A 57671-nucleotide genomic window follows, 5' to 3' on the forward strand; every position below is an offset into this window, starting at 1 on the left:
CCAGCCGGTGAGCGCGTCATACATGGTCAGGCCGGTGAAGCGGTTGCCTTCAAAACCCTGATCGGGCTGGCCGAGCGTGCGCGGAATATCGCCAGCCGTCATGCCGATACGCAGCACGGTTTCCGCGCTGGCCGCGTGCGGCCACGCGGCCGCAGTCGTCAAGGCCAGCGCCGCGATCAGTGCTGCGCGGGTGGTCGTCTTGATAAGCATTACTTCAGTCCTTTTCCGGCTTTCGATGACTAATTTTGATGCAAACGTATGCAATGGCTATGCCAATGGGGACGCTTATTCCGCGAATTGCCCCTGCGACGACAAGTCCTTGTGATCGCGCGTACGCATAGGCGCCGCGCTGCCTATTCTGGCATCAAGATTGCAGGTTTGGCCTCGAATTCTCCCTTGAGTTTTGCCTTTGACTTTTCCTTGGAGCTTTGGGCCATGCGTATCCGTCTATCGACCTGTCTCGCCGTGCTTGCGCTGGCGTCGTTCGCAATCCCGGCGCGCGCCGAAACGGTGGTGCGCTACGGCATCTCCATGGCGGATATTCCGCTGACGACCGGCCAGCCCGATCGCGGCGCCGGCGCCTATCAGTTCACAGCGTACACGATCTACGATCCGCTGGTCGCGTGGGAGATGGACGTCGCTGACCGTCCGGGAAAGCTGGTGCCCGGGCTCGCCACCGAATGGAAGGTCGATGACAACGACAAGACAAAGTGGCGCTTCAGCTTGCGCAAGGGTGTGAAGTTTCACGACGGCAGCGAGTTCAACGCCGATGCGGTGATCTGGAATCTCGACAAGGTCCTGAACGACAAGGCGCCGCAATTCGACAAGCGCCAGAGCGCGCAGGTGAAGACCCGCCTGCCCTCGGTCGCGAGCTACGCCAAGATCGACGATTCCACCGTGGAGATCACCACCAAGACGGTGGACTCGTTCTTTCCCTATCAAATGCTGTGGTTCCTGGTGTCGAGCCCGGCGCAATATGAAAAGCTCGGCAAGGATTGGGACAAGTTTGCGAGCCAGCCCTCCGGCACCGGCCCGTTCAAGCTGACCAAGCTGGTGCCGCGCGAGCTCGCCGAGCTCACCAAGAACCCGGACTACTGGAACAAGAAGCGCATTCCCAAGGTCGACAAGCTCGTGCTGGTGCCGATGCCGGAAGCGCTGACGCGCACCAACGCGCTGCTCGCGGGTCAGGTCGATCTGATCGAGACGCCGGCGCCGGACGCCGTGCCGCAGCTGAAAGCGGCCGGCATGAAGATCGTCGACAACGTCACGCCGCATGTCTGGAATTATCATCTCAGCGTGCTGCCGGGCTCGCCCTGGACCGACATCCGCCTGCGCAAGGCGCTGAACCTCGCGATCGATCGCGAAGGCGTGGTCGGCCTGATGAACGGACTCGCCAAGCCCGCCAAGGGCCAGGTCGACCCGTCGAGCCCGTGGTTCGGCAAGCCGACGTTCGAGCTGAAATACGATCTCGCGGCGGCGAAGAAGCTGGTCGAAGAGGCCGGCTACTCCAAGGAAAAACCGCTGAAGACCACCTTCATCATCGCGCAGGGCGGCACCGGCCAGATGCTGTCGCTGCCGATGAATGAATTCCTGCAACAGAGCTTCAAGGAGATCGGCATCGACATCGACTTCAAGGTGGTCGAGCTCGAGACGCTCTATACGCATTGGCGCAAGGGCGCGGCCGACGAGATCAACGCCGGCATCACCGCCAACAACATCGCCTATGTCACCTCCGATCCGCTCTACGCCATCGTCCGCTTCTTCGCCTCCGACCAGATGGCGCCGGTCGGCGTCAACTGGGGCGGCTACAAGAACCCGAAGGTCGACGCGCTGATCACCGAAGCCAAGCAGACTTTTGATACCGCCAAGCAGGACGAGCTGATCGCGCAGGCGCACGCTTTGATCGTCGACGACGCTGCGCTGGTCTGGGTGGTCCACGACACCAACCCGCACGCGCTGTCGCCCAAGATCAAGCAGTTCGTGCAGGCGCAGCACTGGTTCCAGGATCTGACGACGATCGGGGTGGAGTGAGGCAGCAAGCACAGCTGCCGTAGGGTGGGTTAGCCGAAGGCGTAACCCACCACTGTCCGTCACTGCGGAAACCAAAATTGGTGGGTTACGCCGAGCAGAAGCGCTTTGCGCATCTGCAGGGCTAACCCACCCTACAAACCACACACGCCCCCTACTTCGTCAGCAGCGCAAACGCCCCGGTCCAGCCCTCCGGCGGTGGATCGAGCTGGAAATCCTTGATGCGCGCTTCGTAAAGCTTGAACAGCTTTTCCAGCGTGTCGGCGTCCTCGCTCTTGCGGCCGCGTTCGATCGCGTCCAGTGCGCCCTGCCAGTCGCGGCTGCGGTAGCAAGACAGCATCTCGATGGTGATGTTGCGCAGGCGCTGGAAGGCGGCCGAATGCATCACGTCCTCGCGGCCGGCGATCGCATAGATCACCTCGGGCTCGCTCTTGCCCTTGACCATGATGAAGTCGAGCTCGAGGATCGCGAACTTGTCCTTGGCGGCAAGCGCCGTTCGCGAACCGACGATGATCGGAAAACCGTATTCCTTGGTCTGGCCTTCCAGGCGCGAGGCAAGGTTCACGCTGTCGCCGAGCACCGAATAGTTCTTCTTCAGGTCGGAGCCCATGTTGCCGACCACGCCGATGCCGGTGTTGAGACCGATGCCGACATTGAGCGGGATGTAGACATGGCCGCCGTCGGCCGCCTCCTGCTCGCGCGCCTTGTTGACCACGTCGATCTTCTCCAGCATCTGGATCGCGGCCTCGCAGGCGTTGACCTCGTGCTCGGCATCGTCGAGCGGCGCGTTCCAGAACGCCATGATGGCGTCGCCCATGTACTTGTCGACGTAGCCCTTCTCTTCGATGATCACGTCGGTGAGCGGCGTCAGGAAGCGGTTCATCAGCGCGATCAGCCCTTGCGGATCGTGCTTGTAACTCTCCGAGATCGTGGTGAAGCCGCGCACGTCGGAGAACATGATCGTCATCTCGCGTTCCTCGCCGCCGAGCACGACCTTCTCCGGCGACTGCGCCATCTGCTCGACCAGAACCGGCGACATGTATTGCGCGAAGATGCCGCGGATCTCCTTGCGCTGCCGCTGCTCGCGCACGAAGCTCGCGAAGATGAAGGTCAGGTAGATCGCGGTGGTCGACAGCAGCGGATAGGTGAAGTCGATCAGGTAGCGGTACTGCGCGTAAAAGAACCAGGACGTGCCAACCAGCACGGCGGCAAACATCGCACCCGCGAGCACCAGGCGCACCGGTCCGAGATTCGGCGTGAAGATGATGACGAGAAGGCCGATGATGAGGGCGGCGAGCAATTCGACGCCGAGCGCGTAGTTCGGCTGCGAGATCACCGCGCCGCTCAGCACGCTTTCGAGCACCTGAGCGTGGATCTCGACGCCCGGCATGGCCCGGGACACCGGCGTGGTCTTGATGTCGTTGAGCCCGACCGCGGAGGTGCCGATCAGCACCAGCTTGCCGGCGATCTTGCTCGCCGGCACGGTGTTGTCGAGCACGTCGGCGGCCGAGACGTAGATCGAGGGATCATGTGGGGCGTAGTGCACCCAGAGCTGACCGTTCTTGTCGGTCGGAATCTCGACGCCCTTGAGCCGGATCGCCCGCACGCCGGTCTTGTCGGTCCTGACCAGCAACGTCGGCGTGCCGGTGATGACGCGCAGGATCTCGAGGCTGAGCGAGGGCATGATATTGTCTTGCGCTCGCATGATCATCGGCACCCGCCGGATCAGGCCGTCGCGCTCGGTCCGGATCGTGAACAGGCCGCGGCCGGCGGCGACCTTCTCGATCACCGGCACGTTGCGCAAGAGGCCGGGGAATTCGAACAGGAACTTCTCGGCGTTCTCTTCGCCGACCGTCGCGACGCCGGTGAAGGGAAGCGTCTTGTCGAGCTCGGAGCCGACCTCCGGCTGTCCCGTCTCGCCCAGCACGACGCGCGAGCGCCTGATGGCGTCACTGAGGATCTGGTCGTTGCTCGGCAGCTCGCGCAGCCTGGTGCGGGTGGCATCGTCGAGATAGCGCATCTGGCCGGCGACCAGATCCGGATTGAGCCTGTCGGCCTCGGAGAACACGACGTCGAAGCCGATCGCGACCGCGCCGTTGCCGGTGAGGTTGATGATCATGTCCGCGATCCGCGTCCGCGGCCACGGCCATTGGCCAAACCTGGCAAGGCTCTTGTCGTCGATGTCGATGATGGTGACCGGCCGGACCCCCTTCTTGTCGCGCGGGTCGATCAGCTGGAACATGTCGAAGGTGCGCAGCCGCAGCTCCTGGACCGGCGGCGGATCCCAGACGCGCAGGCCGGCAAACCCGATCAGCAGCACGAGGCAGACCATCCGCGCAAAGCCGAATTTTCGCGCGAACCAACGCCGGAGGATCTTGAGGCGCTTCATTGTGGTCGGACTTCCTGCCCTGGATCACGATTGCCGGGCCCGATCTTGGATCGAAGCCCGGGAAATGACCATGCCCTTGGCGGCAACAGGCGCAGCTTTTTTGGCGCGGCAGGCCCTTAGAGAATCCCGCCGCCCGAATGGTTCGTGATGATGAAGTCGTTGGCGTGCAGATTGCCGGCGACGACGTTCTTCAGCAGGATCGTCTCGTGGTCGTCCAGCGTGACCAGCGTGTCGGCGTTCTGCTGGGCGATGGTGAGGTCGCTGAACGCATTGATGTTGCCGAACTGGCGCACGTCGATCTTGTCGAGGGTGGTGTCGAAGCCGAGCACCGTGTGCTGAATATTATCCGGGGAGGACGTTTGCGAGAACACGAACTGATCCTGCCCGCCATTGCCGTTCAGCGTGTCGCTCGAATGCGTGCCGAACAGCACATCCTTGCCGCCGGTGCCGACCAGCGAGACCGGTCCCGAGCCGCCCTCGCTGAAGATGAAGTTCACGGTGTCGCTGGCGCCGAAGCTGTCGTTGACCTTGAACGTAACCATATCCGTCGCCGGCTTGTCTTCTCCCGGATCGTAGGTGATTCCGCTCGCCAGGAAGGTATTGATGTCGCTTAGATTGCCGGCCCCCGTTTCGGGAGAAACGCTTGATCCCTCAAACTGAGTCGAGGCGCTGAGCGCAAATGCTTCCGATGGCGCCGCGGGATCCTCGTCGGTGATTGCCAAACCAAGCACGGACGTCGTGCCGTCCGGATTTTCCGACACAGTGAAATGCGTCGTATCGATTTCGGGACCGGCGACCGGATCGATCGTGACGGCATGAGTCTGGGGCAAGGTCGTCGCGGAGGTATGGCTGCTGTCGACGACGCTCGTTGCAGTCACCGTGAGGTTAAAGCTGCCGACATAGCCGACCGGCGTGGTAAGCGCGAGGTTGCCGCCGAGATCGGTCGCCTCGATGTGCCAGGTGTTGTTGCTGGCGTCGTAGGCTCCGTAATTGAATTCCGAACCGGCAGGCGCACCCGCAATCGTGACGTAGGTGTCGTCGGGGTGCGCGCCGGTCGGGATGGTTACCGTGATCGGAACGTTGATCGCGGTGTGCTCAGGACCTTCCGATTTGGCAATATTGGACAACTCGCCGGAACTAAGCCCCAGGAAGCCCTCGATCGAAGCCTGGTACGTAGGGTACGAGCTCAGAAACGCTTCAAAATTCCCGTCGGTCGGGACAATTTGCGAGTCGTTGACATCGCTGTGCGCGGTCGAGACGATGGCAACCTGACCGGTGGTGCTGGTGTCGCCGAAGCCGTCCTCGAAGCTCTGCACGACCTCGCCGTTCACGCGGATATTGTCGACAGCCAGGAAGGACGTAACCGCATAGTCCTTCTCGTTCATCACACCCGTGCCGAAGGAGTACGTGCCGTCGGTCTGAACCGTGTAGGTAAACGTGTGCCAGCCGGTCGAGCCATAGCTTCCAGTCGCCTCGATGTCCGATAACAGGAACGCGGCGCCATTCACGCTGGCGAAGGCAAAGTCGTTGAACGGCAGATAGTCATCAGTGGTGAAATTCCAATCGAGACTGACGATGTCACCGGCATGCAGCGACAGCGGGGTCACAAGCGCCGCGCCATCCGTGGGATAGATGCTCGTGTTCGGTCCAAGCGACAGGACCGGAGCGACGGCAGTTTCGACCTCTGTGGGAGCCGTCACTTCCGTGCCGATCGAGGCGGCCTGGTCGGACACCGGCGTCGTGCCGCCATGGCCTGCGCCGGAGATGTCGATCGAGACCGCGGAAGAGGTGCTGACCGCACCGGTATAGGTGTTGTCGAGCCCGTGGACGTCGAGCGTGCCGGGCGTGCCGCTGAAACCTTCATTCGGGACAAAACGGATCAGCGTGTCGGTGCTCAGCACCAGCGCACTGCTGTCGCTGACGCCGGAAATATCGACCCACTGATCGGTGCCCGCGATTTCGTATTGCCAGCTGCCCTGATCCGCTGTGGCGTGGTCGGCGCTGACCGCGATGGCCTTGAAGCTCGCGCCGGCGTCGACATCGTGGAACTTGCCCGCGAAGAGATCGCTGACGGCCGTTCCGGCTGGATCGGTGTCATCGCCACTGACGGAGGTCAGCGTCGCGCCGTCGAGCGTCGGGGCATCATTGGCGCCGTTGACGTTCACCGTCAGCGTCGCGGTGCCGCTGACGCCGTGCACGTCCGTGGTCTGGACTGTGAACGTGTCGACATAGGAGCCGGTCGACAGCGCGTTGATCGCCGTGGCGTCGGGCACGTAGTCGTAGCTGCCGTCGGAGTTGACCGTCAGCGCGCCGTAATGGCCCGCGACCGTCGTCGTCGCATGATGGTCCGCATCGAGCACGGTGTAGGTCAGCGACGCCGTCTCGCCGGTGTCGGCATCGGTTCCGGCCAGCTTGCCGGTGAGATCGGCGAAGCTGTCGGTGACGCCCGTGTCCGTGAGCGTGCCGATGCTGAGATCGGCGAGGGTCGGCGCATCGTTGGCACCGGTGACGTTCACCGTGAATGTCGCCGTGCCGGTGGCGCCGTGCGCGTCCGTGGTCTGCACCGTGAACGTGTCGACATGAGGCCCCGCCGACAGCGCGTTGATCGCGGTTGCGTCGGGCACGTAGTCGTAGCTGCCGTCGGAATTGACCGTCAGCGCGCCGTAGTGGCCCGCGACCGTCGTCGCCGTATGGCTGTCGGCGTCGAGCACGGCATAGGTCAGCGTTGCTGTCTCGCCGGTGTCGGCATCGGTCCCGACCAGCTGGCCAGTGATATCCGAGAAGGTATCGGCCGCAGCCGTATCCACCAGCGGCCCCGTGGTCACCGCGGCCACGGTCGGCGCGTCGTTCGTGCCGGTGATCGTCACGGTGACCTGGGCCGTGTCGCAACCGCCGTTGTGATCCTTCAGCTCGATGGTGGACATCACCGTCACGGTCTGGTCTTTGCCGAGGAAGTCGAGCGAGCTGTCGGCGACCGAATAGGTCCAGCCGATCGTGCCGTCGTTCTTGTTGCCGGCCTGCTGGAGCGTCAGCGCGTGTTCGAGCGCGGAGATCTCGTCCGGCGTCAGCGTCAGAGCCGTGGTGTGGTCGGCGGCGAGCCCGGTCACATCCTGGTGGGTGATCTTCGCCGTCGGCCGCTCGGTCAGATCGATGTCGGTGAAATGGATCGTGCCGGTGCCGCCCGACGCCGGGTCGTACGTCGTGGTGGCGCCGGTGGTGTCAGCAAGTTCGGCGAAGGTCACGCTCGGCGACGCCTCGGCGGCGGTAAAGGCCGGCGCGTCGTCACTGGCGTTGAGCGTGATCAGCGTGCCGCCATGGCCGTCGGTGCTGCCGGCGAAATGCGCGTTGCTGTAGTCCGCGCCGGTGAGCTTCACCATGATGCTGTGGCCGTAGGCATCGCTGACGACCAGATCGCCGGTTTCGGAATCGTAGGTCGCCGAGGTGCCGCCATCGAACTTGATGGTCGACAGATCCAGCTTGTCGGTCGCCGCGAAGCCCGCAACCGACCCGCCGAAGCTCGACGTGTCGATCCGGAGCTCGGCGCCGTCGCCGCCGAAGGTGATGGTCTGCGACACCGTGGCATTGACGTCGAGCGTCGCATTGGCGTCGATCGTCACCGAGCCGGAGCCGGACAGCGAGCCGAACACCGACAGCGTGCCGGTGTTGACCTCGATGCTCCCGGTGTTGGTGATGGTGCCCGAGATCGACGCCGTGCCCCAGCTGTCGATCTCGTTGGAATTGCTGATGTTGAGCCCAGTCCCGGAAATCGAGGCGCCGTTGAGCAGATCGATCACGCCATCGTTGACGATGGAGGACAGATTGCCGAACACGCTGGTGCCGGAGACCGTCCAGGTGCCGTCCGCCTCATTGTTGAACGTGGCGGTGGCGACCGAGATGTTGCCGTTGATGTCGCCGGTGTTGTTGATGGTGACATGGCCGCCGCTCTCGGCGATGGCATAGGTCGTCGAGCCGACGGTGCCGGCATCATTGGGCCCGATCGTGCCGGAATTGTCGATCGTCGCCGCGCCGGTCGTGTTCTCCTGGACGAAGATCGCATAATGGCCGCTGGCGCCGACGACCGAGCCGGTGTTGGTGATATGCGTCGAGCCGGTCGCACTTGCATCGTTCTGGGTGACGACGATACCAGCCGTTCCCGTGGCGGTGAGGTCGCCGTCATTAAGGATGGTGACGTTGCCCGCGCCGGTCGCCACCACGCCCAGGGCAACCGAACCTGTGGCCGATCCTTCATTGGTGACGCTGACGTCGCCGCCGCCATGGTCGAAGGCGCCGATCGCGGTGCCGGCGGCGGTGATCGACGACGTGTCGCCGGTCGAGACGGTGACCTTGCCGATACCCCAGGTGAACGCCTCGATGCCGTAGCCCGCAGCCGCGGTGATCGTCGCATCGCTCGTGACGGTGACGTCGCCGTAGACCTTGCTGGAGAACTTGCCGTCCTCGCCCGGGTTGTAGCCGGCAACGATGCCGCCCGGCGTCGCGCCGCTCAGGTTCGAAGTCGAACCTGAATGGATGGTGCCGTGGGCGGTGACCTGGATCGTGCTGTGCACGCCGCTCGCGATGGAGGTCGCCTCGTTGACTGCGAGGATACCCGAACTGCCGGAAGTGATGGTGTCGTGATCCGATAGCGAGACGCTGATATTGCCCTGGTCGAGGCTGTAGGCGTCGATGCCGTAGCCTGCCGTACCCGTCACCGACGCGTTGTCGCCGAGCCAGACACTGACATTTCCGGTGCCGCCGCTCAGCGCCAGGGCTCGGACACCCATCTGGGCACCGACTACGGTGGTGCCGGCGCCATCGTTCACCGTGACGTCACCGTTGCCGTAGTTGTAGGCATCGATGCCGTGGCCGCCCGCGGCGGTGATATTGGCGTGATTGTTGACGATGACGGTGCCGTTGACGTCTGTATTGGCGCTGGTCCCGCTGGTGGCGCCGGCATACCCGGCCTGAATGCCCGCCGGCGCGTTGCCGCTCTGGTTCAGGTTACTGCCGGAATTGATCGTCCCGTGCGCGTCGACCGTGATGGTGCTGTCGTTCGACGCATCGAGCGAGATCGCACGATTGACCGCGATGATGCCCGAGCTGCCCGACGTGACGACGCTGCCGGCCTCGGTGCTGACGGTCTCGTTGCCGGCGCCATAGCTGCGGGCGCGGATGCCGTAGATCGAGCTTCCCGTGATCGCGCCGCCGGCATCGATGGTGACATTGCCGTCGCCCTGGGTGGTCGCATCGATACCGTAGGCACCGCCGACGGCGCCGCCGAGCTGGGTGATCGAGATATTGCCGGCATTGGCGGCATTCAGATTCTCGACGAGGATGCCTTCCGAGTTCGCGCCGGTGCCGGTCGCCTTGCCGGTGAGGTCGTCAATCGTGATATCGCCCGCGCCGGTCGCGCTGTCGCGCAGCGTGATGCCGTTGCCGGCCAGGCCCGTGATGTCCTTTGTCGCGGTCAACGAGATGTTGCCGGTGCCGTTCTGGGTGACGACGACGCCGTTCGCTGCGCCCTTCAGCGCGCCGGTGGGCGTCAGGACGATGTTTGCGGATTTGGCGGACGTGCCCCCGGTCGCCGTGAAGTCGAGCGCGTCGTTGCTCGACGTCGTGATGTCGGCCGCGCCTGTCACCGTGAAGGTGCCGCCGGTCGACGACTGGCCGGTGATGGTACCGGTAAAGCTCTGGCCGGCCACCTTGTCGAGCTGAAGCGTGTCTGTGCCGCCGGCAAAGGTCACGGTCTGCGCCGTCGCGCCCGCGAGCTCGAGCGTCGCGCTGTCGTCGATCACCAGCGAGCCTGCGCCAGTGAGGCCGCCGGACAGGTTCAGCGTGCCGCCCTGTACCTCGATGGTGCCGGTGTTGGTGACGGCAGCCGAAACGCTGTTCGCCCCCGACACGCCATAAAGATGGCCGGAATTGCTCAGCTGGCCACCGTTGATCGCGGAAACATTGGACAGATAGAGCTTTGACGTGCCGTCGACCGTCACCGTGCCGCCGCCATTGGTCACGGTGACATTAGACAGCTTCAGGATGCCGCCATTTATCGCCTTGAGATCGGCGGAATTGGTTACGAGCTCGCCGGAGATGTCGAGCTCACCGCCATTGGCCTGGATCAAATGGCTGTTGGTGATGGTGTGGGGCACGGCGGGATCGATCGTCAGCGTGCCGCCGGTGACGGTGATCGTGCCGGTGTTGGTGATGTCGGCGTCGGTGATGGCGCTCGTGCCGGTGGATTCCAGCGTGCCGGCGATGGTCATCGTGCCGCCGTCGACGGTCGCACCGGAAAGATCGAGCGTCGAGCCGGACTCGATGGAGACCGCGCCGCCGGTGTTGGTCACCGTCATCGAGATCAGCTTCAGCGTGCCGTCGTTGATGGCGGCCAGCGTGCCGGTGTTGGTGACAGCCTCGCCGTTGATGTCGAGCTCGCCGGTGTTGGCCTGAATGGTGCCGCCGTCGTTCGTGATCGCAGCCGCAGGCGTCGTCGCCACCAGCGCCAGCACCCCGCCGATCGCCTCGATCAGATAGCTGTTCGAGATGTTGGCGTTGGTGATCGTGGCGGAGCCGGAGGAATCGAGCGTACCGGCGACGGTCAGCGTGCCGCCGGTCAGGCTCGCACCGGCCAGCGTCAGCTTCTTGCTGGCGTCGACCTTGACGGTGCCGTCATTGGTGATCGCCGTGCCCGACACTGTCGCGTCGTTCAGCTTGAGCGTGACGTCGCTCTCGACCGTCACGGCGCCCTTGTTCAGCGTCGCATTGCCGTCGATCGTGCTGTCGGCGGTGACGTCGATCGTGCCGCCGGAGGCGCCGCTATAATTGTTGATGGTGCCGCCGGTGATCTCGGTGCCGGACAGCTTCAGCGTCTGACCGTCGTCGACCGTCACCGTGCCGTTGTTGGTCACGACGTCGTTGAGCAGCGTCGCTGCGCCGGCGATCTCCAGCGTGCCGCTGTTGGTGACCGGGCCGCCCTTGATCGTGGCGCCGTCCTTGAGCTTGACGGTGTTGTCGAGCTCGATGCTGGCATTGTCCGTGATCGTCGAGCCCGACACCGTGACGCCGTCCAGCGTCAGCTGGGCGTCGGCGGTCACCGCCGTGACGCTGAGCGTGGCACCGCTATCGATCTTGCTGGCGCCAGTGACGTCGATTGAGCCGCCACCCTTGACGGCGCCGCCGCTGATCGTAGCGTCGTTTAGGGTCAACGCGGCGTTGGCATCGACGACGAGATTGCCGCTCGAATTGTCGACCGTCGAACCCTGGTCGATGGCGAGCGCGCCATTGGCGAGCACCTCGATGGTACCGGCATTCTTGACCGTCTCATCGTCCAGCGCGTTGCCGGTGCCACTGACCTTGAAGGCCGCATTGTTCTTGAGAGCACCGTTGCTCAGCACGGCGTTGCCGGTCAGGTCGATCTCGCCGTTGTCGGTCACCGTGCCGACACCGGTGATGGAGGCGCCGTTGACCGTCAGCTTGCCGGTCGCATCGACCGTGACATTGCCGGTATTGGTGACGACCGAACCCTGGTCGATCGTCAGTGCGCCATTGGCCAGCACCTCGATCGTACCGGTCGAGGCATTAGTCACTGTCTCATTGTCCAGCGCGTTGCCGGTGCCACTGACCTTGAAAGTGGCGTTGTTCTTCAGGGCGCCGTTGCTCAGCACCGCGTTGCCGGTCAGGTCGATCTCGCCATTGTCCGTGACCGTGCCGACGCCGCTAATGGACGCGCCGTTGACCGTCAGCTTGCCGGTCGCGTCGACCGTGACATTGCCGGTATTGGTGACAACCGAGCCCTGGTCGATCGTCAGCGCGCCATTGGCCAGCACCTCGATCGTGCCGGTGCTCGCGTTCGCGACGGTCTCATTGTCCAGCGCGTTGCCGGTGCCACTGACCTTGAAGGCCGCATTGTTCTTCAGGGCGCCGTTGCTCAGCACGGCATTGCCGGTCAGATCGATCTCGCCGTTGTCGGTCACCGTGCCGACACCGGTGATGGACGCGCCGTTGACCGTCAGCTTGCCGGTCGCGTCGACCGTGACATTGCCGGTATTGGTGACAACCGAGCCCTGGTCGATCGTCAGCGCGCCATTGGCCAGCACCTCGATCGTGCCGGTGCTCGCGTTCGCGACGGTCTCATTGTCCAGCGCGTTGCCGGTGCCACTGACCTTGAAGGCCGCATTGTTCTTCAGGGCGCCGTTGCTCAGCACGGCATTGCCGGTCAGATCGATCTCGCCGTTATCGGTCACCGTGCCGACGCCGCTGATGCTGGCGCCATTGACCGTCAGCTTGCCGGTGGCATCGACCGTGACGTTGCCAGTGTTGGTGACGACCGAACCCTGGTCGATCGTCAATGCACCGTTCGCCAGCACCTCGATGGTGCCGGTGCTCGCATTCGTGACTGTCTCGTTGTCCAGCGCGTTGCCGGTGCCGCTGGCCTTGAAGGCCGCGTTGTTCTTGAGAGCACCGCCGCTGAGCAGGGCGTTGCCGGTCAGGTCGATCTCGCCATTGTCCGTGACCGTGCCGACACCGGTGATGGACGCGCCGTTGACGGTCAGCTTGCCGGTCGCGTCGACCGTGACGTTGCCAGTGTTGGTGACGACCGAGCCCTGATCGATGGTCAGCGCGCCGTTGGCCAGCACCTCGATCGTACCGGTCGAGGCGTTGGTGATCGTCTCATTGTCCAGCGCGTTACCGGTGCCACTGACCTTGAAGGCCGCATTGTTCTTGAGAGCACCGTTGCTCAGCACGGCGCTGCCGGTCAGGTCGATCTCGCCGTTGTCGGTCACCGTGCCGACACCGGTGATGGACGCGCCGTTGACCGTCAGCTTGCCGGTCGCATCGACCGTGACATTGCCGGTATTGGTGACGACCGAACCCTGGTCGATCGTCAGGGCGCCGTTGGCCAGCACCTCGATGGTGCCGGTCGAGCTGTTCGTGATCGTCTCATTGTCCAGCGCGTTGCCGGTGCCGCTGACCTTGAAAGCCGCATTGTTCTTGAGAGCACCGCCGCTGAGCACGGCGCTGCCGGTCAGGTCGATCTCGCCGTTGTCGGTCACCGTGCCGACACCGGTGATGGACGCGCCGTTGACCGTCAGCTTGCCGGTCGCATCGACCGTGACATTGCCGGTATTGGTGACGACCGAACCCTGGTCGATCGTCAGCGCGCCATTGGCCAGCACCTCGATCGTGCCGGTGCTCGCATTCGTGATCGTCTCATTGTCCAGCGCGTTGCCGGTGCCACTGACCTTGAAGGCCGCATTGTTCTTGAGAGCACCGTTGCTCAGCACGGCGTTGCCGGTCAGGTCGATCTCGCCGTTGTCGGTCACCGTGCCGACACCGGTGATGGACGCGCCGTTGACCGTCAGCTTGCCGGTCGCATCGACCGTGACATTGCCGGTATTGGTGACGACCGAACCCTGGTCGATCGTCAGGGCGCCGTTGGCCAGCACCTCGATGGTGCCGGTCGAGCTGTTCGTGATCGTCTCATTGTCCAGCGCGTTGCCGGTGCCGCTGACCTTGAAAGCCGCATTGTTCTTGAGAGCACCGCCGCTGAGCACGGCGCTGCCGGTCAGGTCGATCTCGCCGTTGTCGGTCACCGTGCCGACACCGGTGATGGACGCGCCGTTGACCGTCAGCTTGCCGGTCGCATCGACCGTGACATTGCCGGTATTGGTGACGACCGAACCCTGGTCGATCGTCAGCGCGCCATTGGCCAGCACCTCGATCGTGCCGGTCGAGCTATTGGTGATCGTCTCATTGTCCAGCGCGTTGCCAGTGCCACTGACCTTGAAGGCCGCGTTGTTCTTCAGGGTACCGCCGCTCAGCACGGCGTTGCCGGTCAGGTCGATCTCGCCGTTGTCGGTCACCGTGCCGACACCGGTAATGGACGCGTCATTGACCGTCAGCTTGCCGGTCGCATCGACCGTGACATTGCCGGTATTGGTGACAACCGACCCCTGGTCGATCGTCAGTGCGCCATTGGCCAGCACCTCGATCGTGCCGGTGCTCGCATTCGTGATCGTCTCGTTGTCCAGCGCATTGCCGGTGCCGCTGACCTTGAAGGTGGCGTTGTTCTTCAGGGTACCGCCGCTCAGCACGGCGTTGCCGGTCAGGTCGATCTCGCCGTTGTCGGTCACCGTGCCGACACCGGTGATGGACGCGCCGTTGACCGTCAGCTTGCCGGTCGCATCGACCGTGACATTGCCGGTATTGGTGACGACCGAACCCTGGTCGATCGTCAGCGCGCCATTGGCCAGCACCTCGATCGTGCCGGTGCTCGCATTCGTGATCGTCTCATTGTCCAGCGCGTTGCCGGTGCCACTGACCTTGAAGGCCGCATTGTTCTTGAGAGCACCGTTGCTCAGCACGGCGTTGCCGGTCAGGTCGATCTCGCCGTTGTCGGTCACCGTGCCGACACCGGTGATGGACGCGCCGTTGACCGTCAGCTTGCCGGTCGCATCGACCGTGACATTGCCGGTATTGGTGACGACCGAACCCTGGTCGATCGTCAGCGCGCCATTGGCCAGCACCTCGATCGTGCCGGTGCTCGCATTCGTGATCGTCTCATTGTCCAGCGCGTTGCCGGTGCCACTGACCTTGAAGGCCGCATTGTTCTTGAGAGCACCGTTGCTCAGCACGGCGTTGCCGGTCAGGTCGATCTCGCCGTTGTCGGTCACCGTGCCGACACCGGTGATGGACGCGCCGTTGACCGTCAGCTTGCCGGTGGCGTCGACCGTGATGTTGCCCGCGTTGGTGACCGCGGAGCCCTGATCGATGGTCAGCGCGTCATTCGCCGAGACCTCGATCGTGCCAGTGGACATATTGGCGACGATTTCGTTGGCCAACTCCGACACGCCCTTGACGTTGACCGCGCCCGAATTGTTCAGCGTGCCATTCTCGATCAGGCTGGTGCCGTCGAGCTCGAGCGTACCTAGGATCGTCACCGTGCCGCCGTCGACGGTCGCGGTGTCGACGATCAGCGTCGTGCCGGCGTCGGCCTTCAGCGTGCCGCCGGCATTGTGGATCTCGGCCAGCGTCTTGAGCGTGCCGCCGGAGAGCTCGATCGTGCCGGAATTGGTGATCGTGGTGCCGCTGGCGAAATCGCCGCCGCCTGCGAGCGTCAGATACCCGGCGTTGGTGAGCACCGAGGTATCCAGGATCTCCGCCTTGCCGCCGACCGACATGGTGCCGGTCGCGGTGTTGTTGAAGATCGAGTCCGCGCCCATGCTGAGCGTACCCGCGATCGTCAACGAGCTCTTGTTGTCGACTTCCGGCGGCGGGCCGCCGAAATCGTTCATCGTGATGGAGTTGGCATAGGCCGCGGCGTCGATCGTCACCGGATAGGACGGCGTCAGGCCGTGCAGCTGATCGGTGATGACGATGACGTCGTCAGTGAGGGTCGGGACCGTCCCGGTTTCCCAGTTCGCCGCGTCCTTCCAGAAGCCGCCAGGGGGAGCGCCGTCCGTGCTCGTCGCGATCCACACCACGGCAGGCGCGTCGGTACCCGTGATGGTGACGGTGATGGTCTGCTGCGAGATCGCATTGTGCTCGTCCGCGACCGTCACGGTGTAGACCAGCGTCAGCACCTCGCCCTTCGGAATGAAGTCGGCGAGGTAGACGGGCAGATCGGCCAGCGACCAGTTGATGGTGCCGGTGCCAGTGCCGGTGCTGTCAGAGCCGGTCGCGATCGCAACCGACATCGCTTTTGCAAACGCTGCGAGCGGGCCCGGCGGCACGCTCCCGTCCGGCAGGGTGGCGCTGGTCAAGGCCACCGACACCGAGTGCGTGTCGGTGAGATCGACATCCTTGAAGGTCAGCGTGCCCGAGGTCGGGACGTCGGTGGAGAGCGGGCCGCCCGGGACGCTGGTGCCGCCGGAGAAAGTAATGTTCGGCACGCTGGTGGTGATAACCGGCTTGTCGTTGGTGCCGGTCACCGTGATGGTGATCGTGACAGGAACCGCTTCAGGGTCGAGCGCGAAATTGTTGTTGACGAGGACCGTGTATGTCAGCGTCAGCGTTTCGCCGTCCGCGAGGAAGTCGAAGGCGTGGTCGGGGACCGTGTAGGTCAGGACCGCCGAACCGTTGTTGTTGTTGCCACTGGCGGCGGCGACACCGATCTGGACCTGCGTCGCCGCGATGTCCTGCTTCTGGAGCGCGCTGAGCGAGCCGGTGACGTCGTGATGGCTGGCGTCCGTGTAGACGTAGTTCGGTGCGTTAGCGAGGTCGACCGACACCGTCGGCGAATCGCCCAGGTTCTGGTCGACGAAGGTGATCCGGAAGGAGAACGTGTCGGGACCCACGGTCTCGCCGGTCACGTAATCGAGGTCGGCGGTCGTGTCCGAATGCTCGGTCAGCGTGAACGCCTGCTTTACATTGCCGCTGAGATCGAGGCTCTGCGCCAGCGGCGGGCCGGGAACGCGGGTGCTGGTCGACGGATTGTGGCTGGGATCCTGCGATGTCGGCTGACTGGTGTTGGTGTAGGTCGCAGTCGCGGTGGTACCGTTGTCCGTCTTGATCACGACAATGTTGCCGTTCTGCGTGATCGAGTCGGTGAAGTTGGTGGTCAGCTTGGTGTTGGTGCCGTTGTCGGTGAATTTCAGCGTGAACACGTCGGTGATCAGCTTCTGCACGTCCGGCGACAGCAGCGCATTGCTGATCGAGACGTTGCCGCCGCTGATCTGGATCATCTGGCCGGCCTGGTTGACCGTCGCGATCGGCAGCAGCGTCGTCTTGTCGAACAGGATGTAGGAGCCGGTGGTGCCGTTCGGCTCGACCAGCACCTGGAAGCTCGCCTGCGGCTGCGGATCGCCGCCGCCGCTAGGTACGACGAAATTGATCTGGGTCAGCACCGCGGTGCCGCGGATGCCCATGGTGGCGACCGGCGTGTCGATCTTCATGTCGCCGTGCTTGGCGGTTTCACCTGCGACGAAGGTGATGGTGCCCGCGACCAGGCTGAGCAGCGAGGAATTGTTCGACCCGTTGGGGTCGTAGACCATCTCGTTCAGCACCATCCGCGCGTTGGAGGACAGGCCGAACACGGTGCCGTCGATGAAGGTGACGCCGAGCGTTGAGTCCGAGCCGGTGGAAACCACGTCGCCCTTCTCGACGTTGTCACCGTTGTTCAGGATGATCGAGACGCCGTTGCGGACCGCGGTCGCGCTGCCGACGAGCTTGGTGACGTGGCCGATGACTGCGGCTGCGGCGGCACCGGGCCCCGCCTGCGCGTATTCAACGTGCCCCGCGAGCGCGTTGACGATGTCGCCGGTGAGATGGGCACCATCGGGCGAGGAAATCGCCGCGCGCTTGTCGCCCCTAAAATAATCGTGAACGACGAACTCATGCCCGTCATGGGACAGCACGAGGTCGCTGCCGGCGCGCTTGAAGTCGCCGTTGAAGATCAGGTTGGGATCGGGAACGACGACCGCGCCCTCAGGCACGTGACCGTGCGCTTTTGCAATGAAGGGCTTGGCGGCGGCCGAATCGATGTGGCCGTCGGCGGACAGGTGAGAACCCTGGCCATCCAAGAAGCTCGCGGCGTCAAATTTGCCAGCGTAGTTCAACCGGGCACCGTATATAGGGTTAATATTTAAATAAGTATCGGCCGCCTAAGCTTGCATAGCATTACCAAGTCCTTAGCGAAACCATCTATTGCTTGTGTGATTTGGCGTGACCGGGCTGCGGGTGCCCCTGCCCACTCGTGTATTCGGCGAGAAAAAGAAATATTCGGTTGAATACATTCAAGTCAAACCTGGCCTGTTTGCGGGCACTTTACGTCGTTTTAAGTATTCGCGATAAAAACTCTACCATCGAATACTCGTGTCATCTTTCTTTCGTAGTGCCCCGCAACATACTGCGGCAAATACGGAGCTAAATCTGTGATCCAACTAACAGAACCCATAAAATAGCGGACCGTTAGCCATAAGACGTAGAATCGTCGTCTCCACAACTTCTGCCTGCAATTGGATCCATTTCGCGGCAGCTGAGGACCTCCGGGCCCAGATTTCTAAAATTTTACGCAGCTTGGACAGGCTGAATTGAGCCTGTCCCCCGGTTTTGGGACCCCTGCCGGGCGCGTTAAGCAGAACAAAACGGCCCATCTCGCACTATCTCCGCGAAAGCAACAAAGCCCGGCACGCATAGGTCGAGGGGGACCTCGCGAAGCCGGAAAGGGATGTCAGATGGAGACGGCTGCTCACAAGCGCGCCTGGCGCGCCATTCTTTTTCTGTGCGGACTGATCCTGCTCGGATCGGCCGCCGATCTTCGTGCCGGCACGCTGCTGTCGCCGGGGCCGGGCGTGCTCGTGCGCAAATCCGCCGAGCCGTTCGGCGTGTTCGCCTTCGCGATTTCCACCGGCAGCCTGCACCAGAAATGGTTCGCGCTGAAGGAGAAGCTCGACGACGACATGGTGCAGCTCGCGCTGTGCGATGGCGATCGCGACAATTGCGCCTCGCCCGCAGCCCTCAAGCTGCTCGCCATCGTCGACCAGGCCCGCAGCCGCGACGGCCGCGCGCGGCTCGGCGAGACCAACCGCGCCATCAACCTTTCCATCCGCGCCGTGGATGACGGTGCCGACGACGTCTGGAGCTCGCCGCTTGCGACCTTCCAGCGCGGCGCCGGCGACTGCGAGGACTATGCCATCGCCAAGCTCGCCGCGCTGCGTCTGGCCGGAATTGCTCCTGCGGATCTCCGCATCGTCGTGGTGCGCGACACTCCATCCGGCGAGGAGCATGCGGTCGCCGCCGCACGGCTCGACGGCCATTGGCTGATGCTCGACAACCGCCGCATGGCGATGGTCGAGGACGATAACGCCCGCACCTACCAGCCGCTGTTCGTGCTGTACCAGTCCGCGGTGCTGAAATATGTCGGCGAGCCCGTGCAGCTGGTCGCCGCCACCGCCGAGGCGCGGTGATTTCTCGTAGCCTCGCCTAATCGGTCGCACCACAAGACCATTCCGTCGCGCGTTCCGGAGCGCTAGCATGGTTCCAACCTTGCTAGGGGACTTCCGGAATGCGGTTCATCGTGCTGTCCGTGCTTGCGCTGCTGGCCTGGCCCGTGGCACCGAGCTCCGCCCAATCCGGCACCGCCGACCGCTCCCTCGCCGACAAGCTGCCGTTGTTCGCCAAGAACAATTGCCAGCAGAATCGCGACCCCGCCAATCAGCTGTTCTGCGGTGACGCCGAGCTTTCTGCTGCCGCCGGGAAGCTGAGCGCGGCCACCGAGGCGCGGCTCGCCCGCCTGCCCGATCGTCTGCCCGCGATCGAGGAGAACGCGATCTGGGTCCGGCAGCGCAGCCTCGGCTGCGGCATCATCGGCCAGACCGCGGTCGGTTACGACGACGTCGACCGAATCAAGGCCTGCCTCCTGAAGGTGACCGAGGAGCGCGCCGCGATCCTGCGCGATCCCGATTTCGACTGTCTCGCCGCCAACACCGCGGCCGGCGCGATGATCTGCGCCGACCCGTCGCTGGCGCTGGCCGAGACCGAGCTCAACGGCGAGGTGCTCGGCCTGATCAAGAAGCTGGACGAGACTGCGGCGCGCTTTGCCTTCGCCGAATACGGCCGCTGGACGCGCGAGCGCGACCGCAAATGCAATCTGGTTGGCAAGGAGAACGTGCCGCTCGCCGAGCTGTCGCCCGCGGAGGATTGTCTCGCCGACTATCTGAAGCGCAAGAGCGACGAGATCAGCGCTGCCAAGGGCGATCCGAAGAAGGTGTTCGGCCGCCAGATCGCCGCGAAAGCGCCCGACACCGACGCCGTCGACTTCTGCGCCGCGCGGATTCATGCGGCCAATTCCTGCGGCAATTTCGTTCGCATCAACCGCGTCTACGCGCTCGACAGCCAGGCGGGCGAGCAGGAGGCGCAGGTCACCGGCGAGATCGAGATGGTGGTGCTGGCACCCTTCACCGCCTGCAGCAAGGTCGCAACCACCTGCACCGGCACCTGCTGGGACCCCAGGACGGGCCGCGCGCAGCCGGGAGCGGGCAACAAAGAGCGCGGGGGAGAAACTTTCAACGTCACGCGTCGCCTGCGGATCCAGCGGACATTCGCCTTCGTGAAGGCCGCCGACGGCTGGCGCTGCCGGGAGGACGAACTCGCGCCGGTGAACTCGGGGACTGCCGGCGGGGGGTCGTAGGGCAGTCTCTTGTCCCTCTCCCCGCGCTTCGCGGGGAGAGGCGAAGAAAAATCAAAACATCAGATTGTCCTTCACCAAGACCCAGCGGCCACCCTTGACCTGCTGCACCTGGGTGATGGTGTTGGCGAGGTGGTCGGTCTTGGAGAACCTGGTCGGCGGCGAGTTGAAGATGTCGAGGAATTTGTCGCCCGACTCCAGTGAATCCAGCATCTTCTGTCCGGTCAGATCCTTGCCGGCCTTGTCCGCATAGAAGGCGAACGTCATCACCGCGTTGTAGCCGATGATGGCTTGCGTGTTGGCGTCGGTGCCGAACATCTTCTTGTAGTTGATCAGCCAGTCGTGGACCTTGCCCTTGGCGGTGTCCTCATAGGGGATCTCGAAGCCACTGGCCGCGTAGAGCCCTTCGACCGCGTCCTTGCCGAGCGTCGGCACCTCCAGCACGTTGGTCGGCGTGGCGCCGAGGAAGGTGACGTCCCAGCCGAGCTTCCTGGCCTCCGTCATCGCGCCGATGGTCTCGCGGATCACGGTGCCGAGCACGACGAGATCGCAACCATCGGACTTCATCTTGGCGACCTGGGCGCTGAAATCGGAGGCGCCGCGCTTGTAGCTCGTGATCGAAGCGGGCTGCACCTTCATGGCGGTGAGCTGCTGATTGAAGCCATCGAGCACGTTTTTTCCGTACTCGTCATCCTGATGCATGATGCAGGGCTTCTGGAAATTCTTCCACCCCATCATGTATTTCAGCGCGGCGCGCGTGCTCTCGACATAGGGCAGGAGGTTGTTGAACTTCAACCGCTCCTGCGGCTTGGCCGGATCGAACTTGAAGGTGAATTCGGCGGCCGTCAGCGGAAACAGCTGGAGCACGCCGGCATCGAACAGCGTATCCTGCGCGGCCAGCACCGTCGGCGAGCCCATCGGGCCGATCATCGCAAAAATCTTGTCGCGCTCGACCATCTTCTGCGTGGCGAGCACCGCCTTCTTCGGATCGTAGCCGTTGTCCTCCAGAATCATCTTGATCTTGCGGCCCTGGACGCCGCCGGCGGCGTTGATCTCCTCGACCGCCATCTTCATGCCGTTGGAAACCGGCACGCCCCAGACCTTGATCGGGCCGGACAGATCCTGATGGGTGCCGATGACGATCTCGTTCGCCGAGACGCCGTCATTGGTGACCTTGGTTTGCGCCGCGGCCGGCAGACAGGTGAGCGCCACCGCGCCCATCGCAAGGCCGAACGCACTGAACAATTTCGACATTGACGTCTCCTCTCGATAAGGCCCGTGTTGCACGAAGAACGGGGGCCGCCGCTCCTTCGCTTTCTCAAATTTGCTCGCTCTCTTTTCTACGCATGCCCCTTGTCGGAAAACCGGTTCCCGCTTTTCCGGGGGCATGCGCGTCACGCCACCGCGCGCGCGAGATACATCGCGTCGATCTCGGCGGCATAGCGCTTGTTCACGAAATTGCGCTTCAGCTTCATGGTCGGCGTCAGCTCCTCGTCCTCCGGGGTGAGCTGGCGCTCGATCAGGTAGAATTTCTTGATGGTCTCGACGCGGGCGAAATTGCCGTTGACCTGCTCGATCTCGCGCCAGATCAATTCCTGGATCTCCCTCGCCCGGCACAGGCTGGCGTAATTGGTGAAGGGGATGTCGTGGTCCTGGGCGAACTTCTCGACATTCTCCTGGTCGATCATTACGAGGCAGGTGAGATACGGCCGCTTGTCGCCGATCACCACGGCATCCGAGATATAGGGCGAGAATTTGAGCTGGTTCTCGATCTCAGACGGCGTGATGTTCTTGCCGCCGGAGGTGATGATGATGTCCTTCATCCGGTCGGTGATGCGGACGAAACCTTCGTTGTCGATGGTGCCGACGTCGCCGGTGCGCAGCCAGCCGCGCGGATCGATGGTGTCGGCGGTCTTCTCGGGCTGGTTGAGATAGCCCATGAACAGGAAGTCGCCCTTGATCAGGATCTCGCCGTCGGGCGAGAGCGCGACCTCGCCCCAGGACACCGCCTTGCCGACCGAACCGAGCTTGATGCAATCCGACGGCATCAAGGTCGCGACGCCGCAATTCTCGGTCTGGCCGTAGACCTCGCGGATGTCGATGCCGAGCGCGAGATACCAGCGGATCAGGTCGGGCGCGATCGGGGCCGCGCCGGTAAAGGCGATGCGGCAGCGGTCGAGCCCGATCATGCGGCGGATGTTGCGGAACACCAGCCGGTAGGCGATGTGGTTGGCGAGGCGGAGCGACAGCGGCGCGGCCTCGCCCGCGATCCGACGATCCGTCATGCGATAGCCGATCCCGATGGCGCGGCGATAGACCCATTGCTGGAACGGCGTCGCGTCCTTCAGCGCGATGGTGACGGCGGAATAGAATTTTTCCCAGATGCGCGGCACCGCGAGGAAGACGGTCGGCTGCACCTCCCGCAGATTGTCCGGGACGGTCTCCGGGCTTTCGGCAAAGCTCATCACCGAGCCGAGCGCGACCGAGATGTAGTAACCGCCGATCCGCTCGGCGACGTGGCAGAGCGGCAGGAAGATCAGCCGCTCCTCGTCGTCATAGGCCGGGATGAAGTCGTTGGCGTGCCGCATCTGGTGCGTGACGCTGCGGTTGGCATGCATGGCGCCCTTGGGCGGGCCGGTGGTGCCGGAGGTGTAGACGAGCACCGCGAGATCGGCGGCGTTGCGGCTGTCGATCATCTCAAGCCACAGCGTCTCGCGACCGACCATGTGGTTGCGGCCGAGCGCGCGGAATTCGGCGAGCGACATCACCATGTCATCGGAAAAGCCGCTCAAACCCTCCATGTCGAACACGATGATCTTGTGCAGGCTGGGACAGCGCGCGCGGCAGGCGAGCAGCTTGTCGAGCTGCTCCTCGTCCTCGGCGAAGACGATCTTCGTCCGGGAGTCGTTGACGAGATATTCGACCTGGGGCATCGCATCGGTCGGATAGATGCCGGAGGAGACGCCGCCGGCGCACAATATGCCCATGTCGGCATAGACCCATTCCGGCACGGCGTTGGCCATGATCGAGGCGACGTCACCGGGCATGAAGCCGGTCGCACGAAGCGCGTAGGCGATCTCCTTCGAAATCGCCAGCCACTCGCGCCAGCTGGTCGGCTGCCAGATGCCGAACTTCTTCTCGCGGATCGCAGGCCTGTCGCCGCGCGTCTCTCCCGCGCGCACAAAGCTCTTCGCGATCGTATCAGCGACGGTCAGCACCGCCGGTCGGGCCATGCGCGTTTCCTCCTTGTCGCCTTCCCCTCCGTTGCCTGCCTTGCCGGCGGTCTATGTCTCGCGGATCAGTCTTCCCATTTAACGCCAAACCTTGCTCTAACGCCAAGTTTTCTTCTTTTTCCAGCGCCGCTCACCCCGGGCGCCGGCTTCCTTGGCGCCAAGGTAGAATTCCTGGATGTCCTGGGAATGCATCAAGCGGTCGCAGGTGTCGTTCATGACCACGCGGCCGATCTCGAGCACATAGCCGTAATGCGCCGTCTCCAGCGCCACCCTGGCATTCTGCTCGACCAGCAGGATCGACATGCCCTGCTCCTCGTTGACGCGGCGGATGATCGTAAAAATCTCCTTCACCAGGATCGGCGACAGTCCGAGCGAGGGCTCGTCGAGCAAGAGCAGCGTCGGACGGTTCATCAGCGCGCGCCCGATCGCGAGCATCTGCTGTTCGCCGCCGGAGAGCTGGCCGGCCGGCTGGTTGAGACGCTCCTTCAGCCGCGGGAAATAGCCGTAGACGCGCTCCAGATCCTCCGCGACGCCGTCGCGGTCCCTGCGGGGGTAGGCCCCCATCATCAAATTCTCGCGCACCGAGAGGAACGGAAACACCTCGCGCCCTTCCGGCACGTGGCTCAGGCCCAGCCGCACGATCTTGTCCGCCTCCATGCGCTGGATCGGCTTGCCCATGAACTCGATCGAGCCCTTCTGCGGATCGAGGATGCCGGAGATGGTTTTCAGCACCGTGGTCTTGCCGGCGCCGTTGGCGCCCAACAACGTGACGATGCGGCCGCGCGGCACCTCCAGCGAGATGCCGCGGATCGCCATGATCGGCCCGTAATAGCTCTCGATGTTCGAGAGCCTCAAGATGATGTCCGGCGCCACGGTCGCATCCATGCGTCAGGCTCCGAGATACGCGGCGACGACGTCGGGATGCTGCTGCACTTCGGCGGGCGAGCCCATCGCCAGCACACGGCCGTAGTTCAACGCGATGACGCGATCGGACACACGATTCACCAGCGACATGTCGTGCTCGACCATCAGCACAGTGATGCCGAGTTCGCTCTTCATGTCGCGGATCCAGAACGACATGTCGTCGGTCTCCTCGACATTCAGCCCCGACGATGGCTCGTCGAGCAGGATCAGTTTTGGCTCCGAGCACAGCGCACGTGCGAGCTCGATCACCTTGCGCACGCCGTAAGGAAGGCCCGAGATCTGCTTGTCGCGGTACGGCTCGAGATCGAGGAACTCGATCACCTGCTCGACACGGCGGCGATGCACCTTTTCGTTGGCGCGCACACTCGGCAGGAACAGCAATTCCTGCCAGAGCTGCGTGGTCGAATGGCGGTGGCGGCCGACCAGGAGGTTAGCCAGCACCGTCGCATTCTCGAACAGCTCGATGTTCTGGAAGGTACGGGCGATGCCGAGCCTTGCGATGTCGTAGGGCGGCTGTTCCGTGATGTCCTGGTCCTCGAAGAAGATGCGGCCCGAGGTCGGCCGGTAGATGCGCGAGATCAGGTTGAAGATCGAGCTTTTGCCGGCGCCGTTGGGCCCGATGATCGAGAGGATTTCGCCCCGCTCGACCGCGAACGACACCGCATCGACGGCCTTGAGCCCGCCGAAATGCAACGACAGGTTCTCGGCGCGAAAATAGCTCATCGGTTCCGCTCCGATTTCACGTAGATCTTCTGCCGCTTGAAGGTCGAGCGCTTGTAGAGCGGGAACAGCTGGAAGAAGAGCTTGATCTTGAGCCAGCGGCCGTAGAGCCCGAGCGGCTCGAACAGCACGAACAGCACGATGATGACGCCGTAGATCGCGCCCTTCAGCCCGTTCAGCGAGGCGAAGGCCGCGACCTTGGACTGGACGTTTCCCGCTGTGGCCGTGCTCGCTCCGAATGTCGCGGCGATGCCGGCGATGATGCCGGGCATGTCGTCCTTCAGGTAGGTCAGGAACGGATCGATCATCACGATGAAGATCGCGCCCAGCACCGCGCCGTGCAGCGAGAAGGTGCCGCCGATCAGGATCACGATGATGAACTCGATCGAGAGCTGGAGCGTGAACATCTCCGGCGAGATGAAGGAAAGCTTGTGGGCGAACAGCACGCCGGCAAAGCCGGTGATCGCCGCCGAGATGGCAAAGGACTTCACCTTGTAGAGCGCGACGTTGATGCCCATGCTGCGCGCCGCCGTCTCGGAATCGCGAATTGCGACGAAGGCACGACCCGTCGGCGAGCGCAGCAGATTGAGCGAGCCGACGATGGTCAGCACCAGCACAGCGAGGCACAGGAAATAGAACGTCGGGCTGTCGCGCGGCACCGCGACGCCGAGCAGCGACAGCGCCTTGACCCGCATCCCCTCATTGCCGTTGGTGACGCTCTCCCAGCGCGCCAGGATTTCCTCGACGACGAAGGCAAAGGAGATGGTGGCGATGACGAGATAGATGCCCTGGAGCCGCAGCGCGGGAAAGCCGACCAGCGCGCCGATGCAACCCGTCAGAAGGCCTGCGGCGAGGAAATAGACCGGGAAAGGTACGTTATATTTTTGCAGGTACGCGGCCGTGTAGGCGCCGATGGCGAGAAACGCCGCGTGGCCGAGCGAGGCCTGTCCCGTGAAGCCTGTCAGGATCAACAGCGCGACGCCGACGGTGGCGTAGATGCAGACAAAGACCAGCTGGCTCATCAGATAGCTGGAGAGCACGTAAGGCGCGATCAGCAATACTGCGAGCAGGAGGCCGTAGGAGACGATGTAGCCCGAATGCGGAAACAGCCTGATATCGTCCTCATAGTCGGTCTTGAACAAGAAGCGCATAGCGTTCAGACCTTCTTGCGGACGTGATGGCCGAACAGGCCTTCGGGCTTCAGCAGCAGCACGGCAAGCAGCACGAGATAGGGCGCGACGTCCTTCCAGCCCTCGGGCAGATAGAAGCCGGCCATGCTCTCGATGATTCCGATCAGCACACCGCCGACGACCGCGCCGGGGATCGAGCCGAAGCCGCCGAGCACGGCCGCCGGAAACGCCTTCAGCCCGAGCACCAGACCGACATTGGAGTGGATGAAGGTGATCGGCGCCAGCAGCACGCCGGCGCAGGTCGCGACCGCTGCACTGATCGCCCAGACGATCGACACCACGCGCTTCACCGGAATGCCCATGTAGTAGGCCGCGAGCATGTTCTCGGAACTGGCCCGCATCGCGGTGCCGAGCGCGGTCTTGTTGAAGAACAGCCAGAGCAGCGCGCAGAGGATGACGGTGGCGGCGATCACCGAGAGCTTGTCATGAGCGAGCACCAGCGAGCCGATGCGCAGCACGCCCTGGCTGAACGGCGTCTCGATCTTGAAATCGTCGGTGCCCCAGATCATGCCGGCGATCGAGCGCAGGAAATAGCCGAGCCCGATGGTCGCCATGATGATGGAGAATTGCGGATAGCCGAGGATCGGCCGCACCACGATGCGTTCCGCCAGCATGCCGAACAGCGCCATGGCGGCCACCGCACCGGCAAAGCCGATCCAGTAGTTCAGGCCCATCATGCCGATGAAGGTGAAGGCGAAGAAGCCGCCCAGCATCATCAGATCGCCCTGGGCGAAATTGACGACCTCGGTGGCCTTGTAGACGAGCACGAAGCCGAGCGCGATCAGGCCGTAGACGCAGCCGAGCGCAACACCGCTGACCAGCTGCTGAACGAAATCCAGCATCGCCGCGCTTCCTCCGGATGCAACCAGGGTTCTTCTCGACCGCCTTGCCGCATCTTGTGTCCAGCCGCTACGCAGTCGTTTCGCCGCGTGAGCCGCATATGTCCCACCGCATTGAGCCCAAAGCGATGAGCCGTGTCAACAAAGGTGGATGCACAGCCCGAACGGGAGATTTCGCCGGCTGGTCGTCATCGCGCGGAAACAGTTTCGATCCATGCTTGCCCCCGATGCCGCGCCCCGGATTGCGACCGACATTGGCACGGCCGGCCTGCGGTTCTCGACTTCCGCAGGTGGCGGCGCGATGATACAACTGCCACAACAAGTCTGCGAAAGACGGAGGATGCGATGGCTCGGAGCGGAAACGAGGTTGCGCGAGACATCAACGTCGGGCCGATCGAATTGATCTCGACTGGAGCAGCCCTGGGCGCCGAATTGCGCGGCGTCGATCTCAGAAATCTCGATGCGTCGCAGTTCTCGGCGATCGAACGCGCCTGGCATGACCATCAGGTCATTCTGGTGCGTGACCAAACCCTCGACGACCAGGACCTGATCGCGTTCAGCCGCCGCTTCGGCGAGCTCGATTGGGCGCCGATCCAGGAGACCGGCAGGCGCTTCGTCGAGGGATTGCCCGAAATCTACATCGTTTCAAACGTGACCGTAAATGGTGAGCCGATCGGCAGCCTCGGCGCCGGTGAGGCCGTTTGGCATGCGGACATGTCGTATCTCGACGTGCCGCCGATGGCGAGCATGCTTTATGCGCTGGAAGTGCCCCCGGCCGGCGGCAACACCTCGTTCTGCAGCATGTACGCGGTCTATGCGGCGCTGCCGGACCGTTTGAAGCGCCGGATCGCCGATCTGAAAATCAAGCACGACGGCACCTATAATAGCGGCGGCTATTTGCGCCAGGGAGTGACCCCGACCGACGACCCAAGGACGTCGCCGGGCGCGATCCATCCGCTGGTCTGCACCCATCCCGATACGCGCCGGCGGATGCTTTATCTCGGCCGCCGCCGCAATGCGTATCTGGTGGGGCTTGAGCTTGCCGAGTCCGAGGCGCTGCTGGACGAGCTATGGAATTTCGTCGCGCGCCCCGAATATGCCTGGGAGCACGTCTGGCGGGTCGGCGATCTCGTGCTGTGGGATAACCGCTGCACCATGCATCGGCGCGACCCCTTCGACGCCTCGGCGCGGCGCATCATGCATCGCACGCAGATCAAGGGCAGCGCGGCGCCGGCCTGATGCGCAGGTTCAGTCATTCCAATCAGGTCCTGTTGATCCTCTGCCTGATGTACCTGATCCTCTATGTGGACCGGGTCAACATCTCGACGGCGGCACCGTTGATCAAGGCGGACCTTGAACTCAGCAACACCGAACTCGGCCTGGTCTTTTCGGCATTCGCCTATCCCTACGCCCTATTCCAATTGATCGGCGGCTATTTTGGCGACAAGTTCGGCCCGCGTCTGACGCTGTTCGTCAGCGGCATCATCGTATGTGCGGCGACCGCAGCGACAGGCGCGGTCGTGGGCTTGCGAGCCTTTTTGCCGCCAGGCTTGCGCTCGGTATCGGCGAGGGCGCGACCTTTCCGACCGCAACCCGGGCGATGGCGGCGTGGGTGCCGGAGCGCAATTGGGGTTTCGCCCAAGGTATCACCCATTCGGCGGCGCGGATCGGCAATGCGCTGACGCCACCTTTGATTGCGCTGCTGGTGACGCTGGTGTCATGGCGCGGCGCATTCGTCGTTCTTGCCGGCCTGAGCCTTTTCTGGGTTGTGATCTGGTTGCTGTATTTTCGCGACGTCCCGACATCGCCGCCGCTGACCGCGGAAGAACTCGCCACACTTCCCGCGCGCGGCCGAAGCGCCGTCGCAGAGCCGGTGCCGTGGCTAAGATTGTTTCGTCGCATGCTGCCGGTGACGGCTGTTGATTTTTGCTACGGCTGGACGCTCTGGCTGTTCCTGAGCTGGATACCGTCGTTCTTTTTTCAGAACTATCATCAGAACCTGACGCAGTCGGCGTTCTATGCAGCCGGCGTGTTCCTTGCCGGAGTGGTCGGTGACACCCTGGGCGGGATCGTGAGCGACCGGATCCTGCATCGGACCGGCAAGCGGACCCCGGCGCGGCGCAATGTCATCGTGGCCGGGATGCTCGGTGGATTTCTATTTCTGATTCCCGTGATGCTCGTCCACGACGTCAATTTGGCGGCGCTCTCGCTTGCCGCGGCATTCTTTTGCGTCGAGCTCGTGGTGGCGCCGATCTGGGCAGTTCCGATGGATATCGCGCCAAAATATTCGGGCTCCGCGAGCGGCATGATGAATTTCGGATTCGGCGTCGCCGGTATCATATCGCCCGTGGCGTTCGGGTTCCTGATCGATCGAACCGGAAGCTGGACCTGGCCGTTCCTCGGGTCCATTTGCCTGTTGCTGCTCGGCGCCGGACTCGCTTTTCGCATGCACCCGGATCGGCCTTTCGAGGCCTTCCCTGCGGGCGAATCGCGCTGATCGATCACGGTGGCGTCATTCGCATGGGTGGGATTTTCGGCCGCCTATTCACGGTGCCGAAACAGTTTCCGGCCATGGTGCCCAGCTGCCAACGAACCAGGACCGAACCAGCTCATGAATCCCGAACACGCCGCGCTCGAGGTCCGAGGGTTAACGAAGCGTTTTGACCGTTTGGCGGTCGATGACCTCGATCTCACCATCCACGCCGGTGAATTCTACGCCCTTGTCGGCCCCAACGGCGCCGGCAAGACCACCACGCTGCGCATGGTCGCCGGTCTGCTCAGGCCCGATTCCGGCGGGGTCTCGATTTTCGGCATCGATGCGCTCGCAAATCCCGTCGCCGCCAAGCAGGCGATGGCCTGGGTCTCCGACGAGCCGATGATTTATGACAAGCTGACGCCGCTCGAATATCTCGAGTTCGTCGCCGGGCTCTGGGGGATCGCGCCGTCCGTTTCGGAACCGGTCGCCGAGGAGCTCTTGAGCTCGCTCGGGCTCGAGCCGCACAGGCACGAACGCTGCGAAGGGTTTTCCAAGGGCATGCGCCAGAAGGTGGCGCTGGCCGGCGCGCTGGTGCACGATCCCCGCCTCATCATCCTCGACGAGCCGCTGACCGGACTGGACGCCGTCTCCGCACGCCATGTGAAGGGGCTGTTGAGCGAGCGCGTGAGGACCGGCTGCACCGTCATCATGACCACGCACATTCTCGAGGTTGCCGAGCGCATGGCCGACCGCATCGGCGTGATCGCGTCGGGCCGGCTGGTCGCCGAGGGCACGCTCACCGAGCTGCGCCAGCAGAACGGCCATGCCGACACCAGCCTGGAAGATCTCTTCATCGCGCTGGTGACGCTTCAGGAAGCCGCATGAGCTCGGCGACCGCGCTCTCCTGGTTTGCGCGCCACGAGCTGCGGCTCGCCTGGCGCGAATGGTTCGCCATGATGACCGGCGGTCGACGCCGGCGAGGGCGCGCCGCAATGATCGGCCTGCTGTGCTTTGCCGCGCTGCTGCACGTGCCGGCCTGGGCGGTGATCGGCCGCTTCGCCAATCTGCAGCTGCCGCTCGACAAGTCGTCGCTGATCGTGATCTCGGCCACGATCTTCCTGGCCTGGACGCTGATGCTGTCGCAGGCGATCGAATCGGTGACGCGCGTATTCTACGCCCGCGCCGATCTCGACCTGATCATGTCCTCGCCGGCGCGGCTCGCCAATCTGTTCTCGGTCCGCATCGCCGCGATCGCACTCACCGTCACGGTGATGGCTCTCTTGTTCTCGACACCTTTCGTCGACGTGCTGGTGATCGGCGGCGGCCCGCGATGGCTGGCCGCGTTCGGCGTGGTCGTCGCGATGGGCCTGTCGGCGGCGGCGATCGCGATTGCCATCACCATCCTCCTGTTTCGTCTGATCGGCCCGGCACGAACGCGGTTCGTGGCCCAGATCCTGGCCGCGATCATCGGCGCGGGTTTTGTGATCGCGCTCCAGGTCGCGGCGATCATCTCCTATGGCACGCTGTCGCGCTTCACCATCCTCACCTCCGGCACCGCGGCCGCCTACGCTCCCGATGTCGACAGCATCTGGTGGTGGCCGGCGCGGGCGACGATGGGCGACAGCGAGGCGCTGTTGCTGCTGCTCGCGCTTGGGCTCGTGCTGCTCGGAAGCGTGATGGCAACGTTCTCGGGCCGCTTCGCCGATACCGCGATCGAGGCCGCCGCTTACGGAACGTCGAACCGCCGACGCGCGAAAGAGCGCCCGTTCCGCGGCGGTTCGCGGCAGCAGGCGCTGCGGCGCAAGGAATTTTCGCTGCTCTGGCGCGATCCCTGGCTGATCTCGCAGACGCTGATGCAGCTTCTTTATCTGGTGCCGCCGGCACTCTTGCTCTGGCGCAGCTTTGCCGACAGTTCCGCGGCGCTGACATTGATCTCGCCGGTCATCGTGATGGCCGCGGGTCAGCTCGCCGGCGGGCTCGCCTGGCTGACCATTTCGGGCGAGGACGCGCCCGATCTGGTCGCGACCGCACCGCTGACGCCGGCAAGCGTCATCCGCGCCAAGATCGAGGTGGTGCTGATCGCGATTGCCGTCATCTTCAGCCCGCTGGTCGCAGTGCTCGCCTTCGCTTCACCGTACCAGGCCGCGATCACCGCGGCTTCTATCATCGTCAGCGCCGCCTCCGCCACCGCGATCCAGCTCTGGTTCCGGGTGCAGGCCCGGCGCAGCCAATTCCGCCGCCGCCAGACCTCGTCGCGGCTCGCGACCTTTGCGGAAGCCTTCTCCTCGATCGGCTGGGCCGCCACCGCCGCGCTTCTGCTCACGATCCCGATCGCCGGGATCGTCAGTGGCCTGATCACCGCGGGCCTCGTCGCGATGACGTGGAAGTTCAGCCCAAAGCGGGAGTGAGGGGCCTCGCCTCGGCCCCTGCTTGAAAGTAAGGCTAGATTGCCTTACTTAATAAATATCTCAAGGATTGAGGACCCCATGGGCACACTCACCGTCACGGCGAAGGGGCAGGTTACGCTGCGGAAGGACCTCCTGGAGCACCTCGGTGTACATCCAGGCGACAAGATTTCGATAGAGAAGCTCCCTGGGGGCCGGGTCGAGGTGAAGGCAGTTCGGCCCACCGGAAAGATTTCGGATGCCTTCGGCTTCCTAAAGGGAAAGACGAACGGTCGATCGCTGTCGATCGGAGAGGTGAACGAGATCATAGCTGACGGCTGGGCCGGCAAGCGATGAAGATGACACCCGACACGAACGTCCTGGTACGAGTTCTGGTCGGGGATGATGTCGAACAGAGCAAGGCGGCCGGAGCCGTTCTCAAGAAGGCAGACGTCGTTGCCATCTCAATCCCCGCACTGTGCGAGTTGGTCTGGGTCCTCTCACGAGGCTACGAAACTTCTGCTGAGGATATCGCGGCGTCCATCCGGCACCTCATCAGTGCCTCCAATGTGGTCGTCAACCGGGCCTTAGCTGAGGCTGGGTTGGCACTCCTCGATGCTGGTGGCGATTTTGCCGATGGCGTCATTGCTTATGAAGGTTATTGGCTTGGCGCCGAGACCTTCGTTTCATTCGATAAAAAGGCCGTGAAGCTAGTAGAGGCAAGCGGCGGATTGGCGCGGCTGCCGTAGCGACGCATGACGTCGCGCAAATTCGACGATACACTTCTCAAATCGCCGAATGCGCAACGGATGATCGCGTTATGGCTCGACTAGTCCTGACGATCTTTGCTTTCTTCGGCTTGTTCCTCTCACCTGCTCTCGCCCAGCAGGCGCCTCAGCGCAGCGAATGCCTGGCCATGGCGAACGCCGCGCCCCGCGCCATGCCGGTTGCCTTCCGGCAGGCGGCCGCTGCCGCCGAGGTCGAGATCACCTATGCCGGCCACTCCACCTATTTCATCGACACGCCGGGCGGCGTGCGCATCGCGACCGACTATAGCGGCGCCTACCAGGTCGGCCGGCTGCCCGATGTCGTCACCATGAACCGCGCCCACAGCACGCACTACACTCTATATCCCGACAAGCGCATTCCGCGCGTGCTGCATGGCTGGGGCGAGGACGGTAAGCCGGCCGTCGTTTCGGAACGGATCGGCGACACCTTCATCCGCAACGTCACGACCGATATCCGCCGCTATTTCGGCGACGATTCCGGCACCGACATGATCCGCGACGGCAATTCGATCTTCATCTTCGAGGTCGCGGGCCTCTGCATCGGCCATCTCGGCCATCTCCACCACAAGCTCGACGATAGCCATTTCGCCCAGATCGGGCGGCTCGATATCGTGATGGTGCCGATCGACGGCACCTACACGATGTCGCTCGACGGCGTCTCGGAGATCACCAAGCGGCTGCGCGCTTCGGTGGTGCTGCCGATGCACCGTTTCGCCACCCCGCTCGACGAGTTCATGCGCCGCATCGGCCAGCAGTTCGAGATCGACCGCCGCACCGAGCGTTCCCTGCGGATATCGCGGGAGACGCTGCCATCGACGCCGACGGTCATCATCCTCGACGGGGTCTGACGCGCAATTTTCTCCAAGCCGCCCGCGGTCCGGCCGTGTTGATCTCCTCGCAACAGGAGATCGACATGACCGACTTTGCGAGATTTTTGCACGCGGACGGACCGAACCCCGAACATGCCGCAGCGCTTCACCTGTACGGCCGCTTCGTCGGCGACTGGGATGCCGGGGTCACCGCGCACGCGGCGGACGGAACGAAATACACCGCGCCCGGCGACATTCATTTCGGCTGGGTGCTGGAGGGGCGCGCCGTCCAGGACGTCTGGATGATCCCCCGCCGCGCCGGCAGCCCGGCCTTTCCGATCGCCGGCAATTGGTACGGTACGACGCTGCGGGTCTACGATCCCACCTTGTCCGCGTGGCGGATTTCCTGGTTCGATCCCGGGCGTAGCGTGTTCCGCCAGCAGATCGGCCGCCCACGCGGCGAGGACATCGTGCAGGAGGGCACGACCGAATCCGGCGACCTGACGCGCTGGAGCTTTACGGAGATCACCGATGATTCGTTTCACTGGCTCGGCGAGGTCAAGCCGGCGGCGGCTCCGGACTGGCGGCTCGCGGTCGATGTGAGGGCGAAGCGGCGCAAGGACTGAGGGCACCGGATGCGCTCACGCTGAGGAGCGCGGTTGCGCAACACGCGCTGCTGCACGGACAGATGAGGTGCTAGGCTTCCCCCACAAAAAACAGAGGGAGCGAACGTCGATGGCTGCAAGCGGTCTGCCCGCCAACACCAGCGGGCTATTCGTCGAGCCGCGCGAGGATTGGCTCGCGCTGCATCAGGAGGAGATCATCGATCCCGCGCGGCCGATCGTCGATCCGCATCATCATCTCTGGAATCGCGGCCATCGCTACCTGATCGAGGAGATGGCTGATGACATCGCCACCGGCCACAACATCATCGCCACCGTCTATGTCGACTGCCGCTCGATGTATCGCGCCGACGGACCCGAGGCGTTCCGGCCCGTCGGCGAGGTCGAGTTCGCCAACGGCGTCGCCGCGATGAGCGCGAGCGGCGGTTACGGCAAGGCTGCGATCTGCGCCGGCATCGTCAGCCATGTGAACCTCCTGCTGGGCGATGCGGCCAAGCCGGTGCTGGAGGCGGAGATCGCGGCCGGCAACGGCCGCTTCCGCGGCATCCGCCATTCCTCGGCCTGGGATCAGGACCCCGTCGTCGCCGGCATGTATGCGAACCGGCCGAAGGGATTGTTGCAGGATCCGACCTTCCGCAAGGGCTTTGCCTGTCTGGCGCCGCTCGGCCTCGGCTTCGATGCCTGGCTGTTTCATCCGCAGATCGGCGAGCTGACCGAACTCGCGCGCGCTTTCCCCGACACCAGGATCGTGCTCGACCATTGCGGCGGGCCGGCCGGCGTCGGCCGGTTTGCGGGACGGCGCGAGGAGGTGTTTGCAGAGTGGCGCGCCTCGATCCGCGAGATCGCCAAATGTGAGAACGTGGTGGTCAAGCTCGGCGGGCTCGCAATGTGCCTGCTCGGCTACGACTTCCATCTGCGCGAGCGGCCGCCGTCATCCGAGGAGCTCGCCGCGGCGTGGAAGCCCTATGTCGAAACCTGCATCGAGGCGTTCGGACCCGGGCGGGCGATGTTCGAGAGCAATTTTCCGCCGGACAAGGGCCAGTGCAGCTATCAGGTGATCTTCAACGCCTTCAAGCGCATCGCGGCCCCGTTGAGCGAGGCGGAAAAGACCGCGCTGTTCTCGCAGACCGCGACTGACGTCTACCGGCTCGAACTATCATCATAACGAGAAGAGGGGCCGGGATGTTGGTCCCGCCCCCTCTTCCGTCGTGGCCGCTGGGAAGCGTCCGAGAAACTTAGTTAGTTGAGCACGATCTTTTCGGAAAACCGCTTCACACTTTTCCGGATCATGCTCTAATTAACCCGCACCCATGAGGGTCGCAGGGCGGCGCTCGCCGGGCGAGAGGAACATCCGCTTGAGCTTGTTGACGACGCGGACCATGAAGCCGATCACGACCGGGTTGGTCTTGCGGCAGAAGGCGATCTTCTTGACGTGGCCCTCGACATGCCATTTGGCGTGCGCGCCGTCGCGGAAGAAGATCACATCGCCGACGCCATAGCGCTTCGGCGGGAGCCCATCGCTCTCCAGCACGATCGATCCTTCCAGGATCATGATCGTCTCGTCGAAATCATAGTACCAGTTGAAGCGGCCTTCGGTGCAGGACCAGATGATGGTCGAGGAGGTCCCGTCCGAGCTGGTCGACAGGATGTGCGAACGCGACACCGGGTTGCCCTGGATGATCCAGGCCGGCTCAATCGGCCGCAGTTCCAGATCCACATTACAACTACCGGCTTCAATCAACGCGCGCGACATCTGCTTCCCCAGGAGATAGACTAAGTATGACCGGGGTCGGACCCGGATTGTCTCGAAAGATGTGGGAACGCTAGTAGCCGGTTTTTAATTCTTCCTTACGCAGGCCCCGACAATCAGCCGCAAGTTGCAAGTGCGAAGGGCCTAACGTGCCGATTTGACCGCAAATTCGCGCATATGAACCCATCTTTTCCGGGGTGCGACAAAATGCGCGAACGCCACCCAGGAAGGAGCCACCCCGATGCCCCTCACCCCCGAGGTTCTGGCCGTCAACAGGGAGGTCGTCACGCGGCTCGGCAGCTTCGACATCTCCTTCGAACCGGACGAGGAGCCCTGGTTCGCCATCGACGGTATCGACAAGCCCCAACAGATCGCCGGCGACGGCGCCGGCGGCGCCTTCGTGCTGCTGCCGTCGGAACATGTGCTCTACGTGTCGTCCGAGGGTCGCGCCGGGATCATCGCAAATGGTTTCGAGGCCTTCGTCCAGCTCGTCGTGGCCCGTCCCTATTGGCTCGACATCCTCAAATTCTCAGCGGGCGGCGACCTCGCGGAAATGCGTCGCGCGGCGATCGCGCTGGAAGCGACGCTCGACGACGAGGATGAGGTCAACGAAGCCCGCAAGGAAATCCGAAGCGCGCTCGACTTGCCCGAACCGGACGATCCGGTCGGCGCACTCTACGAGGCGGTCGCCGCGTCCGACGCCATCGTGCGGGCCACCGACGGCAGCCCGTTCACGACGCTGTTCAACCGCTTCAGCATCGACAACAACCCGATGCTGCGCGACGCGGCGGCGTAGCTCTTCTGATTGCGCATGATCTGATCCGAAAACCGGTTCCCAGTTTTCGAGATCATGCGCGTTACTTCGCCCACTCGCCCTTGCGGAACACCGGCACCTTGCTGCCATCAGCCAAAATACCGTCGATGTCGGTCTCGGCCGAGCCGATCATCCAGTCGATATGGATCAGGCTCTGGTTGCCGCCCTGGGCTGCGATCTGCTGCGGCGTGAGCTGGGCGCCATTGACGAAGCACTTCGAATAGCACTGGCCGAGCGCGATGTGCGAGGCTGCGTTCTCGTCGAACAGCGTGTTGTAGAACAACAGCCCGCTCTGCGAGATCGGCGAGGAATGCGGCACCAGCGCCACCTCGCCGAGACGGCGCGCGCCTTCGTCGGTGTCGAGCACCTTGTTCAGCACCTCGGCGCCGCGCGAGGCCTTCGCATCGACGATCTTGCCGTCCTCGAAGCGCACCGCAATGTTGTCGATCAGCGTGCCCTGGTAGGACAGCGGCTTCGAGCTCACGACATGGCCATAGACGCGCCGGCTATGCGGCGTGGTGAAGACTTCCTCGGTCGGGATGTTGGCGTTGCAGCTGATGCCGTTCTTGGAGAGCGAGGCGCCGCCTTCCCATTCGTGGCCGTCGGCAAGCCCGATGGTGAGGTCGGTGCCGGGCCCTGAATATTGCAGCGCACGGAAGCGCTGGCCGTTGAGCCAGTTGGTGCGCTCGCGCAGCACCGCATTGTGGCTCGCCCAATTGGCCATCGTATCCTCGCGATCGACGCGGGACGCCGCGAAGATCGCATCCGCAAGCTTGCCGATCGCGACGTCCTCGGGATCGTTGGGAAACACCTGCTTGGCCCAGGACGGACTCGGATAGGCGATGATGTTCCAGTTGGTGTCGAAATTGACGATCTTTTCCAGCGCCGGCTGATAGGCCATGGAATTGGCCTTGCTGGCGCGGGCGACCTTCGAAGGATCCTCACCCGACAGCAGCATCGGATTGTCGCCGACAATGGCAAGACGCGCGGTGTTGTCCGAGAACGCTTTCGCCATGCCCTCGTAGAGCCAGCCGGCGGCGCGATCGAAGCTGTTGTCGTGACCGTGGCGATAGCGCGCCAGCGTCATCTCCTCGTCGGAAAGGATCGGCGTCACGATGCCGGCGCCGGCCTTGTAGGCGTGCACGGCAATCCGCCGCACCAGTGGCAGCGCGATCGCGGGCGCCGTCAGCAACAGGTCCTGTCCCGGTCGCAAGCCCAGTCCCACCTTCACCGCCACCTCGGCCAGCCGATCGAGCTTCGTGGGATCGATGGAAGTGACGGAATTGCGTTGATCGGTCATGCCGGGTCCTTTGCCGAAAATCTCTCGTTCAATCTAAGTCTAGCATCGCAAGACACAAGTGTGCGAGCGTCTTGCTAACCGTTAAAGATACGCAATTTCGCGCATTTTGGTTTTCAACGCGTTGCCGATTTCAGCACACGGTCGACCATGGCGGGCGCAAGGCCGAGGTAATTTTTCGGTGAGGTCAGCGCCTCGATGGTGGCGCGGTCGATTCTGCTCGAAACGCGCGGATCGGCCGACAGCGCATCGGCCAGAGTGAGCCCCTTCTCATTGGCGAGCCGGCAGGCGTCATAAACGACATCGTGCGCCTCCTGCCGGCCGATCTGCGGCGCGAGCCCCATCATGACCGCTTCGGCCACAATCAGACCCCGACTAAGGGCGAGATTGTCGTTCATCCTGGCTTCGTCCACGATAAGACCGGCGAGCGCGAACTTCGCCTGGTGCAGCGCGCCGGCGGTCAGCACGAAGCTTTCCGGGATCGCCATCCATTCGGCGTGCCACGGACCGGTGGCGCGCTCGAAATCCTGCACCATCGCGTCCAGCATCAGGCCGGCGTGCTGACGCACGGCCTTGCTTGCTGCGAGCATCAGCTCCGAAGAGATCGGGTTGCGCTTCTGCGGCATGGTCGAGGAGGCGCCGCGCCCCTTGACGAAGGGTTCGTAAACTTCGGCGAATTCGGTTGACGCCATGATCATGATGTCGAGCGCGATCTTGCCGAGCGAGCCGGTGACGAGCGCCAGAAAATTCACGGCCTCGGCAAAACCATCGCGCGCGACATGCCAGGTCGAGGCGGGCACGCCGAGCTTCAGCTCGGCGCAGAGCGCTTCCTGCACCTCAAAGCCCCTGTCGCCGAGCGAGGCCAGCGTCCCGGCGGCGCCGGCGAACTGTCCGACCAGCACGCGCGGCTTCAATTGCGCCAGCCGCTCGGCGTGACGATCGAACATCGCGAGCCAGATCGCGGTCTTGTAGCCGAACGTCACCGGCAGCGCCTGCTGGAGATGGGTGCGCCCGGCCATCGGCGTGTCGCGATAACGCCTGGAGAGATCGGCGAGGATTTTGCGCAGTTCGGCGATGTCACGCTCGATGATTTCGAAGCCGGCGCGCAATTGCAGCACCACGGCGGTGTCCATGATGTCCTGCGTGGTCGCGCCCCAATGCACGTAGCGGCCGGCCTCACCGCATTGTTTCACCATCTGATGCACCAGCGGCAGGATCGGGTAGCCGACGATGTCGGTCTCCTCCCGCAGCAGCTCGAAATCGAACGCGGCAACATTCGTCCGCGCCGCGATCGCGTCGGCAGCCTCTTGCGGGATCACACCGCATCGCGCCTCCGCCTTCGCCAGCGCCACTTCGACCTCTGCGTAACGCGCGACCAGCACGACATCGGAAAACACCGCCCGCATCGCGGGCGTGCCGAAGGCATCGCGAAACAGCATGGAGTCGAGCACGGTGGTGGCGGCAGGAAAAGCGGGCATGAGCGTTTCTTCACGGCTGTTGTTGTGTGAGGTGACAGCTTACGCTGGCTATGGCGTTCGGCAATGAACATTCACCGTTCGTCACACATCGCTCGCATATCCGTTTGCATCCTGTCCAAACTTTAATTCAGCGCGCCTGTCGAGTTGCACTATCACTTGTCGCGCGGCGCGACGGCCGCCGCACGACGAGGAGACCTCAATGCTGAAATCGTTTCGCCTCGTTGCTGGAGCTTGTCTGCTGGCGAGCCTGTCGACCGCGACACTGACGACGGCGTCGGCGGCACCGATCAGTCAACCGCTGGCGATGATGCGAGTTGCGCCCGGGCAGATCGAGCAGGTGCGCTGGTACGGACACCGCGGCTGGGGCTGGGGCGGCGGCGCATTCGTCGGCGGACTGGCGGCTGGCGCAATCGTCGGCGGCGCGGTCGCTGCGCCCTACTATTACGGCTCATCTTATTATTACGGGCCGGGCGATCCGCCGCCGCCCGTCGCCTATGGTCCGCCGCCGGAAGGCGACGTGCAGTACTGCATGCAGCGGTACAAATCCTACAATCCCAACACCGGCACCTATCTCGGCAACGACGGACGGCGTCATCCCTGCCCGTGATGCGCAGCCGCAGCACCCGGATCACGTCCGGGTGCTGCGACAATCTGACCGGGACCGTTACATTCTAACTCAGATTTTATTCCTCGGCGCAAATGGCATAGCAGCCATCTTGCAACTGCGATGAACCGCGCCGACCTCTCGGTGGACTCACAGACTTCACGCGGAAATCCATTTTGATTTCATCATTGCCTGATGTCGCCGTGGGGTCTGAGTTTTCGACGTGCAGTTCTTGTTCCGGGACCACCTTCTCGACACCGACCTGCGCGAGCTGAGCCGCGAGCAGGTTCCCATCGCTGTGGAGCCGCAGGTCTTCGACCTCGTCGTCCACCTCATGGAAAACCGCGACCGGGTCGTCAGCAAGGACGAGCTGATCGACAAGATCTGGCACGGCCGCAGCGTGTCCGAGTCCACTCTCACCAGCCGGATCAACGCGGCGCGCAAGGCGATCGGTGACAGCGGCGCGAGCCAGACGCTGATCCGCACCATCGCGCGCAAGGGCTTCCGCTTCGTCGGCAATGTCGAGACCAAGCTCGCTGCGACCACGCCGGAGCTGGTCCGCAACGTGACGGCGCCGCAAGCGATGCTCGCACTGCCCGACCGGCCCGCGATCGCGGTGCTGCCGTTCACCAACATGAGCGACGACCGCGAGCAGGATTATTTCTCCGACGGCATCAGCGAGGACATCATCACCGCGCTGTCGAAGCTGCGCTGGTTCTTCGTCGTCGCGCGCAACTCCTCCTTTGTCTACAAGGGCCGCGCCGTGCACATTCACGAGATCGCGCGCGAGCTCGGCGTGCGCTATGTGCTCGAGGGCAGCGTGCGACGGAGCGGGGATCGCCTGCGCATCTCCGCGCAGCTCAACGACACCTCGACCGGCGGCCACCTCTGGGCCGAGCGATACGACCGCGAGCTCGCCGACATCTTTGCCGTGCAGGACGAGATCACCGAAGCCATCGTCGCCGCGATCGAGCCGCAGCTCTACGCCGCCGAGAGCTTCCGCGCCCAGCAGAAGCCACCGGGCAGCCTGGACGCCTGGGATTTTCTGATGCGCGCGCTGTCGCATTACTGGCGCATCACGCGCGAGGACAATGCGTCGGCGCAGGCGCTGCTCGAACAGGCGATCGCGATCGACCCCGCCTATGGCAAGGCGCTGGGCCTGCTCGCCACCAGCCGCATCTTCGGCGCGCATATGGGCTGGGCCGACATGGGCGCAACCGTGCCGGTGGCCGAACGCGCGGCGCTTGCGGCGGTCGAGGCCGATCGCGAGGATGCCTGGGCCCATCACGGCCTCGCCTATACTTATCTATTCCGCCGCCGCTTCGACGACGCGCTGGCGGAGTTCGAGCTCGCACTCAAGCTCAATCCGAATTTCGCGATGGCACACGCCTTCTACGGCGTGACGCTGAGTTATGCGGGGCGTTGGCAGGACGGCGATGCCGCCGCCCGCCGTGCATTGCAGCTCAGCCCACGCGATCCGCTTGCCGGGATCTATTGCGGCATTGCCGCTTACGCCCAGTTCATCGGCCACAATTATGAGGAAGCCGTGCAGCTGGCGCGCGAATCGATGCGGCAGCGCGCTGATTTCGTCGGCGCGCATCGCGTGCTGACGGCGGCGGCCGGCATGCTCGGCGATCCGGCTCTCGCAGCGTCCGCACTGCAAGGGTTGCGGCGTGCCCAGCCCGGTATCTCTTTGGCCTGGATCACGCGCGAGCTGCCGATGCAACGGGAAGAGGATCGCGCGCATTATCTGGAAGGGTTCCAGCGCGCCGGCATGGGGTAGAGAATTTCTCCCTCTCCCCGTTTAGGGGCGGGGGAGAAAGCACATCACTCCATCACCATCTCGCCGCTGCCGCCGAATTCGGCGGGGAAATCCTTCAGCTTGGGAAGGCCGTCGCGCATCGGCAGCACCGTCTCGGAATAATTGACGTGGACGCCGGGCGCGAAGGCGAGCGTGGGGATGGTGGCGGCAAACACGTCGATCAAATCGAGCGGCGGGTGATTGGTCATGAGATGACCGCCGCACTTCTTGCAGTATTTGCGCTGGCTCAGCGGCGTCTTGACGAACGTCTCGACGTGCTGGGCGCCTCCGGTGATGCGCACGGCTTCCGGCTTCCACAGGCTGAAGGCGTTGACCGGCCCGCCCGACCAGGAGCGGCAGGAGCGGCAATGGCAATAGCCCATCGCCGCCGGCTCACCCGTGACCTCGATCGTGACGGCGCCGCAGAAGCAGTTTCCGACATGTTTCATTGGATTCTTTCTCGTTTAAATTTCAATTGGGATGAAGTGAAAGTCCGGCGCACGTCCTCCGTTCGGCGGACGCGCGGCACGTTGCGGCGGCTATACTGACCGGCGCCAGGGAATAAGCATCGACACACGTTGTTTGTACTGCCGGTATTCGTCGCCGAAGAGAGCGACGAGGTCGCGCTCCTCCAGCGCGATGCCGAGCAGGATGTAGATCGTGGTCACGGCCGCGAACAGCAGATGGCCTGCGGTCATGGTCGGTGCCGCCCAGAAGGCGATGATGAAGCCGAGATAGATCGGATGACGGACGAATTTGTAGAGCATCGGCGTCTTGAAGGTCGCCGGCGCCGCTTCCCTGCCGACGAGATGGTTGGTCACCTGATTGAGGCCGAACAATTCGAAGTGATTAATCATGTAGGTCGAGGTGAACACCAGCACCCAGCCCGCGAGCGACAGCGTGACCAGCGTCACGGCGAAATCGGGATTTGCAACGTCCCATATGATGGTCGGCAGCGGACGCCACTGCCAGAACAGGAGGAGCAGCGACAGGCTCGCCAGCAGCACATAGGTCGAGCGCTCGACCGGCTTGGGGACGAATTGCGTCCACCATGCCTTGAAACGCTGCCGCGCCATCACGCTGTGTTGAACGGCAAACAGCGCCATCAGAAGGAGATTGATGATGACGGCTTCAACCGTCGGCGTGTCGGTTCCGGTGTCGATGCTCTTCGGCACCACCAGCCCCATCACGAATCCGATGGCGTAGAGAATGGTGACGAAAAACACGAGATACGCCGCAATTCCGTACAGAAAGGCGATGAACTTGAAAACTTTCGAACCCGAAAAATCGGGCCGCAGGGAATGAACCTGATGATCAATTTGGGTCATAAACAGCTCCGTTGTGCCAAAACATCGGCACTTCATTGGTCGCTGCACCATGCCGCATCGGACGTCCCCTGACTTTCGCGGACGGTTGATTTTCGCCTGAGACGACTTTGATTTTTGCTTGAGACGACAGAAACGTGCGATTTCTCTTTGAAAACAACGTACTCGACGGCGATCTGCGCGAGCTCACCTGCGACGGTGCGGCCATTCCGTTGCAGCCGCAGGTGTTCGACCTGCTGCTTTACCTGGTCGCACAGCGCGCCCGTGTGGTCAGCAAGGATGACCTGATCAGCCAGATCTGGAGCGACCGCATCGTCTCGGATTCCGCACTGAACAGCCGGATCAACGCCGCGCGAAAGGCGCTGGGCGACGACGGCGCGACACAGCGGCTGATCAAGACGATCCCGCGCAAGGGGTTCCGCTTCGTCGGCGACGTTCGGGAAGAAGCGGCACCTTCACTTGCGCCGGCCGGGACCCCGCTCGCTCCCGCGCGCGTCGTGACCGACCGGCCGGGCATCGCCGTGCTCGCCTTCGAGAACATGAGCGGCGATCCGGCGCAGGAATATTTCGGCGACGGGATCAGCGAGGACATCCTCACCGCGCTGTCGAAGCAGCGCTGGTTCATGGTGATCGCCCGCAACTCGTCCTTCACCTACAAGGGGCGGGCCGTCCACATCAGGCAGATCGCCGAGGAACTCGGCGTCCGTTACATCGTCGAGGGCAGCGTGCGCAAGGCGGAGAACCGCGTGCGCATCACCGCGCAACTCAACGACGCCACCACCGGTGGCCATCTCTGGGCCGAGCGCTACGACCGCGAGCTGGTCGACGTCTTCGCCGTGCAGGACGAGATCACCAACGCCATCGTCGCCGCGATCGAGCCGCAGATCCATGCGGCGGAGAATTTCCGCACCCGCCGCAAGCCGCCCGCGAGCCTGGATGCATGGGACCTGTTGATGCGCGCGCTGTCGCATTACTGGCGCGTGACGCAGCAGGATCACGCGGCCGCGCAGGCACTGCTCGAGCGCGCGATTTCGATCGATGCGAATTACGGGCAGGCACTATCGGTGCTGGCGGCGAGCCATATGTTCGGCGTGCATCTCGGCTGGGCCGAGCTTGCCACGACGGCGCCGATCGCTGAGGCCGCAGCTCTGGCCGCGGTGCGGTGCGACCATGAGGATGCCTGGGCGCACACGGCGCTTGGCAGCGTCTGCTTCTCGACGCGAAGGCTGTCCGACGCGCTGTCCGAGTTCGAGCAGGCGCTCGCACTCAATCCGAACTTCTCGCTGGCGCAGGGCTATTACGCGCTGGCGCTGTCCTATGCCGGGCGGTCGCGGGAATCGTACGACGCGGCGCAGAGGGCGATCCGGCTGTCACCGCGCGATCCGTCACTGGCGATCTATTACGGCATCGCCGGCTATGCGCGCTTCACCGAGCATCACTATGACGAGGCCATCACGCTGGCGCGCGAGGCGATCCGCCACCGCGGCGACCTCACCGGCGCCTATCGCGTGCTTGCCGTCTCCGCCGGCATGACCGGTGACTGCGCGCTCGCCGAGATGGCGCTAGGGGAACTCCGCCGCACCCAGCCGAACATCTCGCTGCACTGGATCGCCACGCAGCTGCCATGGGCCAACGATGCGGATCGCGAGCATTATCTGGAGGGATTCAGACGAGCAGGGTTAAGGTAGCTCACACACCCGACGCAAAAGCATCGAGAAGCGCGTCGAATGCTTCCGGCTTCTCCCATTGGGTGGAGTGGCCGGCGCCATCGACGACCTGGACCTTGCTGCGCCACAGGGTCGGCGCGGGCAGGCGCTGGAGATAGCCGAGATCGACGATCTGCTCGTCGCCGCCCTGCGCGATCGCCAGCGGAATTTTCAGATTGCGCACGATCTCGACTTCGTCGGCGAGGCCACCTGCCTGCGCGACCGCACCGAGACAGGCGCGCGCATTGCCGTCGGTCCTGCGGAAATCGTCCACGACGAAAGCCGGGATCGACGCGTAACCCGGGGCGAACGCAGTGTGAACCCACGCCTCGATCTGCGCCTCGGTCGGCGCGGCCGTGAACGCCGTGGGCGACAGGTTCTTGAAGCCGGCAAAGGCCTCCGGTCCGTGTCCAACCGGCGGCGTGCCAAAGATCATCAGACCGGCCGCCATCGGCAGCAAGGAAGCGGCATTGAGCACCGCATGGCCGCCGAGGCTCCAGCCGACGACGACAGCACTCCTGAGATCGAGCACGCGGGCGACGGCGGCAATCGCGGCGGCATAGCCGGTTCCGGAATAATCCGTCTCGGGATGAGGCGGCGGCGATGATGCGCCATGGCCCGGCAGATCGATCGCGATCACACGATATTTGGCGCCAAGCGGCCCCTGTAACTGCTTCTGCCAAATGTGGGACGAGGACGAGTTGCCGTGGATCAGCAGGATCGGGCGTCCCGTGCCCGCGCTTTCAAAGCCGGCAATGGTCTTCGCCTCGATCTGTAAACTCAACGGGCGCAGATTTGGACCGGGAAAGGATTGGTCGACCATGTGGCCCCCATATAGTTCGCGATCTTGATCGCCAACCAATCTGACACGCCGCGCCCGGCAGCGCTACCGCCCGTCCGCACGCAACCGTCTCGACATCATCATTGCGAGCGCAGCGAAGCAATCCAGAGTCTTTCCTCGGATGCATTCTGGATTGCTTCGCGCGCGCAATGACGGAATTCGCGGCGACGCCGCGGGATACATCATCGACCTGACGAGGGACGGCTCTACTTCGCCTTTGCTTGCGTCGGCTTCGGCGGCGGCACTTGCGCCCATTCCTTGTCGGCGCGGGGGCCGTTGAGGTCGCCGGTGAGGCCGACGAGCTGGCCGGGCTGGACGTCGAGGGTCTGCTGCCAGGTCTGGGTCTGGCACAACAGCTTGATCAGGCATCCCCTGAGCTTGAGCCGATCCGCCGAGTCGCGCCACAGCGAGACCGAATAGAACTTGCCGTCCTCGGCATTGTAGATTTCGCCGGCAAATCGGCCCTCGGGCGTCGCCTGCAAGCCCATGATCAGCTGATGGCCGAGCAGTGCGCGGGCGCGCTTGTCGGGATCGGGATTTTCCTTGTCGCGATAGGGCAGGCCGCGCTTGTCGGCCGGCTCCTTCATCCAGACGATGAAACCGCAGATGCGGTCGCGCGATGGGCCGCAGCGCTCGAGCCTGACACGGGCCCGCCCATCCTCGACCAGCCAGGTGCCGCTGGGATCGTTGGGCGTGACCGCGCCGGCGCGACCACCAAGAATCATCATCGCGATGGTGATGGCGACGCGCAGCACGAAGCGAAGGACGAAGTTGATCAACGGCACCTTTGGTTGGATGGGTTGCGGCGTCAGTTCAGTTGCGCCAGCAGCGCATCGGCGCCCTTGTCGACACCGGCATTGGCGGCCGCGAGCGCGCCGACGCTCGCCTTGATGTCGTAGGCGCCCGGGTATTGCTTGGTGACATAGGCGGAGAGCAGGCGCGAGGTCGTGGCGTCGAAGATCTCGACGCCGTAGATGACTGAGCCGGTCATCATCCCTTCGCCGTCACGCGCGGCCTGCACGCCGTTGTAGACGGCGCCCGCCATGTCGAAGCGGGAGAGCGTACCGAGCACCGGTGTGTTGGTGACGGCGCCGGTCAGCGTCAGCCGGATTCGCAGCGTGTTCGGCGCGCGCTCGCGCACCAGCATGAAGCGGCCGCGCAGCCGCTCGGCGAAGCGGGTCTGCATATAGGCAGCAAGCGTCGCCTTGTCCTTATCGGAGATGTCGGCGAACTGGTGGTCCTTGCCGCGGTAGACCACGACGGGCTCGAGGATGACTTTATTATAGGTGCGCCAGTCGGTCTGCGTGGAATAGCGGTAGGGCACGCGCCCGGACGCATCCGAATTGTCCGGCGCCATATAGGCGGAGGACGCCATCTCCGAATAGGGCACCGGCGCAACCGAGGCGCAGCCGGCCACGGCCGCGCCAAGCATCAGCGTTCCCAGACCGCGCAGGGCGATCGAGCGATCCATTCCAGACACTCCTCTTGGCTTTTCGAAGGGCGATGGCGACCGCAGCCGCGTTTACGGGACCAGACGCGGCTGCGGCCTTCACCATTGCCAGCCCGAGGCATCGTCCGGGGCCATGTCAGACGCCTTGGGCCGCCTCAGTGTTTCCAGTTATAAAACCGACCAGTTGGTTTGTAAAGTGCGGAAATTGCATCCCGACACATTTGGCCGCAGGCGCGGCTTTGGGCAGCGACCGGCAAGAATGCGTTAACGATGAATCAGGCGCGTTTGCGCGGGGTTGTGGCCCTCGGCGTCGCGCTGGCGCGCGGCCTGGCCGGCTTTTCCAGCACGCCCCACTGGCTGTCGTCGAGCAGGCGCACGAACAGGCGCTCGCGCTCCGCCTTTCCGATCGGCGACATGCCGAACAGCGCGCCCAGCAGAAGCCCCCTCGCCGCGGCCCAGCGCAGCATGGCGAGATCCGGATCGGCAGCCTCGGCCTTGATAGCCGCAATCGTCTTCAGATCGCTCTCGCGCGGCAGCGCCATCAGATCCGGATTCTCCACCATGGCCGCGAGCAACGCGAGCGCAGCCGAATTCGGCGTGTTGGCGGCCTCCCTCACCGTGGCGATCTCGGTGGCAAGCTCGGGGTTTTCGGACTCGGCGCGCGCTTTCGCGCGGTATGGCGTCGAAAACTCCTCGAAATGCGCCATCTGCCGCTCGAGCAATGCCTTCAGCACTGCTTCCTTGGTACGGAACTGGTGCATCACGCCGCCCTTGCTCAGGCCGCTCTCCCGCGCAATCGCATCGAGCGTCAGCCGGCCGGGCCCGTCGCGCGCAATGATCGCGATGGCCGCATCGAGCGCGGCGTTGCGAGACCGTTCGGAGCGTGTGGCATTGTCCATGGCGGACTTGTCTCCGTGACAGGACAATGAATCAAGTGAAAACAGGACGCGCTGTACATTTTTTGTGCGAACACTGTCGAGACTTTCATCTTGCGGCGCCGAATGAGACTGTGTGAGCCTCGATGGTGGATGGGGACTGGGATGGGCTGGCCGTCGCTTCGCGCGCGAGGACGTAGCGAAGCGTTTGCGGCCGGTCTCGCTTGAGAAAGATACGACATGCCAAAACGAGTGTTGCTTGGTCTCCTCCTGGCTTGCGGCCTCACGGCCTCGGCACTGGCGCAAGAGCCGAAAATGGGCGGCGTGATCAATGCGGTGATCCAGCCCGAGCCGCCCGGCCTGATGCTTGCGATGATCCAGAACGGTCCGACCCAGATGGTGTCGGGCAACATTTTCGAGGGCCTGTTGCGCTACAGCCCCAAGCTCGAGCCGCTTCCGGAGCTCGCCGAGAGCTGGAGCGTCAGCGAGGACGCCAAGACCTACACCTTCAAGCTCCGCAAGGGCGTCACCTGGCATGACGGCAAGCCCTTCACCTCGGCCGACGTGCTGTTCTCGATCGAGATGCTGAAGCAGACACACGCCCGTGCCCGCACCAACCTGGCACAGGTCGATAAGATCGAGGCACCGGACGATCATACGGTGGTCTTCACGCTGAAGCAGCCGTTCGGCCCGTTCCTCGGTATCTTCGAGGTCGGCTCGATGCCGATGGTGCCGAAGCATCTTTATGAAGGCACCGACTGGAAGACCAACCCCTACAACAACGCGCCGGTCGGCACCGGTCCCTTCATGTTCAAGGAATGGCAGAAGGGCTCGTTCATCCGGCTGGTCAAGAACCCCAACTATTACGAGAAGGGCAAGCCCTATATCGACGAGATCTACTGGCAGATCATCCCCGACGCCGCCGCGCGCTCGGTGGCGTATGAGACCGGCAAGGTCGACGTGTTGCCCGGCGGCTCGGTCGAGAACTTTGACGTGCCGCGGCTGTCTAAGCTCAAAGACACCTGCGTAACCGGCGCGGGGTGGGAGTTCTTCTCGCCACTGGCCTGGCTGTGGCTGAACAACCGCCAGGGTCCGCTCGCCGACAAGCGGGTGCGTCAGGCAGTCATGTACGCGATCGACCGCGATTTCGCCAAGGACGTGATCTGGAACGGGCTCGGCAAGGTCGCGACCGGTCCGTCGGCATCGACCATCAAATACTACACCGACGACGTGCAGAAATATCCCTATGACCCGTCCAAGGCCAAGGCGCTGCTGAAGGAAGCCGGCTACAAGGGCGAGAAGATCCGCATCCTGCCGCTCGCCTATGGGGAGACCTGGCAGCGCTGGGGTGAAGCCGTGAAGCAGAACCTGATGGACGTCGGCATGAACATCGAGACGATCTCGACCGACGTCGCCGGCGGCAATCAGAAGATCGGTGACTGGGATTACGACATCGCCTTCACCTATCTCTACCAGTATGGCGATCCCGCACTCGGCGTCGGCCGCAACTACATCTCCAGCAACATCGCGAAGGGCCAAGTGTTTAACAATGTCGAGGGTTATTCCAACCCGGAGATCGACAAGCTGTTCGCCGACGGCGCAGTGGCAACACCCGACTCCAAGCGCAAGGAGATCTACGAGAAGGCGCAGAAGATCCTGGTCGAGGACGTGCCGGTGGCCTGGATGCTCGAGCTGCAATTCCCGACCATCACCCGCTGCAAGGTCAAGAACCTGATCACCACGGGGATCGGGGTCAATGACGGTTTCAAGGACACATGGCTCGACAAGTGAGCGCGGTGCCCACCTCTCCCGCAGGGAGAGGTCGGATCGCATTGCTAGATGCGATCCGGGTGAGGGTTTACGCTCCCTCGTCGGACCTGATCCCCCTCACCCGCGCCTTCGGCGCGACCTCTCCCCGTCGGGGAGAGGTGTTCCTCGCGGCGAGACCGCCTCACCCAACGAACACTCGAATCTAGATGATCTCCTTCGTCGCCCAGCGTGTCGTGAAGGGCGTGATCGTCCTGCTCGCGATCGTCGTCCTCAATTTCTTCCTGATCCGGCTCGCGCCCGGCGATCCCGCCGTCGTGATGGCCGGCGAGGCCGGGGCCAGCGACCAGGTCTTCGTCCAGCAGCTCCGCGAAAAGTTCGGCCTCGACAAGCCGCTGCCCGAGCAGCTCTTCATCTACGTCAAGGGCATCGCGACCCTCGACCTCGGATTCTCCTTCCGCCAGCAGGCGCCGGTGGCAAAACTAATCTTGGAACGGTTGCCGGCAACGCTGTTGTTAACGATGACGGCGTTCGCAATCTCACTCGCGCTCGGCGTTCTCTTCGGCACCCTCGCCGCGCGCTTTGCCGGAACCTTCCTCGACACCGGCATCACCATCTTTGCATTGATCTTCTACGCCATGCCGATCTTCTGGGTAGCGTTGATGGGAATCCTGCTGTTCTCGGTCACGGTCGACTGGCTGCCGAGCTTCGGCTACGAGACGGTCGGCGCCAACCTCACCGGTTTTGCTCATGTGGTCGACGTCGCAAAACACCTGATCATGCCGGCGATGACGCTCGGCCTGTTCTTCATGGCGACCTACACCCGGATGACGCGCGCCTCGATGCTGGAGGTGAAGCGGCTCGACTTCGTCAAGACCGCGCGCGCCAAGGGGCTCTCGGACTCCGTGATCCAGCGCCGGCACGTGCTGCGCAACGCGCTGCTGCCCGTGGTGACGCTCGCCGGCGTGCATGCCGGCACGCTGATCGGCGGCGCCGTCATCACCGAGACCGTGTTCGCCTGGCCCGGTATCGGACGGCTGATGTACGACGCGCTGCTCCAGCGCGACTACAATCTGCTGCTCGGTGTCTTCGTGACCTGCTCGATCATGGTGCTGATCTTCAACCTCATCACCGACCTCGTCTATCGCCTGGTCGACCCCCGCATCGAATTCGCCGCATGAAACAGTTCTGGAAATCGATGCTGAGGAGCCCGAGCGGCGTCATCGGGCTTATCATCCTGTTGCTCGCGATCGCGGTCGCGGTGTTCGGGCCGATGCTGTTCCCGAACTCGCCCTGGCGCATGGTGCAACGGCCGTTCCTGCCGCCCTTCACGCTCTCGACCGCGCCGCTCGGCACCGACGCGCTCGGCCGCGACGTGTTCGCCGGCATGATTTTTGGCGCACGCGTCTCCTTGCTCGTTGGGCTCGTCTCCACATTGGTCGCGCTGGTCGTCGGCGTGCCGATCGGCGCCATGGCCGGCTATTTTGGCGGCAGGGTCGACGACGCCCTGATGCGCTTTACCGAATTCTTCCAGACCATTCCGAGCTTCGCGCTCGCGATCGTGCTGGTCGCGATCCTGCAACCCTCGATCTATTCGATCGTGGCCTCGATCGCGGTGGTGAGCTGGCCGCCGGTCGCGCGCCTCGTCCGCGGCGAGGTGCTGTCGCTGCGCACGCGTGAATATGTCCAGGCCGCGGTGGTGACGGGCCAGAGCAACACCTGGATCATCCTCCGCGAGATCCTGCCCAACGCGCTGTCGCCGGTGATCGTGCTGGCCTCGCTGATGGTGGCGACCGCGATCCTGCTGGAATCCTCGCTGTCATTCCTCGGCCTCGGCGATCCCAATTTGATCTCCTGGGGCTACATGGTCGGCGCCGGCCGCACGGTGATCCGCCAGGCCTGGTGGATCACAGTATTTCCCGGCGTTGCGATCCTGATCTCGGTGCTCGGGCTGAACCTGATCGGCGAAGGCCTCAACGACGCGCTCAATCCGCGGCTGTCGCGGGAGGGACGCTGATGATGACCGCCCCGCCCGCCGTCTCGATCAAGAACCTGCGCATCGCGCTGCCCAAGGGCGCCGAGCGTCCCTTCGCGGTCGACGGCGTCTCACTCGATCTTCGCCCCGGCAAGATCGTTTGCGTCGTGGGCGAATCCGGCTCCGGCAAGTCCATGTGTGCGCATGCGCTGATGGGGTTGCTGCCTGACACGGTCGACGTCACCTCCGGCGAGATCCAGTTTGAAGGCCGCGACCTGCTCAAGCTCGACGATGACGGCTGGCGCGATCTGCGCGGCCGCCGGCTCGCAATGATCTTCCAGGAACCAATGACTGCGCTCAATCCGCTGATGCGGATCGGCGACCAGATGGCGGAGATGTTCGAGGCGCACGGCCTGCTGACGCCGAAGGAGCGGCGCGCGAAAGCGCTGTCGCTGGCGCGTGAGGTCGGCCTGCCCGATCCGGAACGCATCGTGCGCGCTTATCCGCACCAGCTCTCCGGCGGCCAGCGCCAGCGCGCCATGATCGCGATGGCGCTCGCGCTCGAGCCTGCGGTGCTGGTCGCAGACGAGCCGACCACCGCGCTCGACGTCACCACGCAGGCGCAGATCCTGAAGCTGATCCGCAACCTCCAGCGCAACCGCAACATGGCGGTGATGTTCATCACCCACGACTTTGGTGTCGTCGCCGACATCGCCGACCAGGTCGTGGTGCTCCGCCATGGCAAGGTGGTCGAGGAAGGCCCCGCTGCAACAGTCTTCAACGAACCGCAGCATGACTACACCAAGGCGCTGCTCGCCGCCGTGCCGTCGATGGACCCGCCGCCCCGCAAGCCGCTCGACGATCAGCCCAAGGCCGTCGAGGTGATCGGGCTGGACAAGACTTACGTCACCTCCGGCGGCTGGTTTCGCGAAGACCGCCGTGTCGATGCCGCGCGCGAGGTCAATTTCAACATCCTCAAAGGCGAGACGCTCGGCCTTGTCGGCGAATCCGGCTCCGGAAAATCGTCGGTGGCGCGCCTGGTGATGCGGCTGATCGAGGCTGACCGCGGCACGGTGCGGATCGGCGACACCGATCTCACCTCACTCTCCGGCAACGCGCTGCGCGCCGAGCGCCATCGCATCCAGATGATCTTTCAGGATCCGTTCGCGTCGCTCAATCCCCGCCGCAAGATCGGCCACATCATCGCCGACGGCCCGATCGCGGCCGGCACCGATCCGAAGGTCGCATTCGATCGCGCCCGCGATCTCCTCAAGATGGTGGGCCTCGATGCCGGCGCACTCGATCGCTACCCGCACGAATTCTCCGGCGGCCAGCGCCAGCGCGTCGGCATCGCGCGCGCGCTCGCGCTCGAGCCCGAGATCATCGTCGCGGACGAAGCCGTCTCCGCGCTCGACGTCTCCGTGCAGGCGCAGGTGCTAAAGCTGCTCGAAGACCTCAAGGCGCGTCTCGGCCTGTCGATGCTGTTCATCACCCACGATCTGCGCGTCGCCGCCCAGATCTGCGACCGCATCGCGGTGATGCAGCGCGGCGCGATCGTCGAGCTGAAGCCGACCGCGCAGCTGTTCGCAGCACCTGAGCATGCCTATACGCGCGAACTGCTCGCGGCGGTGCCGGGTCGGAAAGAGCGCGCGCCAGCGGCGTGAGACAGCCGGTCGCAGTTGTTACTTGGCCGGCGGGTTGGTGTTATTCCAGGTCGGGACTGAGTTGGTCACGCCGACCGAGGGCCGGTTATACGTTCCGATCGACGGCGCCGTAACGGTCCCGACAGTCTGTCCAGAACTTCCATAGGTCGTGCCCTGCGTTGCTGGCGCTCCGGGGCTTCCGGTCGCGCTGCCTTGTGTGCCCGCCGCGGACGTCTGCGCGCCTACAGCGAATGGCGCCGCCGCCAATCCGAGAGCAATAAGGGCGGCAATGGAGTTTCTCATTGTCTTCATGGCTGATCCTTTCGGACACGGTCCCCTGGTCGCGTCGGCCGTTCGCTTGTCGAACCGCTCGTGCACTGAGTACCCCAACAACTTCACGCGCGCCAAAATGTGCCGCAAAGCGGTCATTGCGGGCGATAACACTTCATCACGACGCCGCGACGAGCACCTCCGGCCGGGCCCCGATGAGCGTGCGCCGTCGACGTGAGGTGGGCGGTATCCGGCTCGGCCTCCAACGATCGGGCCGAATTGAATCGCATCTGCCGAGAAGGCGCAGTCACGCGCTTTTTATTCCGCGTGACTGGCTGCACGGCTTCAAAGTGCAGCGCCGCACCCCACATCGTAATGGAATGATTTCCATCATCTGATGATGGTTTCACCAATCTGTTTGGAGGCCGCCATGGGCCAGGTTATTCAGTTTGTCTCTAAATCCGAGCGCGAACGCATTCGCCTTATTCAAGAAGCACGCGCGATCTATGACAGCATCTTCCCGTCGGCTGACCCGGCCGGCGAGCGGCACGACAAGGCTGCGACCGCCCGAAGCGACGCAGGAAACCTGGCGTGATCAAGATCGTCGCGGTGCTTTGCAGCCTCTCCTCTCCGGCCAATTGCCACGAGCAGATCGTCACAACCTCGGACTTCGCCGACGTATCGATGACGTCGTGCCTGATGGGCGCGCCGCAGCTCGCCGAATGGATGAACCAGCATCCGGCCGAGCGCCTGGCAGGATGGCGCTGCGTGATCGGCCAGCAGAGTCGCAGGGGCGCCTGAGACAGGTCGCGACCCTATTCGCGCAGCGCGATCCGGTTGAACCGTGACGGGCATGCCGCGCCAAGCTAGAGTGGCGTCGCTGCCTGGCAGAGGGGGAAGCCGGATGGAAGTCGCCAGCCTCGTTCTTCCTGTGTTTGCGATCATCGTCACCGGCTGGCTCGCCGGCGAGCTCGGTTATCTCTCCCGCTCGCTGGCCGACGCGCTGGTGCATTTCGCCTACAACGTCGCGATGCCGGCGCTACTGATCGTCACGATCGCGCAGGAGCCGGCGCGCAATCTCCTTGAATGGCGCTTCCTGCTCGCATTCGGCGGCGGCTCGTTGATCTGCTTCGTGCTGGTCTTCCTGGCGGTTCGCGCCGGCGGAAACCACGATCTCGCCAGCAGCACGATCTACGGCATGACGGCCGCGATGACCAATACCGGCTTCGTGGCGCTGCCGATCCTGCACGCCATCTACGGTCAGCCCGCGGTCCTGCCCGCCGCGGTGGCCACGGTGTTCGTGGCCGCCGTGATGTTTCCGATCACGGTCATCCTGCTGGAAAGGGACGCGCGCGGACCTGCGCATTCCGCTGGCCTTGCAAAGCAGATCCTGCTCAATCCGATGGTGCTGTCGACCCTCATTGGCCTCTTGTGGGCGACCACGGGCTTGCCGATACCAGCGGCAGTTGCGGCCTATCTCAACATGATCGCGGCGGCTCTGACGCCCTGCGCGCTGTTTGCCATCGGCCTCGGCCTGTCGCTTGACGGCCTGCGGTCCAACCTCACCGCAACCCTCGCGCTCGCAACGGTGAAGCTGGTGATCATGCCGCTGATCGTCTACGCCCTGTGCCTCGCCGGCGGCCTCAATCCACTCTACACGGTCGCCGCCGTCGTCTGCGCGGCGGTGCCGACGGCAAAAACCGTGTACGTGCTCGCACATGAGCACAAGGTTGAGGAGAAGCTGGTGGCGGCCACGGTGTCGATCACAACGATGCTGTCGGTCGGGACACTGCTGGTCGCGCTGTACCTGCTGTCGGGACTGGCGCCCGGCGCGCGTTAGGAAAGCTTCTTGCGCGACGTTCGTTTCGTCTTCGGCGCGGTCGCGCCTTGCTGAAAGCTGCTCATCACCCGCTTCGCATTGTCCTCGCAGCTCAGCCCTTCCGGCCTGGTCTCGATGGTCTCGATGACGGCGTGCAGACGCTCCAGGCTCTCGGCCAGGCGCTCGCGCAACGTCTCGATTTCGGCAGCCTTCCGCTTCAGCGCGACCAGCAGCTCGTCATGGTGCCGGGCGTCCAACCTTGCATCGAACTTCGGCGGCATCAGACGGCGAATCTCTTCAAGCGAGAACCCGGCATTCTGCGCGCTGGTGATGATCTCCAGCAGCATGACGGCGTCTCGCGTGTATTCGCGGTAATTGTTCGCGCCGCGTTCGACGGTGCTAATCAGGCCGCTCGCTTCGTAGAAGCGGATGCGGGACGCGGTCAGGCCGCTGCGGGCCGCCAGTTCTCCAATCCTCACGCCGGGCCTCAAAGGGGGTTGACCTTAAAGTTAACTTTAAAGGTAGGGTCAGACCTGGATCAAGACAAGAGTTCGATGAGATGGGTTCCATGACAGTGTTCGAGAAGCTGACGCTCCCCAACGGTTCGGTCATTCCCAACCGCATCGCCAAGGCGGCGATGGAAGAGAACATGGCCGACGCGGATCAGGCGCCGTCGCAGGACTTGCTGCGCCTCTACAAGTCCTGGGCGGATGGCGAGGCCGGCTTGATCATCACCGGCAACGTGATGGTCGACGGACGCGCGATGACGGGTCCGGGCGGTGTCGTGCTGGAGGACGACAGGCATCTGGACCAGTTCAAACGCTGGGCCGAGATCGGCCGCTCCAGAGGCGCGCAGATGTGGCTTCAGATCAACCATCCGGGCCGCCAGATGCAGGCCAATCTCGGCCAGAAGACGTTTGCCCCCTCAGCCGTGGCGATGGACCTCGGCAAGATGTCCAGTCGCTTCGCCGTGCCGGAGGCAATGACCGAGGATGTCATCGCCGAAATCATCAGGCGCTTTGCGCGGACGGCCCAGCTGGGCGAGCAGGCCGGATTTACCGGCGTGGAGATCCACGCCGCGCACGGCTATCTGCTCAGCCAGTTCCTGTCGCCGCTCATCAACCGCAGAACGGATGCGTGGGGCGGCTCGCTCGAGAACAGAGCGCGCCTGCTGCTGGAAGTCGTGAAGGCCGTTCGCGCCATTGTCTCTCCGGGATTCGCGGTCGCGGTCAAGCTCAACTCCGCTGACTTCCAGCGCGGCGGCTTCAGCAGCGATGACGCGCGTCAGGTGGTGGAGATGCTCAACCATCTCGACGTCGACCTCGTGGAGCTCTCGGGTGGGAGCTACGAGGCGCCGGCGATGCAAGGGCAGTCGCGCGACGGCCGCACGCTCGCGCGCGAGGCCTACTTCCTGGAGTTTGCCCGCGACATCAAGACGGTGGCGCGGATGCCGCTGATGATCACCGGAGGCATTCGCCGCCGCGCAATTGCCGAGCAAGTGCTCGACAATGGGATCGACATGGTCGGCATCGGCACGGCGCTGGCGATCGACCCGCATCTGGCGCGCGACTGGCGCCTCGGCAAGGACTCAGCTCCCGAACTGCAGCCGATCACATGGAAGAACAAGACTCTGGCCTCGCTCGCCAGCATGGCCGCCGTCAAATTCCAGTTACGACGATTAAGCCGCGGCGGAAGCCCCGATCCAAAAGTGTCGCCGCTCTGGGCCCTGATCC

The 57671-nt window shown here is 63.9% G+C and carries 43 protein-coding genes and 1 pseudogene (2 of these 44 cut by a window edge); 24 read left to right on the top strand and 20 right to left on the bottom strand.

All coding sequences use genetic code 11. The features are described 5' to 3' along the window. A protein-coding gene (locus tag IC761_RS33710; protein ID WP_195800919.1) for an ABC transporter substrate-binding protein crosses the window boundary here: on the bottom strand, nt 1–210 show its 5' portion. It extends 1452 nt beyond the left edge of the window; the window shows 210 of its 1662 coding nt (coding positions 1–210); it begins with the start codon at nt 208–210; its stop codon lies beyond the left edge, outside the window. A gap of 225 nt (nt 211–435) precedes the next feature. On the opposite strand from IC761_RS33710, the gene IC761_RS33715 reads away from it, so the two are divergent. After that, a complete protein-coding gene (locus tag IC761_RS33715; RefSeq protein WP_195800920.1) occupies nt 436–2031 on the top strand; it encodes an ABC transporter substrate-binding protein in 1596 nt (531 codons plus the stop codon). A gap of 151 nt (nt 2032–2182) precedes the next feature. Here the strand turns inward: IC761_RS33715 and IC761_RS33720 are convergent, their stop codons facing one another. Both IC761_RS33720 and IC761_RS33725 read right to left on the bottom strand, forming a co-directional pair. Beyond that, nucleotides 2183–4417, bottom strand: coding sequence for a CHASE2 domain-containing protein (locus IC761_RS33720; protein ID WP_195800921.1), 2235 nt, complete (start codon nt 4415–4417; stop codon nt 2183–2185). Nucleotides 4418–4533: 116 nt separating this feature from the next. Further along, nucleotides 4534–17967 carry a VCBS domain-containing protein gene (locus IC761_RS33725; protein WP_195800922.1) on the bottom strand — a complete coding sequence of 4478 codons (13434 nt, stop codon included), beginning with the start codon at nt 17965–17967 and terminating at the stop codon, nt 4534–4536. Between the two features lie 618 nt (nt 17968–18585). On the opposite strand from IC761_RS33725, the gene IC761_RS33730 reads away from it, so the two are divergent. Next, the gene (locus IC761_RS33730; protein WP_195800923.1) at nt 18586–19317 is read left to right on the top strand and encodes a transglutaminase-like cysteine peptidase; all 732 of its coding nucleotides are present in this window, start codon (nt 18586–18588) and stop codon (nt 19315–19317) included. 98 nt (nt 19318–19415) lie between these two features. Continuing rightward, nucleotides 19416–20540: a lysozyme inhibitor LprI family protein gene (locus tag IC761_RS33735; RefSeq protein ID WP_195800924.1), complete on the top strand. Its 1125-nt coding sequence runs from the start codon at nt 19416–19418 to the stop codon at nt 20538–20540. Between the two features lie 51 nt (nt 20541–20591). Here the strand turns inward: IC761_RS33735 and IC761_RS33740 are convergent, their stop codons facing one another. The 6 genes from IC761_RS33740 to IC761_RS33765 all read right to left on the bottom strand — a co-directional run bounded on the left by IC761_RS33740 (nt 20592) and on the right by IC761_RS33765 (nt 27446). After that, nucleotides 20592–21791 carry an ABC transporter substrate-binding protein gene (locus IC761_RS33740; protein ID WP_195800925.1) on the bottom strand — a complete coding sequence of 400 codons (1200 nt, stop codon included), beginning with the start codon at nt 21789–21791 and terminating at the stop codon, nt 20592–20594. 140 nt (nt 21792–21931) lie between these two features. Then, nucleotides 21932–23770, bottom strand: a complete 1839-nt coding sequence (locus IC761_RS33745) for an AMP-dependent synthetase/ligase (protein ID WP_195800926.1) — start codon at nt 23768–23770, stop codon at nt 21932–21934. 96 nt (nt 23771–23866) lie between these two features. Further along, nucleotides 23867–24655 (bottom strand): ABC transporter ATP-binding protein, encoded by a 789-nt coding sequence (locus IC761_RS33750; RefSeq protein ID WP_195800927.1) that lies wholly within the window; start codon nt 24653–24655, stop codon nt 23867–23869. Between the two features lie 3 nt (nt 24656–24658). Further along, a complete protein-coding gene (locus IC761_RS33755) occupies nt 24659–25417 on the bottom strand; it encodes an ABC transporter ATP-binding protein (RefSeq protein WP_195800928.1) in 759 nt (252 codons plus the stop codon). Next, a complete protein-coding gene (locus IC761_RS33760) occupies nt 25414–26565 on the bottom strand; it encodes a branched-chain amino acid ABC transporter permease (RefSeq protein ID WP_195800929.1) in 1152 nt (383 codons plus the stop codon). Before IC761_RS33760 ends, IC761_RS33755 begins: the two co-directional genes overlap by 4 nt. Before the next feature lie 5 nt (nt 26566–26570). Continuing rightward, nucleotides 26571–27446, bottom strand: a complete 876-nt coding sequence (locus tag IC761_RS33765; RefSeq protein WP_195800930.1) for a branched-chain amino acid ABC transporter permease — start codon at nt 27444–27446, stop codon at nt 26571–26573. Nucleotides 27447–27788: 342 nt separating this feature from the next. On the opposite strand from IC761_RS33765, the gene IC761_RS33770 reads away from it, so the two are divergent. From IC761_RS33770 to IC761_RS33810, 9 genes and pseudogenes are all read left to right on the top strand, one after another. Further along, nucleotides 27789–28682 carry a TauD/TfdA dioxygenase family protein gene (locus IC761_RS33770; protein WP_195800931.1) on the top strand — a complete coding sequence of 298 codons (894 nt, stop codon included), beginning with the start codon at nt 27789–27791 and terminating at the stop codon, nt 28680–28682. Continuing rightward, nucleotides 28682–29940 (top strand): annotated as a pseudogene (locus IC761_RS33775) (MFS transporter). The gene IC761_RS33770 and the pseudogene IC761_RS33775 overlap by 1 nt, the downstream one beginning before the upstream one ends. A gap of 114 nt (nt 29941–30054) precedes the next feature. After that, entirely contained in the window at nt 30055–30804 is a 750-nt protein-coding gene (locus tag IC761_RS33780; RefSeq protein WP_195800932.1) for an ABC transporter ATP-binding protein, read from the top strand. After that, nucleotides 30801–32327 (top strand): permease, encoded by a 1527-nt coding sequence (locus tag IC761_RS33785; protein WP_195800933.1) that lies wholly within the window; start codon nt 30801–30803, stop codon nt 32325–32327. The genes IC761_RS33780 and IC761_RS33785 overlap by 4 nt, the downstream gene beginning before the upstream one ends. A 78-nt stretch (nt 32328–32405) precedes the next feature. Then, nucleotides 32406–32660 carry an AbrB/MazE/SpoVT family DNA-binding domain-containing protein gene (locus IC761_RS33790; protein ID WP_195800934.1) on the top strand — a complete coding sequence of 85 codons (255 nt, stop codon included), beginning with the start codon at nt 32406–32408 and terminating at the stop codon, nt 32658–32660. Continuing rightward, nucleotides 32657–33052, top strand: coding sequence for a type II toxin-antitoxin system VapC family toxin (locus tag IC761_RS33795; protein WP_195800935.1), 396 nt, complete (start codon nt 32657–32659; stop codon nt 33050–33052). The genes IC761_RS33790 and IC761_RS33795 overlap by 4 nt, the downstream gene beginning before the upstream one ends. A gap of 71 nt (nt 33053–33123) precedes the next feature. Next, the gene (locus tag IC761_RS33800) at nt 33124–33939 is read left to right on the top strand and encodes an MBL fold metallo-hydrolase (protein WP_195800936.1); all 816 of its coding nucleotides are present in this window, start codon (nt 33124–33126) and stop codon (nt 33937–33939) included. A gap of 65 nt (nt 33940–34004) precedes the next feature. Beyond that, nucleotides 34005–34526, top strand: a complete 522-nt coding sequence (locus tag IC761_RS33805) for a hypothetical protein (protein WP_195800937.1) — start codon at nt 34005–34007, stop codon at nt 34524–34526. Between the two features lie 109 nt (nt 34527–34635). Next, nucleotides 34636–35688 carry an amidohydrolase family protein gene (locus tag IC761_RS33810; RefSeq protein WP_195800938.1) on the top strand — a complete coding sequence of 351 codons (1053 nt, stop codon included), beginning with the start codon at nt 34636–34638 and terminating at the stop codon, nt 35686–35688. Nucleotides 35689–35820: 132 nt separating this feature from the next. Here the strand turns inward: IC761_RS33810 and IC761_RS33815 are convergent, their stop codons facing one another. Continuing rightward, nucleotides 35821–36276, bottom strand: coding sequence for a cupin domain-containing protein (locus IC761_RS33815; RefSeq protein WP_195800939.1), 456 nt, complete (start codon nt 36274–36276; stop codon nt 35821–35823). A 238-nt stretch (nt 36277–36514) separates the two neighbouring features. Here IC761_RS33815 and IC761_RS33820 point away from each other — a divergent pair, with 238 nt between their 5' ends. Continuing rightward, nucleotides 36515–37069 carry a hypothetical protein gene (locus IC761_RS33820; protein WP_195800940.1) on the top strand — a complete coding sequence of 185 codons (555 nt, stop codon included), beginning with the start codon at nt 36515–36517 and terminating at the stop codon, nt 37067–37069. Between the two features lie 61 nt (nt 37070–37130). On the opposite strand, the gene IC761_RS33825 is transcribed toward IC761_RS33820, so the two are convergent. Beyond that, on the bottom strand, nt 37131–38387 hold the full coding sequence (locus tag IC761_RS33825; protein WP_195800941.1) for an aminopeptidase: 1257 nt from the start codon (nt 38385–38387) through the stop codon (nt 37131–37133). Nucleotides 38388–38500: 113 nt separating this feature from the next. Then, nucleotides 38501–39862: a 3-carboxy-cis,cis-muconate cycloisomerase gene (gene pcaB, locus IC761_RS33830; protein WP_195800942.1), complete on the bottom strand. Its 1362-nt coding sequence runs from the start codon at nt 39860–39862 to the stop codon at nt 38501–38503. A 199-nt stretch (nt 39863–40061) separates the two neighbouring features. On the opposite strand from pcaB, the gene IC761_RS33835 reads away from it, so the two are divergent. Both IC761_RS33835 and IC761_RS33840 read left to right on the top strand, forming a co-directional pair. Continuing rightward, on the top strand, nt 40062–40469 hold the full coding sequence (locus IC761_RS33835; protein ID WP_195800943.1) for a BA14K family protein: 408 nt from the start codon (nt 40062–40064) through the stop codon (nt 40467–40469). A 220-nt stretch (nt 40470–40689) separates the two neighbouring features. Next, a complete protein-coding gene (locus IC761_RS33840) occupies nt 40690–42249 on the top strand; it encodes a winged helix-turn-helix domain-containing tetratricopeptide repeat protein (protein ID WP_195800944.1) in 1560 nt (519 codons plus the stop codon). 44 nt (nt 42250–42293) lie between these two features. Here the strand turns inward: IC761_RS33840 and IC761_RS33845 are convergent, their stop codons facing one another. Further along, entirely contained in the window at nt 42294–42716 is a 423-nt protein-coding gene (locus IC761_RS33845) for a GFA family protein (RefSeq protein ID WP_195800945.1), read from the bottom strand. Between the two features lie 90 nt (nt 42717–42806). Beyond that, nucleotides 42807–43595 (bottom strand): methanethiol S-methyltransferase, encoded by a 789-nt coding sequence (gene mddA, locus IC761_RS33850; RefSeq protein ID WP_195800946.1) that lies wholly within the window; start codon nt 43593–43595, stop codon nt 42807–42809. A 134-nt stretch (nt 43596–43729) separates the two neighbouring features. Here mddA and IC761_RS33855 point away from each other — a divergent pair, with 134 nt between their 5' ends. Further along, entirely contained in the window at nt 43730–45280 is a 1551-nt protein-coding gene (locus IC761_RS33855) for a winged helix-turn-helix domain-containing tetratricopeptide repeat protein (protein WP_195800947.1), read from the top strand. A 1-nt stretch (nt 45281) separates the two neighbouring features. On the opposite strand, the gene IC761_RS33860 is transcribed toward IC761_RS33855, so the two are convergent. The 4 genes from IC761_RS33860 to IC761_RS33875 all read right to left on the bottom strand — a co-directional run bounded on the left by IC761_RS33860 (nt 45282) and on the right by IC761_RS33875 (nt 48488). Next, complete coding sequence (locus tag IC761_RS33860; RefSeq protein ID WP_195800948.1) at nt 45282–46121, bottom strand: alpha/beta fold hydrolase; 840 nt, start codon at nt 46119–46121, stop codon at nt 45282–45284. Nucleotides 46122–46345: 224 nt separating this feature from the next. Next, the gene (locus IC761_RS33865) at nt 46346–46915 is read right to left on the bottom strand and encodes a DUF2147 domain-containing protein (protein ID WP_195804861.1); all 570 of its coding nucleotides are present in this window, start codon (nt 46913–46915) and stop codon (nt 46346–46348) included. 32 nt (nt 46916–46947) lie between these two features. Then, nucleotides 46948–47610, bottom strand: coding sequence for a DUF3313 domain-containing protein (locus tag IC761_RS33870; RefSeq protein ID WP_195800949.1), 663 nt, complete (start codon nt 47608–47610; stop codon nt 46948–46950). Nucleotides 47611–47864: 254 nt separating this feature from the next. Then, on the bottom strand, nt 47865–48488 hold the full coding sequence (locus IC761_RS33875; RefSeq protein WP_195800950.1) for a TetR/AcrR family transcriptional regulator: 624 nt from the start codon (nt 48486–48488) through the stop codon (nt 47865–47867). A 216-nt stretch (nt 48489–48704) separates the two neighbouring features. Between IC761_RS33875 and IC761_RS33880 the strand changes: the two genes are divergently transcribed. The 4 genes from IC761_RS33880 (at nt 48705) to IC761_RS33895 (ending at nt 53870) form a co-directional block, all read left to right on the top strand. Beyond that, nucleotides 48705–50255, top strand: a complete 1551-nt coding sequence (locus IC761_RS33880; RefSeq protein ID WP_195800951.1) for an ABC transporter substrate-binding protein — start codon at nt 48705–48707, stop codon at nt 50253–50255. Between the two features lie 185 nt (nt 50256–50440). Further along, on the top strand, nt 50441–51412 hold the full coding sequence (locus tag IC761_RS33885; protein ID WP_195800952.1) for an ABC transporter permease: 972 nt from the start codon (nt 50441–50443) through the stop codon (nt 51410–51412). Next, nucleotides 51409–52248, top strand: coding sequence for an ABC transporter permease (locus IC761_RS33890; RefSeq protein ID WP_195800953.1), 840 nt, complete (start codon nt 51409–51411; stop codon nt 52246–52248). The genes IC761_RS33885 and IC761_RS33890 overlap by 4 nt, the downstream gene beginning before the upstream one ends. A 2-nt stretch (nt 52249–52250) precedes the next feature. After that, nucleotides 52251–53870 carry an ABC transporter ATP-binding protein gene (locus tag IC761_RS33895; protein ID WP_195804862.1) on the top strand — a complete coding sequence of 540 codons (1620 nt, stop codon included), beginning with the start codon at nt 52251–52253 and terminating at the stop codon, nt 53868–53870. An 18-nt stretch (nt 53871–53888) separates the two neighbouring features. Here IC761_RS33895 and IC761_RS36035 read toward each other — a convergent pair whose 3' ends face one another. Further along, the gene (locus tag IC761_RS36035) at nt 53889–54161 is read right to left on the bottom strand and encodes a hypothetical protein (RefSeq protein ID WP_246791407.1); all 273 of its coding nucleotides are present in this window, start codon (nt 54159–54161) and stop codon (nt 53889–53891) included. Nucleotides 54162–54549: 388 nt separating this feature from the next. Between IC761_RS36035 and IC761_RS33900 the strand changes: the two genes are divergently transcribed. The 3 genes from IC761_RS33900 (at nt 54550) to IC761_RS33910 (ending at nt 55959) form a co-directional block, all read left to right on the top strand. Beyond that, complete coding sequence (locus IC761_RS33900) at nt 54550–54714, top strand: hypothetical protein (RefSeq protein ID WP_195800954.1); 165 nt, start codon at nt 54550–54552, stop codon at nt 54712–54714. Beyond that, nucleotides 54711–54920 (top strand): hypothetical protein, encoded by a 210-nt coding sequence (locus IC761_RS33905; RefSeq protein WP_195800955.1) that lies wholly within the window; start codon nt 54711–54713, stop codon nt 54918–54920. The genes IC761_RS33900 and IC761_RS33905 overlap by 4 nt, the downstream gene beginning before the upstream one ends. 103 nt (nt 54921–55023) lie before the next feature. Then, a complete protein-coding gene (locus IC761_RS33910) occupies nt 55024–55959 on the top strand; it encodes an AEC family transporter (RefSeq protein WP_195800956.1) in 936 nt (311 codons plus the stop codon). Here IC761_RS33910 and IC761_RS33915 read toward each other — a convergent pair. Continuing rightward, nucleotides 55956–56417 carry a MerR family transcriptional regulator gene (locus IC761_RS33915; protein WP_195800957.1) on the bottom strand — a complete coding sequence of 154 codons (462 nt, stop codon included), beginning with the start codon at nt 56415–56417 and terminating at the stop codon, nt 55956–55958. The two genes, IC761_RS33910 and IC761_RS33915, sit on opposite strands and share 4 nt — an antisense overlap. 89 nt (nt 56418–56506) lie before the next feature. On the opposite strand from IC761_RS33915, the gene IC761_RS33920 reads away from it, so the two are divergent. Then, nucleotides 56507–57671, top strand: the 5' portion of a protein-coding gene (locus IC761_RS33920) for an NADH:flavin oxidoreductase/NADH oxidase family protein (RefSeq protein WP_195804863.1). It continues 116 nt past the right edge of the window; 1165 of the gene's 1281 nt are visible here — the first part of the coding sequence; the start codon lies at nt 56507–56509; its stop codon lies beyond the right edge, outside the window.

Source organism: Bradyrhizobium commune (genome assembly GCF_015624505.1).
In the GTDB taxonomy this organism is placed as follows: domain Bacteria; phylum Pseudomonadota; class Alphaproteobacteria; order Rhizobiales; family Xanthobacteraceae; genus Bradyrhizobium; species Bradyrhizobium commune.

Bases quoted from the DNA above. Each gene is read 5' to 3' on its own strand.
- IC761_RS33715 (WP_195800920.1), top strand. From the start codon at position 436: ATGCGTATCCGTCTATCGACCTGTCTCGCCGTGCTTGCGCTGGCGTCG.
- IC761_RS33720 (WP_195800921.1), bottom strand. From the start codon at position 4,417: ATGAAGCGCCTCAAGATCCTCCGGCGTTGGTTCGCGCGAAAATTCGGC.
- IC761_RS33730 (WP_195800923.1), top strand. From the start codon at position 18,586: ATGGAGACGGCTGCTCACAAGCGCGCCTGGCGCGCCATTCTTTTTCTG.
- IC761_RS33735 (WP_195800924.1), top strand. From the start codon at position 19,416: ATGCGGTTCATCGTGCTGTCCGTGCTTGCGCTGCTGGCCTGGCCCGTG.
- IC761_RS33740 (WP_195800925.1), bottom strand. From the start codon at position 21,791: ATGTCGAAATTGTTCAGTGCGTTCGGCCTTGCGATGGGCGCGGTGGCG.
- IC761_RS33745 (WP_195800926.1), bottom strand. From the start codon at position 23,770: ATGGCCCGACCGGCGGTGCTGACCGTCGCTGATACGATCGCGAAGAGC.
- IC761_RS33750 (WP_195800927.1), bottom strand. From the start codon at position 24,655: ATGGATGCGACCGTGGCGCCGGACATCATCTTGAGGCTCTCGAACATC.
- IC761_RS33755 (WP_195800928.1), bottom strand. From the start codon at position 25,417: ATGAGCTATTTTCGCGCCGAGAACCTGTCGTTGCATTTCGGCGGGCTC.
- IC761_RS33760 (WP_195800929.1), bottom strand. From the start codon at position 26,565: ATGCGCTTCTTGTTCAAGACCGACTATGAGGACGATATCAGGCTGTTT.
- IC761_RS33765 (WP_195800930.1), bottom strand. From the start codon at position 27,446: ATGCTGGATTTCGTTCAGCAGCTGGTCAGCGGTGTTGCGCTCGGCTGC.
- IC761_RS33770 (WP_195800931.1), top strand. From the start codon at position 27,789: ATGGCTCGGAGCGGAAACGAGGTTGCGCGAGACATCAACGTCGGGCCG.
- IC761_RS33780 (WP_195800932.1), top strand. From the start codon at position 30,055: ATGAATCCCGAACACGCCGCGCTCGAGGTCCGAGGGTTAACGAAGCGT.
- IC761_RS33785 (WP_195800933.1), top strand. From the start codon at position 30,801: ATGAGCTCGGCGACCGCGCTCTCCTGGTTTGCGCGCCACGAGCTGCGG.
- IC761_RS33790 (WP_195800934.1), top strand. From the start codon at position 32,406: ATGGGCACACTCACCGTCACGGCGAAGGGGCAGGTTACGCTGCGGAAG.
- IC761_RS33795 (WP_195800935.1), top strand. From the start codon at position 32,657: ATGAAGATGACACCCGACACGAACGTCCTGGTACGAGTTCTGGTCGGG.
- IC761_RS33800 (WP_195800936.1), top strand. From the start codon at position 33,124: ATGGCTCGACTAGTCCTGACGATCTTTGCTTTCTTCGGCTTGTTCCTC.
- IC761_RS33805 (WP_195800937.1), top strand. From the start codon at position 34,005: ATGACCGACTTTGCGAGATTTTTGCACGCGGACGGACCGAACCCCGAA.
- IC761_RS33810 (WP_195800938.1), top strand. From the start codon at position 34,636: ATGGCTGCAAGCGGTCTGCCCGCCAACACCAGCGGGCTATTCGTCGAG.
- IC761_RS33815 (WP_195800939.1), bottom strand. From the start codon at position 36,276: ATGTCGCGCGCGTTGATTGAAGCCGGTAGTTGTAATGTGGATCTGGAA.
- IC761_RS33820 (WP_195800940.1), top strand. From the start codon at position 36,515: ATGCCCCTCACCCCCGAGGTTCTGGCCGTCAACAGGGAGGTCGTCACG.
- IC761_RS33825 (WP_195800941.1), bottom strand. From the start codon at position 38,387: ATGACCGATCAACGCAATTCCGTCACTTCCATCGATCCCACGAAGCTC.
- pcaB (WP_195800942.1), bottom strand. From the start codon at position 39,862: ATGCCCGCTTTTCCTGCCGCCACCACCGTGCTCGACTCCATGCTGTTT.
- IC761_RS33835 (WP_195800943.1), top strand. From the start codon at position 40,062: ATGCTGAAATCGTTTCGCCTCGTTGCTGGAGCTTGTCTGCTGGCGAGC.
- IC761_RS33845 (WP_195800945.1), bottom strand. From the start codon at position 42,716: ATGAAACATGTCGGAAACTGCTTCTGCGGCGCCGTCACGATCGAGGTC.
- mddA (WP_195800946.1), bottom strand. From the start codon at position 43,595: ATGACCCAAATTGATCATCAGGTTCATTCCCTGCGGCCCGATTTTTCG.
- IC761_RS33860 (WP_195800948.1), bottom strand. From the start codon at position 46,121: ATGGTCGACCAATCCTTTCCCGGTCCAAATCTGCGCCCGTTGAGTTTA.
- IC761_RS33870 (WP_195800949.1), bottom strand. From the start codon at position 47,610: ATGGATCGCTCGATCGCCCTGCGCGGTCTGGGAACGCTGATGCTTGGC.
- IC761_RS33875 (WP_195800950.1), bottom strand. From the start codon at position 48,488: ATGGACAATGCCACACGCTCCGAACGGTCTCGCAACGCCGCGCTCGAT.
- IC761_RS33880 (WP_195800951.1), top strand. From the start codon at position 48,705: ATGCCAAAACGAGTGTTGCTTGGTCTCCTCCTGGCTTGCGGCCTCACG.
- IC761_RS33885 (WP_195800952.1), top strand. From the start codon at position 50,441: ATGATCTCCTTCGTCGCCCAGCGTGTCGTGAAGGGCGTGATCGTCCTG.
- IC761_RS33890 (WP_195800953.1), top strand. From the start codon at position 51,409: ATGAAACAGTTCTGGAAATCGATGCTGAGGAGCCCGAGCGGCGTCATC.
- IC761_RS33895 (WP_195804862.1), top strand. From the start codon at position 52,251: ATGACCGCCCCGCCCGCCGTCTCGATCAAGAACCTGCGCATCGCGCTG.
- IC761_RS36035 (WP_246791407.1), bottom strand. From the start codon at position 54,161: ATGAAGACAATGAGAAACTCCATTGCCGCCCTTATTGCTCTCGGATTG.
- IC761_RS33900 (WP_195800954.1), top strand. From the start codon at position 54,550: ATGGGCCAGGTTATTCAGTTTGTCTCTAAATCCGAGCGCGAACGCATT.
- IC761_RS33910 (WP_195800956.1), top strand. From the start codon at position 55,024: ATGGAAGTCGCCAGCCTCGTTCTTCCTGTGTTTGCGATCATCGTCACC.